This window comes from Lonsdalea quercina (assembly GCF_900107885.1).
Lineage (GTDB): Bacteria > Pseudomonadota > Gammaproteobacteria > Enterobacterales > Enterobacteriaceae > Lonsdalea > Lonsdalea quercina.
Genome location: NZ_FNQS01000011.1, coordinates 57,054 through 114,724, shown reverse-complemented (window position 1 = coordinate 114,724; position 57,671 = coordinate 57,054). Strand labels below are relative to the sequence as shown.

50 protein-coding genes and 1 other RNA gene (2 of these 51 cut by a window edge) are annotated in these 57,671 nt (G+C 56.7%); 23 read left to right on the top strand and 28 right to left on the bottom strand.

What is annotated here, in order from left to right; genetic code table 11:
* The 5 genes from BLU64_RS14430 to uhpC all read left to right on the top strand — a co-directional run.
* Positions 1 to 350 carry the end of an Imm52 family immunity protein gene (locus BLU64_RS14430; RefSeq protein ID WP_026741973.1) on the top strand. The gene continues 358 nt to the left of window position 1, outside the view, so the window shows 350 of its 708 coding nt (coding positions 359-708); its start codon lies beyond the left edge, outside the window; the stop codon is at positions 348 to 350.
* Positions 351 to 355: 5 nt separating this feature from the next.
* The gene (locus BLU64_RS14425; RefSeq protein ID WP_071999746.1) at positions 356 to 616 is read left to right on the top strand and encodes a PAAR domain-containing protein; all 261 of its coding nucleotides are present in this window, start codon (positions 356 to 358) and stop codon (positions 614 to 616) included.
* Positions 617 to 921: 305 nt separating this feature from the next.
* Positions 922 to 1,512 carry a response regulator transcription factor UhpA gene (gene uhpA, locus BLU64_RS14420; RefSeq protein WP_074729164.1) on the top strand — a complete coding sequence of 197 codons (591 nt, stop codon included), beginning with the start codon at positions 922 to 924 and terminating at the stop codon, positions 1,510 to 1,512.
* Positions 1,512 to 3,044, top strand: a complete 1,533-nt coding sequence (uhpB, locus tag BLU64_RS14415) for a signal transduction histidine-protein kinase/phosphatase UhpB (protein ID WP_074729162.1) — start codon at positions 1,512 to 1,514, stop codon at positions 3,042 to 3,044. The genes uhpA and uhpB overlap by 1 nt, the downstream gene beginning before the upstream one ends.
* A gap of 100 nt (positions 3,045 to 3,144) precedes the next feature.
* Complete coding sequence (uhpC, locus tag BLU64_RS14410) at positions 3,145 to 4,476, top strand: MFS transporter (protein ID WP_026741976.1); 1,332 nt, start codon at positions 3,145 to 3,147, stop codon at positions 4,474 to 4,476.
* A 331-nt stretch (positions 4,477 to 4,807) separates the two neighbouring features.
* Here uhpC and BLU64_RS14405 read toward each other — a convergent pair whose 3' ends face one another.
* From BLU64_RS14405 to BLU64_RS14365, 9 genes are all read right to left on the bottom strand, one after another.
* Complete coding sequence (locus BLU64_RS14405) at positions 4,808 to 5,335, bottom strand: chorismate mutase (protein WP_026741977.1); 528 nt, start codon at positions 5,333 to 5,335, stop codon at positions 4,808 to 4,810.
* Positions 5,336 to 5,406: 71 nt separating this feature from the next.
* Positions 5,407 to 6,597, bottom strand: coding sequence for an MFS transporter (locus tag BLU64_RS14400; RefSeq protein ID WP_026741978.1), 1,191 nt, complete (start codon positions 6,595 to 6,597; stop codon positions 5,407 to 5,409).
* A 344-nt stretch (positions 6,598 to 6,941) separates the two neighbouring features.
* The gene (locus BLU64_RS14395) at positions 6,942 to 8,411 is read right to left on the bottom strand and encodes a SulP family inorganic anion transporter (protein ID WP_026741979.1); all 1,470 of its coding nucleotides are present in this window, start codon (positions 8,409 to 8,411) and stop codon (positions 6,942 to 6,944) included.
* Entirely contained in the window at positions 8,408 to 9,043 is a 636-nt protein-coding gene (locus tag BLU64_RS14390; RefSeq protein WP_026741980.1) for a carbonic anhydrase, read from the bottom strand. Before BLU64_RS14390 ends, BLU64_RS14395 begins: the two co-directional genes overlap by 4 nt.
* A gap of 1,022 nt (positions 9,044 to 10,065) precedes the next feature.
* Positions 10,066 to 10,593 (bottom strand): YagU family protein, encoded by a 528-nt coding sequence (locus tag BLU64_RS14385; RefSeq protein WP_026741981.1) that lies wholly within the window; start codon positions 10,591 to 10,593, stop codon positions 10,066 to 10,068.
* Between the two features lie 563 nt (positions 10,594 to 11,156).
* Positions 11,157 to 12,368 carry an FAD-dependent 2-octaprenylphenol hydroxylase gene (gene ubiI / locus BLU64_RS14380; protein ID WP_074729160.1) on the bottom strand — a complete coding sequence of 404 codons (1,212 nt, stop codon included), beginning with the start codon at positions 12,366 to 12,368 and terminating at the stop codon, positions 11,157 to 11,159.
* Between the two features lie 35 nt (positions 12,369 to 12,403).
* Complete coding sequence (gene ubiH, locus BLU64_RS14375) at positions 12,404 to 13,582, bottom strand: 2-octaprenyl-6-methoxyphenyl hydroxylase (protein ID WP_074729159.1); 1,179 nt, start codon at positions 13,580 to 13,582, stop codon at positions 12,404 to 12,406.
* Complete coding sequence (gene pepP, locus BLU64_RS14370; protein ID WP_026741984.1) at positions 13,579 to 14,904, bottom strand: Xaa-Pro aminopeptidase; 1,326 nt, start codon at positions 14,902 to 14,904, stop codon at positions 13,579 to 13,581. Before pepP ends, ubiH begins: the two co-directional genes overlap by 4 nt.
* Positions 14,905 to 14,961: 57 nt before the next feature.
* A complete protein-coding gene (locus BLU64_RS14365) occupies positions 14,962 to 15,543 on the bottom strand; it encodes a YecA/YgfB family protein (RefSeq protein WP_026741985.1) in 582 nt (193 codons plus the stop codon).
* A 189-nt stretch (positions 15,544 to 15,732) separates the two neighbouring features.
* On the opposite strand from BLU64_RS14365, the gene zapA reads away from it, so the two are divergent.
* The 3 genes from zapA (at position 15,733) to BLU64_RS14350 (ending at position 16,987) form a co-directional block, all read left to right on the top strand.
* A complete protein-coding gene (zapA, locus tag BLU64_RS14360) occupies positions 15,733 to 16,062 on the top strand; it encodes a cell division protein ZapA (RefSeq protein WP_026741986.1) in 330 nt (109 codons plus the stop codon).
* Between the two features lie 85 nt (positions 16,063 to 16,147).
* Positions 16,148 to 16,330, top strand: a non-coding RNA gene (gene ssrS, locus BLU64_RS14355) — 6S RNA.
* Positions 16,331 to 16,369: 39 nt separating this feature from the next.
* Complete coding sequence (locus BLU64_RS14350; RefSeq protein ID WP_026741987.1) at positions 16,370 to 16,987, top strand: 5-formyltetrahydrofolate cyclo-ligase; 618 nt, start codon at positions 16,370 to 16,372, stop codon at positions 16,985 to 16,987.
* 12 nt (positions 16,988 to 16,999) lie between these two features.
* Here BLU64_RS14350 and nadR read toward each other — a convergent pair whose 3' ends face one another.
* From nadR to serB, 3 genes are all read right to left on the bottom strand, one after another.
* The gene (nadR, locus tag BLU64_RS14345; RefSeq protein WP_026741988.1) at positions 17,000 to 18,244 is read right to left on the bottom strand and encodes a multifunctional transcriptional regulator/nicotinamide-nucleotide adenylyltransferase/ribosylnicotinamide kinase NadR; all 1,245 of its coding nucleotides are present in this window, start codon (positions 18,242 to 18,244) and stop codon (positions 17,000 to 17,002) included.
* A 74-nt stretch (positions 18,245 to 18,318) separates the two neighbouring features.
* Entirely contained in the window at positions 18,319 to 19,704 is a 1,386-nt protein-coding gene (gene radA, locus BLU64_RS14340) for a DNA repair protein RadA (RefSeq protein WP_074729157.1), read from the bottom strand.
* 20 nt (positions 19,705 to 19,724) lie between these two features.
* On the bottom strand, positions 19,725 to 20,702 hold the full coding sequence (gene serB, locus BLU64_RS14335) for a phosphoserine phosphatase (RefSeq protein ID WP_026741990.1): 978 nt from the start codon (positions 20,700 to 20,702) through the stop codon (positions 19,725 to 19,727).
* 140 nt (positions 20,703 to 20,842) lie between these two features.
* On the opposite strand from serB, the gene BLU64_RS14330 reads away from it, so the two are divergent.
* From BLU64_RS14330 to BLU64_RS14295, 8 genes are all read left to right on the top strand, one after another.
* Entirely contained in the window at positions 20,843 to 21,523 is a 681-nt protein-coding gene (locus BLU64_RS14330; RefSeq protein WP_074729155.1) for a YtjB family periplasmic protein, read from the top strand.
* A gap of 242 nt (positions 21,524 to 21,765) precedes the next feature.
* A complete protein-coding gene (prfC, locus tag BLU64_RS14325; protein WP_074729153.1) occupies positions 21,766 to 23,355 on the top strand; it encodes a peptide chain release factor 3 in 1,590 nt (529 codons plus the stop codon).
* A 397-nt stretch (positions 23,356 to 23,752) separates the two neighbouring features.
* A complete protein-coding gene (gene osmY / locus BLU64_RS14320; RefSeq protein ID WP_074729151.1) occupies positions 23,753 to 24,370 on the top strand; it encodes a molecular chaperone OsmY in 618 nt (205 codons plus the stop codon).
* Positions 24,371 to 24,619: 249 nt separating this feature from the next.
* Entirely contained in the window at positions 24,620 to 24,781 is a 162-nt protein-coding gene (locus BLU64_RS14315; RefSeq protein WP_071999747.1) for a DUF1328 domain-containing protein, read from the top strand.
* Positions 24,782 to 25,083: 302 nt separating this feature from the next.
* Positions 25,084 to 25,947, top strand: coding sequence for a TatD family hydrolase (locus BLU64_RS14310; protein ID WP_083351086.1), 864 nt, complete (start codon positions 25,084 to 25,086; stop codon positions 25,945 to 25,947).
* A gap of 388 nt (positions 25,948 to 26,335) precedes the next feature.
* Complete coding sequence (locus BLU64_RS14305) at positions 26,336 to 27,613, top strand: NupC/NupG family nucleoside CNT transporter (protein WP_036152562.1); 1,278 nt, start codon at positions 26,336 to 26,338, stop codon at positions 27,611 to 27,613.
* 90 nt (positions 27,614 to 27,703) lie between these two features.
* On the top strand, positions 27,704 to 28,426 hold the full coding sequence (locus tag BLU64_RS14300) for a 4'-phosphopantetheinyl transferase family protein (protein WP_026741996.1): 723 nt from the start codon (positions 27,704 to 27,706) through the stop codon (positions 28,424 to 28,426).
* 25 nt (positions 28,427 to 28,451) lie between these two features.
* Positions 28,452 to 29,222 carry an SDR family oxidoreductase gene (locus BLU64_RS14295; protein WP_026741997.1) on the top strand — a complete coding sequence of 257 codons (771 nt, stop codon included), beginning with the start codon at positions 28,452 to 28,454 and terminating at the stop codon, positions 29,220 to 29,222.
* A gap of 53 nt (positions 29,223 to 29,275) precedes the next feature.
* On the opposite strand, the gene BLU64_RS14290 is transcribed toward BLU64_RS14295, so the two are convergent.
* From BLU64_RS14290 to BLU64_RS14225, 14 genes are all read right to left on the bottom strand, one after another.
* Positions 29,276 to 30,178 (bottom strand): SAM-dependent methyltransferase, encoded by a 903-nt coding sequence (locus tag BLU64_RS14290; protein WP_074729150.1) that lies wholly within the window; start codon positions 30,176 to 30,178, stop codon positions 29,276 to 29,278.
* A 238-nt stretch (positions 30,179 to 30,416) separates the two neighbouring features.
* Entirely contained in the window at positions 30,417 to 31,115 is a 699-nt protein-coding gene (gene urtE / locus BLU64_RS14285) for an urea ABC transporter ATP-binding subunit UrtE (RefSeq protein WP_074729148.1), read from the bottom strand.
* 1 nt (position 31,116) lies between these two features.
* The gene (gene urtD / locus BLU64_RS14280) at positions 31,117 to 31,908 is read right to left on the bottom strand and encodes an urea ABC transporter ATP-binding protein UrtD (RefSeq protein WP_074729146.1); all 792 of its coding nucleotides are present in this window, start codon (positions 31,906 to 31,908) and stop codon (positions 31,117 to 31,119) included.
* Entirely contained in the window at positions 31,901 to 32,977 is a 1,077-nt protein-coding gene (gene urtC, locus BLU64_RS14275) for an urea ABC transporter permease subunit UrtC (protein ID WP_074729144.1), read from the bottom strand. The genes urtD and urtC overlap by 8 nt, the downstream gene beginning before the upstream one ends.
* Positions 32,977 to 34,542: an urea ABC transporter permease subunit UrtB gene (gene urtB / locus BLU64_RS14270; protein WP_074729142.1), complete on the bottom strand. Its 1,566-nt coding sequence runs from the start codon at positions 34,540 to 34,542 to the stop codon at positions 32,977 to 32,979. The genes urtC and urtB overlap by 1 nt, the downstream gene beginning before the upstream one ends.
* 69 nt (positions 34,543 to 34,611) lie before the next feature.
* Positions 34,612 to 35,880 carry an urea ABC transporter substrate-binding protein gene (gene urtA / locus BLU64_RS14265; protein WP_074729140.1) on the bottom strand — a complete coding sequence of 423 codons (1,269 nt, stop codon included), beginning with the start codon at positions 35,878 to 35,880 and terminating at the stop codon, positions 34,612 to 34,614.
* A 27-nt stretch (positions 35,881 to 35,907) separates the two neighbouring features.
* On the bottom strand, positions 35,908 to 36,609 hold the full coding sequence (locus tag BLU64_RS14260; protein ID WP_074729138.1) for a GntR family transcriptional regulator: 702 nt from the start codon (positions 36,607 to 36,609) through the stop codon (positions 35,908 to 35,910).
* A 9-nt stretch (positions 36,610 to 36,618) separates the two neighbouring features.
* Positions 36,619 to 40,233 (bottom strand): urea carboxylase, encoded by a 3,615-nt coding sequence (uca, locus tag BLU64_RS14255; RefSeq protein WP_074729136.1) that lies wholly within the window; start codon positions 40,231 to 40,233, stop codon positions 36,619 to 36,621.
* A 2-nt stretch (positions 40,234 to 40,235) separates the two neighbouring features.
* Positions 40,236 to 42,032, bottom strand: a complete 1,797-nt coding sequence (atzF, locus tag BLU64_RS14250) for an allophanate hydrolase (RefSeq protein ID WP_074729134.1) — start codon at positions 42,030 to 42,032, stop codon at positions 40,236 to 40,238.
* Between the two features lie 336 nt (positions 42,033 to 42,368).
* A complete protein-coding gene (locus BLU64_RS14245; protein ID WP_026742007.1) occupies positions 42,369 to 43,088 on the bottom strand; it encodes an ABC transporter ATP-binding protein in 720 nt (239 codons plus the stop codon).
* Complete coding sequence (locus tag BLU64_RS14240; RefSeq protein ID WP_074729133.1) at positions 43,085 to 43,864, bottom strand: ABC transporter ATP-binding protein; 780 nt, start codon at positions 43,862 to 43,864, stop codon at positions 43,085 to 43,087. Before BLU64_RS14240 ends, BLU64_RS14245 begins: the two co-directional genes overlap by 4 nt.
* Complete coding sequence (locus BLU64_RS14235; protein WP_026742009.1) at positions 43,861 to 44,751, bottom strand: branched-chain amino acid ABC transporter permease; 891 nt, start codon at positions 44,749 to 44,751, stop codon at positions 43,861 to 43,863. The genes BLU64_RS14240 and BLU64_RS14235 overlap by 4 nt, the downstream gene beginning before the upstream one ends.
* The gene (locus BLU64_RS14230) at positions 44,744 to 45,637 is read right to left on the bottom strand and encodes a branched-chain amino acid ABC transporter permease (protein ID WP_026742010.1); all 894 of its coding nucleotides are present in this window, start codon (positions 45,635 to 45,637) and stop codon (positions 44,744 to 44,746) included. Before BLU64_RS14230 ends, BLU64_RS14235 begins: the two co-directional genes overlap by 8 nt.
* A gap of 45 nt (positions 45,638 to 45,682) precedes the next feature.
* Positions 45,683 to 46,795: an ABC transporter substrate-binding protein gene (locus BLU64_RS14225; protein WP_026742011.1), complete on the bottom strand. Its 1,113-nt coding sequence runs from the start codon at positions 46,793 to 46,795 to the stop codon at positions 45,683 to 45,685.
* A 682-nt stretch (positions 46,796 to 47,477) separates the two neighbouring features.
* On the opposite strand from BLU64_RS14225, the gene BLU64_RS14220 reads away from it, so the two are divergent.
* From BLU64_RS14220 to BLU64_RS14190, 7 genes are all read left to right on the top strand, one after another.
* Positions 47,478 to 48,188 (top strand): GntR family transcriptional regulator, encoded by a 711-nt coding sequence (locus BLU64_RS14220; protein WP_235195075.1) that lies wholly within the window; start codon positions 47,478 to 47,480, stop codon positions 48,186 to 48,188.
* 404 nt (positions 48,189 to 48,592) lie between these two features.
* Entirely contained in the window at positions 48,593 to 49,393 is an 801-nt protein-coding gene (locus BLU64_RS14215) for a pyrroline-5-carboxylate reductase family protein (RefSeq protein WP_026742013.1), read from the top strand.
* A gap of 210 nt (positions 49,394 to 49,603) precedes the next feature.
* Positions 49,604 to 50,167 (top strand): alkyl hydroperoxide reductase subunit C, encoded by a 564-nt coding sequence (gene ahpC / locus BLU64_RS14210; RefSeq protein WP_026742014.1) that lies wholly within the window; start codon positions 49,604 to 49,606, stop codon positions 50,165 to 50,167.
* 78 nt (positions 50,168 to 50,245) lie between these two features.
* Entirely contained in the window at positions 50,246 to 51,811 is a 1,566-nt protein-coding gene (gene ahpF / locus BLU64_RS14205) for an alkyl hydroperoxide reductase subunit F (protein WP_074729131.1), read from the top strand.
* A gap of 924 nt (positions 51,812 to 52,735) precedes the next feature.
* Positions 52,736 to 53,032, top strand: a complete 297-nt coding sequence (locus BLU64_RS14200) for a fimbrial protein (protein ID WP_051625455.1) — start codon at positions 52,736 to 52,738, stop codon at positions 53,030 to 53,032.
* An 870-nt stretch (positions 53,033 to 53,902) separates the two neighbouring features.
* Positions 53,903 to 54,739, top strand: a complete 837-nt coding sequence (locus tag BLU64_RS14195; protein WP_074729129.1) for an alpha/beta fold hydrolase — start codon at positions 53,903 to 53,905, stop codon at positions 54,737 to 54,739.
* The gene (locus BLU64_RS14190) at positions 54,736 to 55,998 is read left to right on the top strand and encodes a glycosyltransferase (protein WP_026742017.1); all 1,263 of its coding nucleotides are present in this window, start codon (positions 54,736 to 54,738) and stop codon (positions 55,996 to 55,998) included. The genes BLU64_RS14195 and BLU64_RS14190 overlap by 4 nt, the downstream gene beginning before the upstream one ends.
* Here the strand turns inward: BLU64_RS14190 and BLU64_RS14185 are convergent.
* Together BLU64_RS14185 and BLU64_RS14180 are read right to left on the bottom strand one after the other, a co-directional pair.
* A complete protein-coding gene (locus BLU64_RS14185; protein ID WP_074729179.1) occupies positions 55,989 to 57,488 on the bottom strand; it encodes a SulP family inorganic anion transporter in 1,500 nt (499 codons plus the stop codon). The two genes, BLU64_RS14190 and BLU64_RS14185, sit on opposite strands and share 10 nt — an antisense overlap.
* Before the next feature lie 138 nt (positions 57,489 to 57,626).
* A protein-coding gene (locus BLU64_RS14180; protein WP_074729127.1) for a hypothetical protein crosses the window boundary here: on the bottom strand, positions 57,627 to 57,671 show its final stretch. 786 nt of this gene lie beyond the right edge of the window; the window shows 45 of its 831 coding nt (coding positions 787-831); its start codon lies beyond the right edge, outside the window; it ends in the stop codon at positions 57,627 to 57,629.

Genomic DNA, 57,671 nt, shown 5'->3' with positions numbered 1-57,671 from the left:
TTGAGTTAGTGGTGAAATATCTAAGTGCATTAATTAGAGATCTTACTCCCCATATCGTTACTATCGAAACTAATGATTATGGTTTCAATCAATCCCAAACATTTCCCGACCGCCTTCCGGTTGGTTGGATGTTTTATATCGATGAAATATTTGATAAAAATACATTAAATTTGGATGAGCATATGGTGGCGGTTAATAACGATGGTATGCCAATAGGATCGCTGTTCATTAGCAAACGAGGCCTCTTTGATGGTGAAAATAAAGAAGATATTAAAATAGCTAATGCGCTGGAAATAGCACTTGTCGAGCATGAAATTCTTCCCACGTATCGTACTATTTTTAAAGGATAGAGACGATGCCTAAACCTGTCATATTGCTTAACGATACCACTACGCATGGTGGGACGGTGATTGCGGGACCATCTCCATTGACAATTTCCGGGACGGCTGTCGCTTGCGTTAATGATAAGGTCAGTTGTCCGCTATGCTTAGGAATTTACCCCATATTGCCATCTTCGGGGACCGTCAAATATCAAGGAAAAGACCTTGCCACCGAAGGGATGAAAACGGCCTGCGGTGCCGAACTGATAGCCTCGCAAAGCACTATTAACGTATAGCCGTTCATATATTGGGATGGGATATTTAGGGTATGACATAGGAGCCTCTTGAAATAGAGTGCTGTTATCATCTTCTCAGCCTCTAAGTGGATTGAATTGATCGCTTTTCAAGACAAAGGCAAAAGGATGAGCTGGCGCTGTACCCACTACACTACGACTACGATATCGCCAACGGGCTGACCCGCGAGATGAGTTGTCAGACGCACTGTTCTCGGGGGTAAGATCAGTGCCGAAGTCGGGGACTGTGGCCTGCGCCGGGCATTATGTATAATCCCCGCCTTACCGTTCATTCCCCGGAGCCTGATATGACTTACCGTGTAGTCTTCATTGATGACCACTACATCGTGCGTTCAGGATTTGTGCAGCTGTTGGCGCTGGAAGAGGATATCGACGTCGTGGGCGAGTTCAGCTCGGCCGCCGAAGCGCGCAAAGGATTGCCGGGGCTACAAGCACACATCTGTATTTGCGATATCTCCATGCCCGACGAAAACGGGCTGGATCTGTTGGCCGACCTGCCCTACGGGCTGGCGGTGATTATGCTGTCGATGCACGACAACCCGGCCATGGTAGAACTGGCGCTGGAGCGTGGTGCGCGCGGATTCCTGTCCAAGCGTTGTCATCCGGAAGATCTGGTGACGGCGGTGCGCACGGTGGGGCAGGGCGGTGTCTATCTGATGCCGGAGATCGCCCGTCAGTTGACGCGTTCGCAGGTCGATCCGCTGACGCGGCGCGAAGGCGAAGTCGCCATGCTGCTGGCGCAGGGACACGACGTGCGCGAGGTCGCGTTGCAGCTGGGACTCTCCCCGAAAACCGTACATGTCCATCGCGCCAATCTGTTCGCCAAACTGGGCGTGAGCAATAACGTCGAGCTGGCGCACCGCATGCTGGGGTACTGATGCAGCGGGTCGTGTTTGCCCTATCTATTTTCTTCCTGTATGCCGCCGCCTGGTTTTGCCTGTGGGGGATCGGCACCGCGCTGGTCGCTAATCCGCTCGAGGCCGTGATGTTGTTTCCGTTCGGGCTGCGGGTCGGCGTGCTGTTGCAAACGCCGCGCTGGTGCTGGAACGGGATCTTGTGCGCGGAAGCCGTCATGCTGTGGATGCTGTATCAGCAGTTTGGCACCAGCGCCGAACTCGGGGCGCTATTGTGTGCTCTGCCGTCGTGTCTGGTGCTATTGCATCTGACGGCCGGGTGGCTGCAGCGATCCTTGCAAAGCGAAGCCGAGTGGCAGTGGCCTTTGCAGCAGGGGGCCGTCGTCGTACTGGCGGCGTCGTTGCAGGCGGCGATCTGGTCGCTGGTCACGGGCGTCGCCCCCGTACAACCGCTGCTGCTGGGGCTGAGCGGCGGACTGACGGTCGCGCCGACCTGCCTGTTGATCTGGCAATATTTGTCCCGGCAGCGTTGGGCGCCGCTGGAGCCGGGGTTGATTCACCAGCCGCTAAATATGCGGTTGCACCATCTGGGCGGATATCTGGTGCTGTTCGCCTTTAGCGTCTGGCTGCAACGCCAGGCGGACGACGTCGAACTGCGGCGCTTTGCGCCATTTTGTTTGGCGATCCCCATTGTTTTCATGTCTTACCGCTATGGCTGGCAGGGCGCGCTGCTGGCGACGCTGCTTAACGGCGTGGTGCTGATTGCGTCCGAACCTCACGGCATGGGACCCCACCGCGACCTGCTGTTGTCGCTGCTGGCGCAAAGCCTGACCGGGATGCTGCTGGGCGCGGGTATCGAACGTCAGCGCCATCTGAATCATCAGCTGGCGCTCCGGCTGGAGGAGAACCGACAGCTGGCTCGTTCGCTGGTGACGGCGGAAGAGGACACCCGCCGCAAGATTGCCCGCGAGCTGCATGACGAAGTTGGGCAGACAATCACCGTGATCCGGACCCACTCGGGCATCATCAGCAAATTGACGCAGGAGCCTCGGGTGCTCTCCAGCGCATCGGCGATCGAGTCCTACGCCCTGCGGGTGTACGACGGCATTCACGATCTGCTGGCACAGTTGTGGCCCGCGGCGCTAAGTGCGCTTCCCCTGTCGGGGGCGCTGGCGGCGTTGCTGCGCGATCTGGTGCCGCCCGATCAGGGGATAACGACGTCGCTGGACTGGCAAATTCCGGATGCGCATCTGGACGATACGCTGAAGATCATTCTCTACCGGCTGTGTCAGGAAGGTGTGACCAACGCATGCCGTCATGCGGATGCGTCGCACATTAGCGTCTGCGGCCAGCGCAATGCGGCCGGGCAGTACTGCGTCAGTATTCAGGACAACGGGCGGGGCGTGGATGTGGAGAGCGTCAAACCGGGCTATGGGCTACGCGGGATTCAGGATCGTGTGCGCGCCATCGGCGGCGAATGCGCCCTGCGTAATGAAGGTGGAACGCGTCTGGTTGTGATCCTCCCCGCAATTTTCGGAAAAAACACTCAAAACTAGGAAAAAGTCTTAGTTTTAATGCGCCATTGGCTTGGTCGGATTGGGCGCGCGCGAGGCACCATAAGCGCCACTAACGCTACAGCAGTATAACGAGGTTTTCATGTGGTTCATTTTAAAAAGCCGTCCTGACGCCCCTCAGGTGCAGGACAGCGCCCAGATCGATGCGGCCTACAAATATTGGCGCATCCAATTGATGTGGGTTATGTACGTCGGCTACGCCGCTTTCTATTTCACACGCAAGAGCTTCACCTTCATCATGCCAGCCATGGTGGCGGATCTCGGCCTGAGCATGTCGGACATCGGTATCCTGGGCACGCTGTTTTATATCACTTACGGCTGTTCCAAATTCATCTCCGGTATGATGAGCGATCGTTCCAATCCGCGCTATTTCATGGGGATTGGCCTGATTATGACCGGGATTATCAACATCGTATTCGGACTCAGCTCCTCGCTGCTGGTGTTCGGTGCGCTATGGATGGTCAATGCCTTCTTCCAGGGCTGGGGATGGCCGCCGTGCTCCAAAATCCTGACCAGTTGGTACTCCCGCTCTGAGCGTGGAAGCTGGTGGGCTATCTGGAACACCTCTCACAATTTCGGTGGCGCGTTGATCCCCCTGTTGGTGGGCTTTATTTCCCTGCATTTCAGCTGGCGTTACGGCATGATCATCCCCGGTATCATCGGGATTGTGCTGGGTCTGCTTGTGTGCTGGCGGTTGCGTGACAAACCGAACACGATGGGCCTGCCCAGCGTCGGGAAATGGCGTAATGACGAGATGGAGCTGGTGCAGGAGTCCGAAGGACAGGGTCTCACCAACCGTCAGATCGTCAAACGCTACGTGCTCACCAACAAGTACATCTGGTTGTTGGCCGTGTCCTACGTGCTGGTGTATATCGTCCGTACGGCCTTGAATGACTGGGGTAACCTTTACCTGACTCAGGAGAAAGGCTACTCCCTGTTGACGGCTAACTCGGCGCTGTCGCTGTTTGAAGTGGGCGGATTTATCGGTTCACTGGTTGCGGGCTGGGGTTCCGACAGACTGTTCCGCGGCAACCGGGGGCCGATGAACCTGATCTTCGCCATCGGCATCTTCCTGTCCGTGGCCGCGCTGTGGCTGATGCCGGGCATCAGCTATGTGCTGCAGGCGGGCTGCTTCTTCTCCATCGGCTTCTTCATCTTTGGTCCGCAGATGCTGATCGGTATGGCGGCGGCTGAGTGCTCTCATAAAGATGCTGCCGGTGCGGCGACCGGTTTTGTCGGCCTGTTCGCCTATTTGGGCGCGGCGTTGTCCGGTTATCCGGTTGCGCAGGTAATGGAAAAATGGCACTGGTCGGGTTTCTTCGTCGTGATCTCCATCGCGGCTTGCCTGTCCGCACTGTTCCTGCTGCCGTTCCTGCGTGCGCAGAATCAGGATAACGTGAAAAAAGCGGTCTGATCCGAGCGACTGCCGAAGCCTGCCGGGCGGCCTCTGATCGAGGTCGACGTCGTCCCGGCGGGCGGCGATGATCGGACGTCCTCGTTTGATCTTGCCGAGGTTATAGAACGTCGCCGACGGCATAGCGTCAGCGCGTGATGCAGCGCCCCCGTAGAGAAATGGCAAAGCGGTTTCCCGCCCCATTTTCTTCTGCGGGGGCGCTGTTTTGTTGTCTGGGGGAATATCAGCGGGCGGTCCCGCTGGTTTCGCGTTCTGGGCGTGTGATCGCTACGCGACAGAGTGACGAAGAGAGGGGAAATAGCGCGCCGATGTGTTGCCACGCGCCTGACCGTCAGTGATGCAGGTGGATTTGCTGTAGGGTGGTGTAGAGGCGTTTTTTATCGCCGACGCTCAGTTTTTTATCCGTGAGGGACTGCGCGAACTGGGCATAGGACAACCGATGCAGATTACCTTCCCGCTGCAAAATGACGGCAATTTGTTGCAGCAACTGCATGTTGATGTCGGTTAAACGCGCGCGTACCGTTTCCAGTGGAAGAGGTTGGTAGTTCAGCTCGGGAGAGGAGAGCCAGTCCGCGCGATAGCGGTACTGCACCGCTTTGGCCGCGTCCATCTGCGCCTGTACGAAAGGGGCGGTAGAGGCGCAGTCCAGGCCAGATTTTTCCGCCTGACGCAGGCTGATTTCAAGGACGCTGTGCTCTTGGTTCGACTCTTCAATCGGTCGCTGATGCGCCATCTTATCGGCAGCGACGTCCTTCATGTAACTGAGGCGTTGATTGATGAGGTTGGCGACCGGCGATGTCTCCGCAGCGATGGCGTTGCAACAAATGACGAGGGTGAGAAGCATCGTTTTCCGTAACATGGCGGCTCCTTGCTAGGTTTATCTGGTGAGGTCCATACCCTCGTCACGAGAACTCGGTGGCGCTATTCGGTCTATGATGACGAGAGGTGTGCATGTTGCTGTATTTTACGCATTCCCAGCACGATCCCCAACCCCGAAAACAGAGAGATTGCCACGGCGATATACATAAAACGCTGAAGCGGCAGGTGATAATGTTCGGCGATAAACAGAAACAGCCACATGAACGGCAGGATAGACTGGTTTAGCATCACGATCAGCGAAGAGGCGCCAGCCAGTTGTCGGGATGGGAGCAGAGTGATACGCAGCGTTCGCATGACGTTATCGGTGAAAACTTTTCCTGCAATGCACAGGGAATAAAAGATCAGGAACGGTATCAACCTGTCCATTGCATGGGAAAGCGCAAGCGACGACAGCATGATAATAAGAATACCGAACGCCAGCTGCGCCTCTTTCCCGAAACGTTGCCTCCCTGCGCTATAAATGAACGTTGTGAACATGCCGGCGGCCCCGGCAAAAATCTGAATCAGCCCGAAATATTCGATGGGCAACGCCATATTGGTTTCGATAATAGCCGGACCGCTTGAGGCAATTAATCCAGCAAAGAAATTATTTCCCGCCGCCAGAAGTATCATAAAAATAATAAGCGGGCTTTTTAATAGGCCCCATGAGGAAATTAAACCGGGCGGAGTAAAACTGGCGGATTTTGTGTCGAGAGTGAGATGCTGAGTCGTCAGAAAATAATAGGCATTGATTAAATAACCGGTGGCCGCAATGAATAAAATCGTCATGTAGCCCGAGTCGTAAAATAGGATGCCCATCAACGGACCCACAATAAAGCCTGTTAAATCCGCACGGGTCAGCAGGTTGGCGTCTTTATTCACATCCTGGCTATAAGCGGCGATCAGTTTCTCAATAGCCAATGTTGTTTGCGTATTGCCCGCAGACACGACGGTGCCGAACAGGCCAGCGCAAAGGGACAGGACCAGAGGGTCTCGCGTAAAGTGAAGCACCAGACACAGCAGCAGGCAAGACAGCGCTTTGACTGAATCTGAGGCAATGGAAAGCGTTCGCACGCCCCAGCGGTCGATGCCTGTTCCCAGTAACGGGGTCAATATGATCCGGGGCAACCACCACAATGCGTAGGCCAGCCCCGAATAGGTCAGACTTTGGGTTTCCGCGTAGACCAGGATGGGGATCAAAAACACCATCAGACCGTCTGCAATAAAGGCTAAATTAACAAAAAAAAGTGGAATAGGATTCATTTATTACTTCATCCTGAATAATATTACGGACGTTTTTTAAATTAAAAAATTTTTATTAAAACACCCGTGGGGGAATCCGTGCCGAAGCGCAATGATAAATAAGCCTAAAGCCTATGTCGCACCAATATAATGATGTGGTCGACATAAAGTAAACCCTAATCTATTTTTCCCCTCTCGTTGTCAATTTGTTTGGGAATAATTTGCGGACTTATTGTTTTTGCTCTATTTAGCTCTGCTGTTGGGTTTAAAGCGGCGGTGAGTAGGCGGATACCGGGCCGTCACATTGGCCCGGGTTTTAGAATGTTAGGCGGGATAGACGTGGCACGGCATAAAACCGTATCGTATTACAGCGGCCACTGCGCCAGACGAATGCCGCGCTGCGTTGCCTCCTCTCGAAACTCTAGCAGCATGTTTTTGACATCCGCATCAATGTAGTCTGCATTGTCATGCTCGACGATGACCACGCTGTGAGCGGGGATCTTGTTGAGCAACGACTGTAGGTGCGGATTGTGCACGAACGTCAGGTTCTTCTGGAAGCGCAGCACGAAATGGTTGCCGTAGCGCGTGAGTTGCAGCGCATTGCGATGGCTTTTATAGCTGCTAATGGCGAGTTGAGACGCTATCCCCAACCCAATCCCCGCCAACATACCGAATACGATAATACCGGTGATGGTGATGATGAACGGGGCAAATTGCTGCCAGCCATTTTTCCACTGAGAAACAAATAGGGCGGGTGCCGCCAGCTTGTATCCGGTATACAGCAATACTGCCGCCAGGCTGGCCAGAGGAATGATGTTCAGCAGCTGACTCATATAACGCACGCTCAGCAACAGCAGGACGGCGTGCAGCAAAATGGAGATTTTACTGCGACCGCCGGCGTTCACGTTGACGGAGCTGCGTACGATCACGGCCGTAATGGGAAGGCCGCCGACAAATCCGCTCAGCAAGTTTCCGACGCCCTGAGCGCGCAGCTCTTTATCCGGCGATGGCGGCGGTGTCTGCGGCTTGATTTTCTTCAGAGCTTCCTGACTGAGCAGCGTTTCCAGACTGGCGACCAGTGCCAGCGTGACGGCGACGATATAAACGGCGGGATTGTTCCAGACCTGCCAGTCGGGGCGGATGACTTCAGCAGCCAACTGACCAAGGTTATCGAATTCCGGTAGCTGAATGCGCGGCAGCGTGTCGGCGAAATCGGGGATGATGCGATCTCCAAAAAGCGCGCACAGCCCGCCAAAGAGAACGGCAACCAGCGGTCCGGGGAACCAGCTCAAGATTTTATGCCGTTTGATGGCGGGATGGTCCCAGCACCAAAGCAGCAGCAGTCCCGAGATAGCGACAAAGGGCGCGCTGAAGGATGGCAGCGAACCGAGACCGCGCCATAGGGAACTGATCTGTTTCGAATCGGCTAACCCCAGCGCCAATGGGATCTGTTGCATGATCAACAGGAGTCCGATGGCGGCTAGCATGCCGCGGATCACGCTGCCGGGCACCACCGAAATGAAACGACCGACACGGGCCATGCCCATCAGGTATTGCAGTACGCCCGACAGCATGATGGCGAACAGCAGAGCGGCAAAAGACCCCAGCGATTCAATGGCTCCGGAGACAATCGTGACCAGTCCCGCGGCCGGGCCGCTAACGGCATAGCGCGACGGGCTTAGCAGCGTCACCACCAGACCGCCGATGACGCCGGTGACCAGGCCGACAAACGGAGACAACCCGCTGGCCTGCGCAATCCCCAGACAGAGCGGCAATGCGACGAGAAAGACGACAATCCCGGCGGGAATATCTTGGCGAAGCGTTGAGAGGTTCATGCGGCGCCCTCCCTGTTGCTTTGATGAATCAACTCCTTCAGATGACCGTTATGCAGGTCGTAGACGCAGCCGAACACGCTCAGTTCCATACCGTCCTCCCAGGCTTTGATAACCGGGGGAGCATGGACCAGCCGGGTGAACTGTTCACGAACGTTGGCTTCGACCAGCCGGTTTCTTTGTTCATCCGGCGTTTCCTCGCTGTCCTGACGCTGATGAAAGGACAGATGGGGGAGCAGCGTCGAGCGCAGCGACGTAATCCGTCGAGACAACGCTGAATTCTCCTGATCCAGCGCCATCGTCGGTAGTTCGATGGCGGCCTGCACGCCGCCGCAGCAGTAGTGGCCGCACAACACGATGCGCGAAACGCGAAGGTACTCCAGGGCATATTGCAGCACGCTCATGAAGTTGTCGTCTTCATGACTCACCATATTGGCAATGTTGCGATGAACAAACAGCTCTCCGGGACTGGAACCCGTCAGCACTTCGGCGGGAACGCGGCTGTCTGAGCAGCCGATCCACAGCGAGTGTGGCTTCTGGACAGAGACATGCTGCTTGAAGTAATGCGGGTGTCGTTGGCGGCGTTGCAGCGCCCAACTGCGATTTTTGGCGAGTAACGGTTTTAAAGTCGTCAAAATAGGTCTCTCCTGTGAAAAAAATTGAAGATCAGTTGAGCTTGTGGACACACTTTCACTTTCCCCGATAATAGCGATCCAAAAAAAATGGGTTAAATGACTGATTATGAATATCGTCTGAACTCAGGGGGCGGCACGGGTGAAAATAAATAACGTGTTGTGATTGTAAGAAAAAAAGAATTATTCACCAGTTGAAAAAACATAAATCAGATTAATTACCTTAACGGCTATAACGTAACGTAGCGTTGTGCCTCAGACAGTGGCTATTAATTTACTTAATTAAGGTGAATGATATTGTCATTATTCTATTGCTGTGTGCGGAAAAGGGCTGTATACGCCGATGTAGGGTGTGGAGACCGTTTTTATGGATTGATTTTATTTTAATTGATTGATTTTTATTGTTTTTATTATTACATCGAGATGTCAACTCCCTGTCGAGTCTGCGAATCCTGATATCTCAATTATTTTTTAAATTTGCTCCATTTTTTAATGGCTAGAGGACGAGTCCCGTTTTTCCCCATGACGGAAAAATGCATTCGGTATTAATATATCTATAGCAATGTCCCGCAGTTTTGCCAGTTTAATAAGACACGGAAAATACCCTGACAATAAGTTGGGTTTTGTGTAATAAAAATGAAATAAAAATATCATGAAAATCAAAATACATAATGACGGATATTCAGCGGCCGAACAGCGGAAATCGACAAAATGGAGCGCTTCTGACCGCGGTTTTTTCGACGATAGGGTAATTATTGGGGACCGTCATGCAGTCGGTGGCCCTTTTTATGTAAATTAGCGTCAATTTTTTTCAATAAGTTTGAGCGTTAGCGATATCGAACGTGCTGCTGTGGTCGCTTTGCGTGAGTCAAGCCGGCCAAGGCCAATGGTCATCGGCCATAGAATAGCGGCGGCTTTAACACAGCGTATGAAGGTCGAAAGGAAGACGTTGAAAGGGGCGAGGTAAAAAAATGCCGCTACCCAGTGCAGGCAGCGGCAGAATCGTGCGGGTTTTTAACGGCGAATTAGCGCGTTTCGCCGGCGTCTGGCAGGTGAGTCATACGGTTGCGCAGGTCGCGGCGGGCAAGCTCGGCCACCCAGAAGCAGAACATATGACCAAACAGTTCGGAGAAGTGTTCAGCGAACGGTTGATCCCACGGCGCAGGCACGGTACCGAACAGCGGCAGCAGCACGACGTGGAAAACCACCCACAGTACCAGGCCGTAAAATGCGCCCTGCCACAGTTTAATTTTGGTGCAGAATTCGGCAGCGATGCAGTACAGCACGGTGAAGGTGATGGAGAAACCGAAGTGCATAATGAAGCTCATGATCGGGCGCGGGTTGCCGTTGAACATGTAGCTAATATGAGAAAGCTGAAAAGACATGCCCAGTTGTTGCAGCAATTCTTGAGGCGGGTTAGTGAGATCGCGTGCGGGCGTTCGGGGCGGAAAAGGAATTTCCCAACCGAATTTTGTAATGGCACAAATAATGCCTGCAATAATACCGACCAATATAGCCAGTAATACTTTCTCTTTAATAGTGCGCGCTTGCAGCATGTTATTTTCTCCTTAATAACGACGCAAAAAACAGGGAACGGAAACGGCAGATCCCCCCGCTGGTAATATCCGGCAGAAACTGAAGATCTGTGATTATATGTGGTTGTAATCATATACCTACCTATGAAAGGTGTCGACATGATCTGCTTACCGTCACGCCTGAATAGTGTAGCGGAAATGCTAATAAAAGGGCGCAAGAGGGTTAGTGCAATGCAGCACTTGAGAAATAGAGCCACTATTATTTTATAGACGAATATTTTAAGTCATAAATATCATGTAAATAGCACTTTTATCTTATTTCGGTAATGAGAAATAAACGATATCACTTTTAACATGATGTCAGAAAAGTTCGTCGTTTTATTGTGCAGTATATTTATCCTGCGTTTATCTTCGAATGCTTCTCAGATAAATAATTTATTGGTTCTCAGTCGTTCAACGTGAGGTAGCAAGGACTCGCGACGAAAAGGTGTACTGAGGCGCTTAGCGTCGGCTGGAGGATAAATTGCGAGAGGGAAAGTTATCAGGAGCGCCGAGGACGCTCCCGTTGATGAGGCGGCGGGTTAGCGTTGCTCCTCCAGCCACTCGGGCATGTCATGGAAACCCATTGCCTGGCGCACCAGCGTGGGTTTGATGCCGGGCAGGGTATCCGCCAGCTTCAGCCCCACGTCGCGCAGCACTTTTTTAACCGGATGCGAACCGGCGAACAGATCGCGGAAGCCTTGCATACTGGCGAGCATCACCGCAGCGCTATGTTTGCGACGACGTTCGTAACGACGCAGATAAAGATAATGGCCGATGTCTTTACCCTGAGTCTGTAGGCGTTTCAGCTCGGCAATCAGCTCGGCGACGTCCATAAAGCCCAGATTCACGCCCTGACCCGCCAGCGGATGAATGGTGTGCGCCGCATCGCCCATCAACACCAGGCGGTGCGCGGCAAAGCTGCGTGCGTAGCGGGCTGTCAGAGGAAAACTCTGTCGCACGCTCTCCAGTTCGCACAATCCCAATCGCATATCAAACTCGGCGGCCAGCTGCGAATTGAACGTCGCCGCGGGGGCTTCTAACAGGCTCTGCGCGCGTTCCGGCGGCAGAGACCAGACAATGGAGCAGAGATGCGGATCGCTGAGCGGCAAGAACGCCAGCATGCCGTCGCCGTGAAACACCTGACGCGCCACGGACTCATGCGGGCGTTGGGTGCGGATATTGGCGACCAATGCATGATGGCCGTAATCCCAGAAGGTCAGCGGAATATCGGCATGCTGCCGCAGCCATGAGTGCGCGCCATCCGCGCCCACGACCAGCCTTGCCGTCAGCATGTTGCCGTCTTCGAGCGTGATAAAGGCTTCGTTTTCGCCCCACGCTACCTGTTTTAAGGCGGCGGGGGCGATGAGGGTGATGTCGCGCGCGCGTTCCGCATGTTGCCACAGCGACTGTTGGATAACGTCGTTCTCAATGATGTGGCCAAGATGGGAAAACCCGGTTTCTTCGCCGTTGAAGCTGATGCTTCCGAAGCTATCCCGATCCCACACCGACATCGCGTTATAGGGGCTGATGCGCTGGGCCGCGATGGTTTGCCACACGCCGATCCTTCGCAACAGCTGTTCGCTGGCGGCGTTGATCGCTGAAACGCGCGGCGCCAGTCCCCGCAGGGAAGAGGGCGCATTGACCGGCTGTTTTTCCAGCACGGCGATACTCAACCCGCTGCCCTGCAGCCCGCAGGCGAGCGCCAGACCGACCATGCCTCCGCCGGCAATGACCACGTCGAATGATTGCATAAAGCGTGAATTCCTGTTGTTGCCGTCGGCGACGGTTATCGTTCCACCCAGCCCAGCGTTCTGCGGGCCAGACTATCCCGTAGCACGGGTAAACTGTTCATGGCCATTAAGCCCAGATTGCGCGCCACTTCCATTGAGAGATACGCGTTGGCGAAGATCCGCACCAGTCCGTCGGTGATGGCGACGGTCGTTTGGCGATCCGGCTGACGCCGTTGCTCGTAGCGATCCAGCACCGGATAGCTGCCGGGATCCTCTCCGCGAGACACGGCGTCTACCAGCGTTTCCGCCAACGTCATCACATCGCGTAGCCCAAGGTTGAAACCCTGACCGGCGATAGGATGGAGCGTCTGTGCCGCGTTACCGACCAGCGCGAGTCGGTGGCTGATGTGGCGCTCTGCGGTGCGCAGCGCGAGTGGATAGCTGTGGCGTTCACCGACGTGCGTTATTGCGCCCAGTCGCCAACCGAAGGCGAGCTGAAGCTGACGCCGGAACGTGTCGTCGTTCCAACCATCCACCTCGGCCTGATGCGCCTGCGGGTGGCACCAGACCAGGGAGCTGCGCCCCTGACTCATTGGCAACAGCGCCAACGGGCCATGCGGCGTGAAGCGTTCGTAGGCGCGTCCGCAGTGAGGTTCCGAGGTGACGACGTTGGCAATGACCGCCACCTGATCGTAAGGATGTTCTTGCCAGCGTATCCCCGCCGCAAAGGCGAGCTGAGAGTGGGAGCCGTCGGCAGCGATCAGCAGCTGGCCGCGTAACGCGTCGCCGTTGTCCAGCGTCAGCGTGGCGCCGTCAGCGTCGCGTTCGACGTTGACCACCGTTGCCGGGCAGTGGAGCCGTACGCCCGGCGCGTGCTCCAGAAGTGAAAACAGGCGTTTGCCGGCTTCATGCAGCTCAACGACATGGCCTAAAGCATCAACGTGATAGTCCCGGGCGTGCAAATAGACGTAGCCCGCGTGCCCGCGATCGCTGACGTGGACAGTGGTGATCGGCGTGGCGGCATCCGCCAGAGCAGGCCAGATACCAATCGTCTCCAACTGCTGGCGGGTGCCTTCCGATAGGGCAATGGCGCGAGCGTCGAATCCGGGATGCTGGCGATCCTGCGGGTCGCGGGATTCGATCAGATCGACGGCGATCTTCCCCTGAGACAGGGTGGAGATCGCGAGCGCCAGCGTTGCGCCGGCCATGCCTCCGCCGACGATCAGGATACTCATGAAGCGTTGCTCGCCGCGGCGGCCATCAGCGCTTCGATATCGTCCGGATCTTTGACCACGCCTGCGGTCAGCACCTCGTTGCCGCTGGCGGTAATGACGATGTCGTCTTCAATACGTATGCCGATGCCGCGGTATTCCGGCGGAACGTCGGCGTCCGGGGCGATATAAAGGCCCGGTTCGACCGTCAGCACCATGCCCGGCGCAAGGATGCGATCGCGATCGCCCGACCCGTAGTCGCCGACGTCATGGACGTCCAGCCCCAGCCAGTGGCTCAGTCCGTGCATATAGAAGTCGCGATGCGCTTCTGCGGCGTAAAGTTCGTCAATATCGCCTTGCAAAATACCGAGGTCCAGCAGCCCTTGCAGCATGATGAGGACTACTTCTTCATTCACTTCGCGGATGCTGCGCCCAGGACCGTACAGCTCGATGGCACGTTCTTCGGCGGCAAGTACGATGTTGTAAATCTCGCGCTGGGGCGCCGTGAATTTTCCGTTGACCGGGAAGGTTCGAGTGATATCGCCGGCATATCCTTGATACTCGCAGCCAGCGTCGATCAGCACCAAATCGCCATCCTGCATCTGGCTCTCGTTCTCGGTGTAATGAAGTATGCAGCCGTTTTCACCGCTGCCCACAATCGTGTTGTAAGACGGGTAGCGAGCGCCGTGGCGGGTGAACTCGTAGTGAATTTCCCCTTCCAACTGGTACTCATACAGGCCGGGACGGCAGGTTTGCATTGCCCGGGTATGAGCCAGCGCGGTAATTTCTCCGGCGCGTCGCATCAGGTCGATTTCGACCGGTGACTTGGTCAGGCGCATTTCGTGCACCCATGGGCGCCAGTCCGTGAGCGTCGACGGAGCGGAATAGCCTCTACGGGCGCCCTCGCGCAGTGTTTCCAGCGCGCTGAATACCAGCTTGTCGGCGTAACGGTACTGGCCCTGCGCGTGGTAAACCACGTCCAGACCGTTCAGCAACAGATGCAGCTGTTCGCCCATTTCGTCAAACGGCAACGCGCGATCCACGCCCAGTCTGGCGGGTGCGGCATCTTGTCCCAGACGGCGTCCGAACCAGATCTCGGCGTTGATATCGCGTACCCGGTTGAACAGGACGCTGTGATGATGATTTTCGTCGCTCTTGATCAGCAACAGCGCGGCTTCTGGTTCATTGAAGCCGGTGAAGTACCAGAAATCGCTGCTTTGCCGATAGGGGTAGTCGCTGTCGGCATTACGTTGCGCTTCGGGGGCCGCAAAAATAATCGCGGCGCTGGCAGGCGCCATTTTTTCCAGCAGAGCCTGCCGTCGACGGAGATATTCTTGTTGATTCATCACCTGCTCCTGAATTGTCAGCGCCGGGCGCTGACCTGTAAGGCGGATAGCCGAACGTTAGTGCAGCGTCGGCTTTTGTTCGGGGGCGGTTACCACCGGATGCGTGAACTCGTTATGACACATTATGGCAGCAACCCGCACATATTCGACGACTTCTTCCAGCGACTGGGCCAACTGGTCCTGATCTTCGTCTTCGTCATAGCCCAGTTGAGCGATATTGCGCAGATCGTCAATCGCTTCTTTCAATTCGCCCTGCGTTTTATCCAAACGCGGCTGCACCACGCCCAATCCGAGTAGGAAGTGGTTGACCCAGCCTGCCAGACCGTCGGCGCGTTCGAACACGGTCACGTTATCTTGCGTATCGTCCGGCAGGAACAACTGGAACATGAAGCCTTCATCTTCCAGCGTATCGCGGGTGATCTGATAAATTTCCAGCAGCGGCTGCGCCAGCGCCTGGGGGAAAGACAGACCGTCGTTGGTCAGTTCCGACACCAGCGTTTTCCAGCTGTCGTCATGATTGCCGCCGCACAACATACCGCTGATTAGGCCGTGCATTTCCGCCGTCGTCAGGGCGACCTGGTGCTGTTGCAGTAGTTGTTCAGTGGCCTCATAGCCAGGGAGTTTGTTCTCTATAGACATGCGCATTCATCGTCGTTGCGGGGAGTTCGTGTTATGCTACCACCAAGCTCCGTTGCTATACCAGAAAGGGCTTGTATCTTCTATTTGGGGTATATATAGTAGCGCCCGCTTTTTTACCTGGACGGGCTGCCAGGCAGCGCTAGGTAAAACCTGCGCGGGCGCGAAACGACACAAGGGCAGGAAGGTGGCATGTCTGCACAACCGGTAGATATTCAAATTTTTGGCCGTTCGTTAAGAGTCAATTGTCCGCCAGAACAACAGGATGCGTTGAATCAGGCTGCGGAAGATCTTAACCAGCGGTTGCAAGATCTCAAAGTTCGCACTAGAGTCACAAACACAGAGCAACTGGTCTTTATCGCCGCGCTCAATGTGTGCCATGAGCTGGCGCAGGAACGGACAAAAACCCGTGACTATGCCTCCAATATGGAACAACGAATTCGCATGCTGCAGCAGACCATCGAACAGGCGCTGTTGGAGCAAGGCCGTATCACCGACCATCAGGATGCCCAGTTTGAATGAGCGCGCATTTTGGTAAAAAAGGTCGTGGATTTCGGGTAACAAAACGCTGTTAGACATGTTAGGGTAACAGCGAGTAACGAATAAAATTTCTCTGAGATGTTTGCCAGCGGGCCAGTCCCCTGAGCCGATATTTACAACCAACAGAATGTTATGCTTGTGGTTGGTGCGCATGCTCGGTCCGTCCGAGAAGCCTAAAAACTGCGACGTGACGTTCACCTTGAACCAAGGGTTCAAGGGTTACAGCCTGCGGCGGCATCTCGGAGATTCCTTCCTCTTTATATCCTTTTCCTACAGGCTGATAACCGATATGCAGACGACCGATTCTTCTGCCGATCTCTCCGCCGATCTTGACCGTCAAACTCTCCGCCAGCGTATACGCCAACGGCGCCGGGCGCTCAGTGCCGAACAGCAGGCGAGCTTTTCTCAACAGGCGGCGCAACGCATTATCGCTCACCCTCGCATTCAGCAGGCCCGACATGTGGCGGCGTATCTCTCATTTGACGGCGAGCTGGATACCGCTCCGTTAATTGTCGCGCTCTGGCGGCTGGGCAAACAGGTCTACCTGCCGGTTCTGCATCCGTTCAGCGCCGGTCAGCTGCTGTTTCTGCGCTATGAACGTGACACGGAGCTGACGCTCAACCGGCTGAATATCTTGCAGCCCCGATTAGACGTGCGTCAGGTGCTGCCGACTGACCAGCTCGATATCCTGTTTACGCCGCTGGTGGCGTTTGACGACCGGGGACAACGACTGGGGATGGGGGGCGGATTTTACGATCGTACGCTGGAACATTGGCAGGAGCGCGGGCCTTATCCGATGGGTCTGGCTCATGATTGCCAGCAGGTTGAGCGGGTGCCGGCCGCCCACTGGGACGTACCGCTGCCGGAAATCCTCACGCCGTCCCGTGAATGGCGGTGGCCGGCGTGAAGCGTGCTTGGTTTAGTTTATGCTGCGACCGTCATGTCCCAGCATGTTCTGAACCAGCTCCACGCAGCGCAGAAAGCGACTGTCGTAGTCTGATTCGGTGACATAGACATAGTCGACGTTATTTTGCGCCAGCATCTCTTTCAGGAGGTTTTGGAATTCCGAGCGGTCCGCTGTGCTGCCCAGGCTTCTCAGACCGTCCGCCACCCATGGCGTGTTGTTTTCCAGCAAAATCACCAGATCGAAGCGGTACTCCTCAATCAGCGCCTGCACGAACGGGTGCTCGCGCCCTTCATATTTTTTACAAAAGGCCTGCGTGGTGATGAAATCGGTATCGATAAACGCCACTTTATTGGCATATTTCACTGAAAAATCAATGTACTTAGCCTGTCCAAGCGCGATTTTGTCGTAATCGGAATATTGCAATGCCATTTCGTCGCCGCCCAGATGTGAAAACACGTAGTCACGACCGTATTCCCAGGCGCTGGTGGTGTTGAAGATATTGGACAACTTATTGACCAGCGTCGATTTTCCGCTGGACTCGCCCCCCAGAATCGCGACGGTGCGCACGAAGAAGGGTTTCACTTCCGTAGGAATATATTCCCAGTAACGGAACGGGTTCTGGCGGATCTGCGAGCCGCTGATATTCATAAACGAGCGCTTTGGGTCGACCAACACGGCGTCAATCCCCAGATGTGGTGCGTACTGTGGCGCATCCTGCTCTTCGCTGGTGTAGACGAAGTTGGGTTCGATGCCTTTTTCCGCCATGAAATTTTTAATGCCCTGGCTCCAAACGTCCCAGCCGTGCGGGTAGGGTTCCATGCCTTCTTCGTTAAAGGCGTGAATATGAATATTTTTCTGATACTTAAAGGTTTGCAGTAGCCAGCGCAAGCGGTCGCTGACGGTCGGCTGCTGCGACATGGAGCTGTGCTCGAAGAGGGTGCGGTCCCTTTCCTCGTCAAATCCCATGATGACATGCAGTTCATCCACCTGGCTGCAGGCGCGCTGGATGAGATAGATGTGGCCGGTATGCAGTGGGTAAAATTTACCGAACACGACCCCAATGCTTTTCTGGTGGTAGGGGAACTCCAGCCCCAGGAATCGATGCAGCGCTTCCAGCTTCTGCGCGCTGGGGCTTTTGATTTTGGCGTTCAGCAGTTGGCTAAGGTAGCCTTTCGTCATCCCGGTGGCGTCGGCAACCTGCTGTAAGGTACAGCCCTGTTGCCTGATAGCCGATTTGAGGTAATCGAATGGTGACATGATCCGGCGCTCCTTGTTTAGCTTACTAAACAAAATACCACAGTGGCCGGGTCAGAATCCAAAGCTATCTGCCGTTACAGATCGTCCAGAATGGCCAGCGCGTCCGCCAGCTTCTTGACGCCGAACACCTGCATGTTGGCCGGCGGCTTCTTGGGCATGTTGGCAAAGGGTACGATCGCGCGCTTAAAGCCATGCTTGGCCGCTTCGGTGATCCGCTCCTGTCCGCTTGGCACCGGTCGGATCTCGCCGGCCAATCCGACTTCGCCGAAGACCACCAGATCCTGCGGCAGCGGGCGATCGCGCAGGCTGGAGACCAACGATAGCAGCAGCGCCAGATCGGCGCTGGTTTCCGTCACTTTCACACCGCCTACGACGTTGACGAACACGTCTTGATCCGACATTTGCAGGCCGCCGTGGCGATGCAGAACCGCCAGCAGGATCGCCAGACGATTTTGCTCCAGTCCGACCGCGACCCGGCGGGGATTCGCCATCATCGAATGATCGACCAGCGCCTGAATCTCCACCAGCAGCGGCCGGGTGCCTTCCCATACCACCATCACCGAGCTGCCGGAGGTGATCTCATCGCCCCGGCTCAGGAAAATGGCGGACGGGTTGCTGATTTCACGCAGTCCCTGTTCCGTCATGGCGAAAACGCCCAGTTCATTGACGGCGCCGAAACGGTTTTTATGGCTGCGCAGCGTGCGGAAACGGGAGTCCGCGTCGCCGTCCAGCAGTACGGAACAGTCGATGCAGTGCTCCAGCACCTTGGGACCCGCCAGCGAACCGTCTTTGGTGACGTGGCCGACCATCACGATCGCCACTCCGCGGGTTTTCGCGAAACGGGTCAGGTAGGCAGCGGTTTCACGCACCTGAGACACGCTGCCCGGCGAGGACTGGATATCGGACAGATGCATCACCTGAATGGAGTCGATGACCATCAGCTTCGGCTGTTCCTGCTCGGCGATCAGGCAGATTTGCTCGATGCTGGTTTCCGACAGCATGTTGAGATTCTGTGCGGGAAGGCCGAGCCGGTGCGCGCGCATCGCGACCTGCTGCAACGACTCTTCGCCTGTGACGTACAGAGTTTTCATCTGTTCGGACAGTTTGCACAGCGTTTGCAACAGCAGGGTACTTTTACCCGCGCCGGGGTTGCCGCCGATCAAAATGGCGCTGCCGGGCACGACGCCGCCGCCCAGCACCCGGTCGAACTCCTGAAAGCCGGTAGAGAAGCGCGGCAGCGCTTCAAGACTGATTTCGGAGAGTTTCTGTACCCGGCTGACCCCGGCGCTGTCGCCCGCATAACTGGCGAAGCGGTCGCTGCGCGCTGACGACGAAGCGGCCGCCAGACGAACCTCCGTGATGGTATTCCAGGCCTGACAGGCGCTGCATTGTCCCTGCCAGCGCGGATAATCAGCGCCGCACTCGTTGCAGACGAAGGCGCGTTTAGCGGCTTTTGCCACGGTTTACCTCACTTCTTTATTTAACGTTGTTCATGTCGCAGGCTGCCGCTGAGAATACACAGCACGCCGGTCAAGTCCGCATAGCGGATGCTGGTTGACGTTTGGGCATAGACCTTGGGCTTCGCGTGATAGGCAATCCCAAGCCCCGCGGCTTTTATCATCAGAAGATCGTTGGCGCCGTCGCCGATGGCGATCGTCTGTTCCAAAGGTATCTCCAGTTTGTCGGCCAACTGCCGCAGGGTATCCGCCTTATATTGGGCGTCGACGATCGGGCCTTCCACTTCGCCCGTCAGTTTGCCGTCGCGCATGCCCAAGGAATTGGCGACGGCGGCGACCAGATCCAGTTTCGAGCGCAGATGATCGGCGAAAAAGGTAAAACCACCGGAGGCGATCGCCAGATGCCAACCGGCTTCCTGCAGCTGTTTCACCATCTGTTCCAGACCGGGCATCAGCGGGAGAGCGTCGCGTACCTGCAACAGGATATTCGCGTCCGCGCCTTTCAGCGTGCCCACGCGCTCGCGCAGGCTGGAAGAGAAATCCAGATCGCCTTGCATGGCGCGCTCGGTGATCGCCGCCACCTGATCGCCCACGCCCGCCAGACGCGCAATTTCATCAATACACTCGATCTGGATCGCGGTGGAGTCCATATCCATGACCAGCAAACCGGGCGATCTCAGCGTCGGATGATTGCCCATCGCTGCCACGTCCAGCCCCAGCGTGTGCGCCGACTCGGCGATATGCGGCGTCAGAATCCCCGCCAGTCGAACGACCTGATAGTCGCCCACACTCCAGGCGCTGACGATGACCATGGGTTCGTCCAGCAGACGCTGCATGCGAGACAACGCGTTTTTGTCGAGGGTGTCGCCGTAGAGCAACCAGCCGGTATTGCCCGCCCGATAGTCCAGAGGCATGACTTCGTCACCGCTGAGCGACAGCGGTAAATTGGGCCAGCAATTGATCTCGACGGGCAGATCGCGATAGGTCAAACGGTTCGACATGGGGTAAATCCTTTCCTGCGGGTGTTGTGTTGACGACGTAGAACGGTCATAAAGAGGACAATGATAAAACAACGGAACAAGCTATCCTATCGTCAACGCTTCTGGCAACATTAAACTCTCCAAATCGCGCAGGTGTTCCCATGGTTCGGGCTCGGTTGAAATTTCGCTTACATCGTACGGCTATTGTGCTGATCTGTCTGGCGCTTCTGGTGATCCTTATGCAGGGATCGTCGTACTTCAGCCTCAGTCATCAGATGGCTCGTTCTGAACAGGTTGAGGAGCTGACGCGGACGTTGACCCGTCAGGTCGCGTTCAGCCTGACCCCGTTGCTGGAAGATAATGACGACAACAGCCAGCGAATCCACGACGTGTTGTTAAATCTGACCGATCGTAGCCGGATTCTGGATGCCGGCATCTATGCGCTGGACGGCACGCTGATATCGCGGGCCGGCGAGCAGATCCCTTTGCGTGACCGGCTGGCGCTCGATGGCAATCGGGCCGGGAGTTACTTCAACCATCAACTGGTGGAGCAGATTAACGGCAAGGATGGGCCGATTGGCTTTCTCCGCGTGACGCTGGACACCCATGTTCTGGCGACCGAAGCCAAGCAGGTGGACAACACGACCAACATTCTTCGGCTGATGATTTTGCTGGCGCTGGCCATCGGCATCATTCTCGCGCGTACGTTGTTGCAGCACCGCCGCTCCCGATGGCAGCAGTCTCCCTATCTGCTGACCGCCAACACGCCGGTCGAAGATGACGAGCCAGACAGCGACGACGAAAACAGCGAGACTCCGCGAAAGCCCGACTCACGCCGCTGAACGCTCAGTGTTGCCTGGATCAAAAACGGGTTCCGCGGCGGACACGGCGCTGACGTGAGGATCGTTTGCCGATGTGGGGCGATAAACGGTGAAGAAAAGGCGCCTCTTTCAGTCACCGATTGTTTATGACCGGTAAATCAGAGAAAATGCCCGGCTTAACGATTGATTTCCGCTCTGCCTGACGTGACATCGCTGCGATCTGATGCCGACGCCGGGTGCTAACCTGAAGAAGCCTGAACAACATGTCTCCAAGTGAATTTGCCCGCGAAGTCTCGAAACGACGGACTTTTGCCATTATTTCCCACCCTGACGCCGGTAAAACCACCATCACGGAAAAGGTTTTGCTGTTCGGACAGGCGATCCAGACTGCCGGTACGGTAAAAGGCCGCGGCTCTAACCAGCACGCCAAATCCGACTGGATGGAAATGGAAAAACAGCGTGGTATCTCCATCACGACGTCCGTGATGCAGTTCCCATATAGGGATAGCCTGGTCAACTTGCTGGATACCCCGGGGCATGAGGACTTCTCAGAAGATACCTACCGTACGCTGACCGCCGTCGACTGTTGTCTGATGGTCATTGATGCCGCGAAAGGGGTGGAAGATCGCACTCGTAAACTGATGGACGTCACCCGCCTGCGCGATACCCCGATTCTCACCTTTATGAATAAGCTCGACCGCGACATCCGCGATCCGATGGAACTGCTGGACGAAGTGGAAAGTGAGCTGAACATTGCCTGTTCGCCCATCACCTGGCCTATCGGTTGCGGCAAGCTGTTCAAAGGGGTCTATCACCTCTATAAAGATGAAATCTACCTGTATCAGCGCGGAATGGGGCACACCATTCAGGAACTGCGCGTGATTAAAGGACTGAATAACCCTGAGCTGGATAGTGTAGTCGGCGAAGAGCTGGTGGCTCAGCTGCGCGAAGAACTGGAATTAGTGCAGGGTGCTTCCAACGAATTCGACGAAGACGCTTTCCTGAGCGGCGATCTGACGCCGGTCTTCTTCGGCACCGCGTTGGGTAACTTCGGCGTGGATCACATGCTGGATGGATTGGTCGACTGGGCGCCGACGCCGATGCCGCGTAACACCAACGTGCGCGAAGTGGTCGCGTCGGAAGAGAAATTCTCCGGTTTCGTCTTCAAGATCCAGGCCAATATGGACCCGAAACACCGTGACCGCGTGGCTTTCATGCGCGTCGTGTCGGGTAAATATGAAAAAGGGATGAAGCTGCGTCAGGTGCGGACCGGTAAAGATGTGACGATTGCGGATGCGCTGACTTTCATGGCGGGCGACCGTTCTCATGTAGAAGAGGCTTATCCCGGCGACATTATCGGTTTGCATAACCACGGCACCATTCAGATTGGCGATACGTTTACGCAGGGTGAAGACATGAAGTTCACCGGTATTCCGAACTTCGCCCCTGAACTGTTCCGCCGCATTCGCCTGCGCGATCCGCTGAGGCAGAAACAGCTGCTGAAAGGGTTGGTGCAATTGTCCGAAGAGGGCGCGGTGCAGGTATTCCGTCCGTTGATCAATAACGATCTGATCGTGGGCGCGGTGGGGGTGCTGCAGTTTGATGTGGTCGTTGCCCGCCTGAAGACGGAGTACAACGTGGAAGCGGTTTATGAGTCGGTCAACGTTTCGACGGCCCGCTGGGTCGAATGCGAGGACGTCAAAAAACTGGAAGAATTCAAGCGCAAGAACGAGCAGCATCTGGCGCTGGATGGCGGCGACAACCTCACCTATGTGGCCCCGACGATGGTGAACCTGAACCTGACGCAGGAACGCTACCCGGATGTGCAGTTCCATAAAACGCGGGAACATTAATCCTCTGCTTAATATTTGCGCAGATGAAGCAAGCCAGGCAAATGCCTGGTTTCTTTTTTTTTATCGATATATTTCATTTGATTAACGACATCCCCCTCACCATCAGGCGGCGTTTGACCGCACAGACAAATCTGAATCTCTCGAATCTGCGGCCTTTTTCCTCCGCTTACCTGGGTTTTTATCCACAGTGGACTATAGTTAACTAGGTGTACGACATTTCTAGTTTGTTTCACTGTTAATTTAACGAGAAGTAGTGGGTTGTATTGGAGTGAAAGTAATTCACGGCATGACAATCTATTTAGTTGCCGATGGCGGCTACGACGCGCTGGCCTCGTGATTGACTCTTTATGAGCACATTCCGTGCAGTGAAATAGTGGCAACAAAAAGGAAGATCTAGATGAAGAAGACCAAGATTGCACAATCAGTAATGGCCGTTGTTCTGGGTACTATGTTGCTGGGCGGTCAGGCGATGGCACAAGAAACGTTCAGCCAGAAGGTGAAGAACGTGGCCGACACCACCGGACAGAAAGTCGATAGCTCCATGACTTCTGCAGGAAACTATCTGGATGACAGCACAATTACCGCCAAGGTGAAAAGCGCGCTGCTGGAAGACAAAACCATCGACAGCGGCGATATCTCCGTCGCAACGTCCAAGGGCATCGTGACCCTGAGCGGTTTTGTCGCCAGCCAGGATCTCTCTGCACACGCGGTCAGCATCGCGAGTAAGACCGAGGGTGTGAAGTCCGTGAGCGATAAGCTACAGGTTAAAGATGAGAAAGGTTCCCAGACCGTCGGCGCTTATGCCGGAGACACGGTAACCACCAGCAAAGTTAAAGCGAAACTCCTGGCAGACAGCGTCGTTCCGTCTCGCCACATCAAAGTTGAAACGCATGACGGTATCGTGCAGCTAACCGGTCAGGTGTCGACGGCGGCACAATCCGCTCAGGCGGAAAGTTTGGCCAAGGCTGTTGAAGGGGTCAAAAGCGTCAAGAACGATCTGACGGTGAAATCCTAATTCAGCTTCGACTCCGGGTTATGCCGTTCAACGGGTAACCCGCGATCACACCAGCGCGGCGGTCATTTCTCCACCGCGCCTGTCAGGACGACTCACCGACGGTATCATTGCTCAGGGCGGTTTTGGCGCCATCCGACAAATGAGCGCGGTTTCGGGCTTGTGACGCTGTCCCGTCGGACAGCCGCGGTGCGTCTTATAACGCAGGCTGCAACAACATCACTTTAATCATCCGATATTGAAGGAGAGCGTATGTTTCGTTGGGGTATTATATTTTTGATTGTTGCGCTGATCGCTGCGGCGCTGGGCTTTGGCGGACTGGCGGGCGTAGCGGCGAGTGCCGCTAAAATTGTCTTTGTGATCGGCATCATTCTGTTCCTGATCAGTCTCTTTATGGGACGTAAGCGACCCTAGGGATCGCGGCTAGAGTTCGCCGCAAAGGATGTGAGTTTCGGTCTGTTCTCCATCACGTCTGTTAACGCCGGCCCGGCATCCCTCAGGATGCGCGGGCCGGTTCTACGTCAGGCGGCCTGGGCTTTTTGTCATGCTCGATACTTCGATAGGGTGGCGTCCCTTTTGTCGGCCTTCGTCGGTGAATCGAGAGGGGAATGAATGGGCGCCGCTGCTGGTTAGCCATGCTGTAGAGGCATGACGCTTAAGCTCGGTAACTGCTATCCTCACATCCTCTTATTCAGCAAAGGGGTCGCACATTACTCATGCCGGATTGCGAACAAACCGCCAGCCGGACCGAGCGGCGCTCCAACGCGCCGGGTCCGCTGATAGATACCCACTGTCATTTTGACGTTCCACTGTTTCTGGACGATGAAGCGGACAGCGTGCGGCGCGCTCAGGACGCGGGCATTACCGACATCATCATCCCCGCGGTGAACTCCCCTCATTTCGATCTCATCTTGCAACTCGCCCGTCGATGGCCTGGTCTGCATGCGGCGCTGGGATTGCACCCGTTGTACATTGCCCATCATGGCGAAGAGGATTTGGCGTTGCTGGATGCACGGTTGCTGTCTCATCGCAACGACGTGGTCGCGGTGGGTGAGATAGGATTGGATCTCTACATGGACGATCCGCAGTTCGATCGTCAGTGCTATTTTCTCGGCGAACAGCTGGCGCTGGCGCGCCGTCACGATCTGCCGGTGATACTGCACTCTCGGCGTACACATGACCGTCTGGCGGCGATACTTCGGCGATGCTCGGTGCCGCGCACGGGCGTTGTACACGGTTTTTCAGGCAGTTATGAGCAGGCGATGGCGTTCATCCGGCTGGGTTTTTCTATCGGCGTTGGAGGGACGATCACTTACCCGCGCGCCAGTAAAACGCGCAAAGCCATCGCGCAATTGCCGCTGGAGTGTCTTTTGTTGGAGACGGACGCGCCGGATATGCCGGTATATGGGCATCAGGGTACGCCCAATCGGCCTGAGCGCATTCGCAACGTCTTATCAACATTATGTGAACTGCGGGACGAAAGCCCGACGCAAATTGTTGCGGCCTTATTGGCTAATACGCGGCGTGTGTTCGATCTTGCTGCTGAAGACTCGGTTCCTGCGGAAGTGAGTAAATCCTAATCATATGTTATCAATGCTGGAAAATTTAACATCTGGTTCGACAATGCCGGAATAGTTCCTTTTTTCTTTCCGCCTAACTCGTCCATTTCTCCCTTCTGTATCACTTTATCTTCCGTCTTCCGATAGTTTTTTTGTTTTATGACAATAGGTAACGTGATGAATAGTGAGTAGAAAGATGAGGAATAATGCACTTTTGTCCCAAAATATACAATATTTAAGAATATTTGACGTTTTTATTCATTTAATGTTGTATGCATCGTTGGTTGCTGCCGATATGTCTTTTGTCGCTCGGCTTCTCAGTTTGTTAAGTTTTTTAAAGAGAAGGGATGCGCCCTGGCGGTAGCTCTTAGTTTCTAATTCATTACTTTCTCTACTAAAGGGATTTTTCATGGAAATGTTGATGAGTCTGGTGGGAATGGCTGTACTGATCCTGGTCGGAATCATGCTGTCTCATAACCGTAGCGCAATAAACGTTCGTACGGTCATCGGCGCTTTTTTGATCCAAGTCTGTATTGGTGTATTGGCCCTATATGTGCCCTTAGGGCGTCAGGTCCTTGCCAGTATCACTTCCGGTGTAGGTAACGTCATCGCCTACGGCAATGACGGGATTGCTTTTATGTTCGGCGGTCTGGCCTCGGACAAAATGTTCGACCTCTTCGGCGGCGGCGGCTTTGTCTTTGCGCTGCGGGTATTGCCGATGATTGTTTTCTTTTCCTCGCTGATCGCAGTGCTGTACTACCTCGGCATCATGCAATGGGTGGTACGCCTGCTGGGCGGCAGTTTACAGCTGCTGTTGCGGACCTCCCGCACCGAATCTCTCTCCGCCACCGCGAATATCTTCGTCGGCATGACGGAGGCGCCGCTGGTGGTGCGCCCTTACATCGCAGGCATGACGCAGTCTGAACTGTTCGCCGTCATGTGCGGCGGGCTGGCTTCCATCTCCGTCTCCGTTCTGGCGGGCTATGCGCAGATGGGCGTGCCGCTGGAGTATCTGATTGCTGCTTCCTTTATGGCCGCGCCTGGGAGTCTGCTCTTTGCCAAACTGATTATGCCGGAAACGGAACAGACGCATGACCGTGATACCGTTCGAAATTTCGACGGCGAAGAACAAAGACCAGGCAACGTTATTGATGCGGCGGCAAGCGGAGCGGCATCGGGTTTGCAACTGGCGTTAAATGTTGGCGCAATGTTACTGGCTTTTATCGCTCTGATTGCTTTACTTAACGGTATCCTCAGCGGCGTTGGAGGCTGGTTCGATTATCCTCAGCTGTCCCTGGAGCTGGTTCTGGGCTGGATTTTTGCACCTGTGGCATTCCTGATCGGCGTGCCGTGGAGTGAAGCGACCGTGGCCGGTTCGTTCATTGGACAGAAACTGGTTGTTAATGAATTTGTGGCCTATTTGAATTTGAGCTCCTACCTCAAGCCTGACGATGTTGTGGCTGCCTCCGGTTTACAGGTGCTGTCTACACACACGAAAGCGATTGTCTCGTTTGCTCTATGCGGCTTCGCCAATTTGTCCTCTATCGCCATTCTCATTGGCGGTCTGGGCAGCATGGCCCCGAACAGACGTCAGGACATTGCCCGCTTCGGAATGAAAGCCATTGCGGCAGGAACGTTATCGAATCTGATGAGCGCCAGTATCGCCGGTTTCTTTCTGGCTTTGTGAGTCGTGTTTTACAGGGAGGTAGCGCTGCTGCATCTCTGTACTGTGAACTAGTGGCATGTGCACTAGGTTCCGCTTGAAGAGTTAACGAATATGCTTTCTGTTTTTATAGAAGATATAGAGTGGGTTACGTTCCACCAGGCTGACAGCGAAGCTATTTACCCTGGGGTAGGGGCTCGCTGTCATTTTTCTCTGCGGACTTATCGTGATGATTTGTTCTTTCGAGCAGGGATTCCTTTCACAGCAGAAATTGCCCGCTCAGTGCCTAAGCGTCGGGCTGAGTATCTGGCTGGACGTTATCTCGCCCGCAGGGTGCTTGAGCGCCTGGGGGTTGAACGATACACGCTGAAAAACGGCGAGGATCGTTCGCCGCAGTGGCCGGACTTTATCGTCGGATCACTGAGCCACAACGCAGACTCCGCGCTCTGCGCGGCGCACATGCGTCAGGATACGGCCTCCTACGTCGGATTGGATGTAGAAACGGTCATGAGCGAAGAGCGGGCGAATAGCCTATGGCCGGGCATCATCAACGATGAAGAGTTCGACTGGATGCATGAGGTTTTCCCCGGTCGCTTTTCCACGTTGTTGACGCTGACGTTTTCCGCCAAGGAAAGTTTGTATAAAGCACTGTATCCGCAGGTAAAACACTATTTTGATTTTCTGGATGTCAAGATATTGGAGCTGGATCGCGCGAGTCACTCTTTCACGTTGGAACTGCTGTGCGACCTGTCGCCGGACTTCCTGCGAGGACGCCGCTTCAGCGGGACATATCAACTGCGTGATAACGACGTGACAACATTCATCTACCACCAGTGATGAATCGGGGGGCGGAGAACTCATCATGCAGATGACGGGAAACACGTTGCTCATTACCGGCGGCGGCTCGGGAATCGGTCGCGGACTGGCGGAAGCCTTTCATCGCGCGGGGAACCAGATCGTCATTGCTGGACGCGACGTTGCCCGTCTGCGCGAAATGGCCTCTGCCCATCCGGGCATGGCTTATCTCGCGCTCGATCTTTGTTCTCCGGACGGCGTAGCGGCTTTCGTCCAGCAGCTGACGGCGCGTTTTCCAACGTTGAATGGCGTGATCAACAACGCAGGAATTCAGCGGCAGGAAGACGTGACTGAATGTGACTGGCAGACGGTGCAGGAGACGGTTGCCACCAATCTGTTGGGGCCGATTTATCTGACCACCGCGTTGTTGCCGCATTTGCTTCAGCAACCCCGTGCGGCGATCCTCAACGTGACATCCGAACTGGCGTTTCTGCCTCAGGCGGCCACGCCGACCTACTGCGCCAGCAAAGCCGCGCTGCACTCTTATACGCAATCGCTGCGTTTTCAGCTGCGCAATAGCGCGGTGCAAGTCATCGAGATCATCCCGCCCTGGGTGCAGACGGATTTGCAGGGCGAGCAGGGTCACGATCCGCGGGCGATGCCGCTCAACGCGTTTATCCGTGAAACGATGGCATTGCTGCGGGATCGGCCGGAGGCGGAGGAGATCGTGGTCGCCCGCGCTCAACGCCTGCGCGATGCGCCCCGACGCGACGATTACCACGCGCTGTTTCGTGCGTTCAACGCGCCGGAGCCGGAGTCGCCCGACGACGCGGGTTGACGTGCCCTGGCACCGTTTACACGTGCCGGGCACCGTCTTCTCAGGCAGGTCCGTTAGCCTTTTTCGGCCAGCACCGTGGGGAACAGACCGGCGTGGTCGTTAATGACGCGTATATTCCTGAACCCTGCCTGGGTCAGTTGCTGCACCGTGTTCTTTTCAGTGCGCATCGCGTTCCATTGTGTTCCGATGACCTGCATGAAAAGACACTTTTGCAGGCGCAGCAACGCCGGGTCCAGTCGTTCCATTTTCCAGCTGGAGTCATTCGCCATCGAGGGTGGGGGCGTCATGAAGCTGGTGACCAGGGTGCCACCTTTCTTCAGCGCGCGATAAAAAAGGCGGTAAAGCTCCGTCACTCTGTCATCGCTGGATTCATAAATCGTTAATCCATTGCTGGTCAGCACGTCGAACTCCTCCGAGAATGTCATCTGCCAGGCATCGCCTTCAATCAGCGTCGTGTTCGCCAGAACGCCTTTTTGCTCCGCCAGGGCGCGGGCCTGCGACAGCGCGGCTTCGTCCAAATCAATCCCGACCAGACGGATGTCCGGCGTGCCGGCGAGATGAAGCAAATCCGTCATCAGGCCGCAGGGTACGGAGGCCATCGCGCCGCCGGACATCGTCCGCTTTTTCAGTTCCCGGCAAAAGATGCCGTAACGCTCCCGGGTCGCCAGCGTGGCGGGCAGCTGCTCAAAGATAATGCGTTCCAGCGGATGCATCACGCGTGGATTCTCCGGCGTCCACGTCACCAGTTCGTTCGTCCAGAAAGCATCTAACCCTTTGTTGAGGATTAAAAATCTGCCCAGGGGGAATTCACACAGCTGGTCAAACAGGCACAGGAGTTCGCTGACCGGCGCATCGTCAAGATCACCACGGTCGGCTATGCGCTGGCGCTCAGCCATGAGGGCTGCACCGGGATCCACGTCAGAATAGCCGGTATGAGAAAGCATCGATTTTTTCATTAAATCTTCCTGATTAGGGTGATGAGAACGATCCCTCTTCCCTGATGAAGGAAAAGCCGAACTCAACATCAATGATGGATAGCCTGTTTCGAGAGGACTCTAGAGTCAGGCGTGCGTCTTAGGGGCTTTCCTGTGCCCGCCACCCGAACGCAACTGAAACGTCTGCGGAGCGGCAAATGCTTTTTCTCCCGCCATCCCCGGCTGACGTTGTCTACCGCCAGCAACGCCCCTTGCGCGACTATATCGCGACCAGATGGCGCACGCCCTCTTTCTCCATGTCTGGCCCCAGACCGCGTTGGACGATTTCGCCCCGGGACATGACCAGATAACGGTCGGCCAGCGCCGCCGCGAAGTCGTAGAATTGCTCGACCAACAAAATACCCATATCTCCCCGCAGGGACAACTGTCGGATCACGGCGCCGATCTCTTTGATCACGGAAGGTTGGATACCCTCGGTGGGTTCATCGAGGATCAGCAACTGCGGCCGGCAGGCGAGGGCGCGGCCGATCGCCAACTGCTGCTGCTGGCCACCGGATAGGTCGCCGCCGCGCCGCGCTTTCATTTCCTTCAGGACGGGAAACAGCCGATAGATCTCTTCCGGCGCCGATCTGGCCTGCGCGCCGGAAAAACGCGCCAAACCCATCAGCAGATTTTCTTCCACCGTCAGGCGTGGAAATATCTCCCGGCCCTGCGGCACATAGGCAATACCGGCCTGGACTCGCTGATGCGGTTTTCGGTGATTGATGACGCGATCCTGCCAGCGGATCTCGCCGGATTTAGCCGGAATCAGGCCCATCAGGCATTTGAGCAGCGTCGTTTTCCCTACCCCGTTGCGTCCCAACAGACAGGTGATTTCGCCGGGCCGGGCCTCGAATGACAGGCCGCGCAGGATGTGGCTGCCGCCGTAATATTGATTCAGTTCCGATACCTGTAACATGTCAGCGCCCCAGATAAACGTCGATAACCCGATCGTCCGCCTGCACTTCGCGCAACGACCCCTCGGCCAGTACCTGGCCCTGATGCAGCACGGTGACGCGGTCGGCAATGGTTTCGACGAAGCCCATATCGTGCTCCACCACCATCAGTGAATGCTTGCCGGCCAGACCGCGGAACAGTTCAGCGGTGTACTCGGTTTCGGCATCCGTCATGCCGGCCGCCGGTTCGTCGAGCAGCAGCAGATGCGGCTCCTGCACCAGCAGCATGCCAATTTCGAGAAACTGTTTTTGTCCGTGCGACAGCAACCCGGCTTTGTGACCGCGCGCCGCGTCGAGCCGCAACAGCGTCAGCGTCTCGTCAATGCGGTCCCGCTGTTCGCCGTCCAGCCGCGCGCACAGGCTGGCCCAAACGGACTTATCGTTTTTCAGCGCGATTTCGAGGTTTTCAAACACCGTCAACGCTTCAAACACCGTGGGTTTCTGAAATTTGCGGCCAATGCCTAAACGCGCGATCTCCACCGGCGACAGACGGGTCAGATCGGTGTGCTGATCGAAGATCGCCTGACCGGCGTCCGGCCGCGTTTTGCCGGTGATCACATCCATCAACGTGGTTTTTCCCGCGCCATTGGGACCGATAACGCAGCGCAGTTCACCTACGCCAATCTGCAATGACAGATCCGTCAGCGCGCGGAAGCCGTCGAACGAGACGTTGATCTTCTCCAGCAGCAGGACCGGATCGTGTTGATGGCGGTAGCGATCCGCCGGAAGCGATTGGGTCAACAGGGATTCAGTCATCACGCCTCCCGCGCAACAGGCCAATGACGCCACGCGGCAGAAACAGCGTGACCAGGATGAACATCAGGCCCAGGAAGAACAGCCAGTATTCGGGAAACGCCATGGTGAACCAGCTCTTGGCGCCGTTAACGATACCGGCGCCGAGCAGCGGGCCGATCAGCGTGCCGCGTCCGCCGAGCGCCACCCAGATGGCGGCCTCGATAGAGTTGGTCGGCGACATCTCGCTGGGGTTGATGATGCCGACCTGCGGCACATACAGCGCGCCCGCCAGCCCGCACAGTACCGCTGAGAGCGTCCAGACCAACAGCTTGAAGCCACAGGGATCGTACCCGACGAACATCAGCCGGTTTTCCGCGTCGCGCACCGCCGTCAGCACGCGGCCGAATTTGCTGCGCGCCAGCGCGAAGCCGATGCCGAGGCTGGTCAGCAGCAACAGCACGGTGGCGATGAACAGGCCGATGCGCGTGCCGGTGGCGCTGACGTTAAAGCCGAGCAAGGTGGTGAAGCCGGTAAACCCGTTGTTGCCGCCGAAGCCGGTTTCGTTGCGGAAAAACAGCAGCATCCCGGCGTAGGTCAGCGCCTGCGTCATGATCGAGAAGTAGACGCCTTTAATTTTCGAACGGAAGGCGAAGAAGCCGAACACCAGCGCCAGCAGACCGGGCGTCAGCATAATCAGGCACAGCGCCCAGGCGAAATGTTGTGTGCCGGCCCAGAACCACGGCAGCTCGTTCCACGACAGAAACGACATAAACGCCGGCAGATCGTCTCCCGCAGCCTGACGCATCAGGTACATGCCCATGGCGTAACCGCCCAGCGCAAAGAACAGCCCGTGGCCGAGTGACAGCAATCCGGCGTAGCCCCATACCAGGTCGAGCGCCACGGCAACGACGGCATAGCACAGGATTTTGCCGATCAGCGTCAGGGTATAGGTGGAGATCGCCAGCGGATGGTCGGCGGGCAGCAGCGCACAGAACGGCAGGGTCAGCAGCGCCAGCGTTGCCAGGATGCCAAGGCTGAAGGTCAGGCGCGGCGCTTTGCGCGCCAGGGTTAAAGTCAGCGGCAGGTTCATCAGTCAATCACTCTCCCTTTCACGGCGAACAGACCCTGCGGACGTTTCTGGATAAACAGAACGATCAGCGCCAGGATCAGAATCTTGCCGAGCACCGCGCCGATCTGCGGTTCCAGCACTTTGTTGAGGATGCCGAGACCGAAGGCGGCCGCCACGGTGCCCGCCAACTGGCCGATGCCGCCCAGCACCACCACCAGGAAGGAGTCGATGATATAACCCTGCCCCAGTTCCGGGCCGACGTTACCCAGCTGCGACAGCGCCACGCCGCCGAGTCCGGCGATGCCGGAGCCGAGGCCGAACGCCAACATGTCGACACGGCCGGTGGGAACCCCGCAGCAGTCCGCCATGGCGCGATTCTGCGTCACGGCGCGTACGTTCAGCCCGAGACGAGTTTTGTTCAGCAGCAGCCAGATGAGGCTCAGCACCGCAAATGCGAACAGGATCACCGCGATGCGGTTGAACGGCAGCACCAGATTGGGCAGTACCTGTAGACCCCCCGAGAGCCAGGCGGGGTTGGCGACTTCCAGATTCTGTGCGCCGAACAGCGCGCGCACCAGTTGGATCAGCATCAGGCTGATGCCCCAGGTGGCGAGCAGGGTTTCCAGTGGTCGGCCGTACAAATGGCGGATGACGACGCGTTCCAGCGCCATGCCTATCGCCGCCGTGATCGAAAAGGCCGCGGGCAGCGCCAGCAGCGGATACCAGGCCAGCCACTCGGGCGCGAACTGCTGGAACAGCGACTGCACCAGCCAGGCGGCGTAAGCCCCCAGCATCAGCATCTCGCCGTGCGCCATATTAATCACTCCGAGCAGGCCGTAGGTGATCGCGAGGCCGAGAGCGGCAAGCAGCAGGATTGAACCAAGCGACAGCCCGGTAAACGCCTGACCGAGCAGTTCGCCCCACATCAGGCGCTGTTCGATTTGCCGCAGGCTCTCTGCGGCGGCGTCCCGGACGGCGGGTTCAGGCTCGTCGGCGGCCTGCGTCAGGCGCTGTAGCCGCGCCTGCGTGGCGGGATGGCTCGACTCGCCCAGCTGTTTTACCGCCTGCAACCGTACTGCGGCATCGGGGCTGGCGAGCTGGAGATTGGCGGCCGCCAACGCCAGCGAGGCCCGCACTGGGTCGTCGGTTTCGCCGGCGAGCTGCCGTTCGATCACCGGGAGCAGAGCGGCCGCGTCCGTGCTTTGCAGCTGCTGCGCGGCGTGCAGGCGGGTCGCCGGGTCATCGCTGACCAGTTGGTGTGCGGCGAGCGCGCTGGCGATCATTACGCGAAGACGGTTGTTCATAAACAACTTTTTGGTATCGCCGCTCGGCTGCCGCGCGCTGTCGAGAGGCGTGAAGACGTCGTCCTGCCTGCTGAAAGGCTGTTTGTTCTGGTCGATGACCACGGATTCGCGACGCAGCGCCTCCAGCAACGGCAGGCGGGCGGCCTGCGGCGCGGCGGCCCACTGTTCAAGCAGCGCGGCCTGCTGGGCGCGGCCGGCGGCGGCGAACTCCGCGCCGTCTCCCGCCAGCGCCAGCCAGGGCAGCAGTAACAGCAGAGCGCAGAAAGAGCGGTGAATTTTCATGATGGTGTTCCCGTTTTGTGGCGCGGGAGAACGGCCTTGGCTCCGACAGCGGGAGAAAGGCCGTGCCGCTTACTTCGTTGATTTCACCGGATGGTCGGGTTTCTGGTCGTTGCCCGCGATATAGGGGCTCCACGGCTGGGCGCGGACCGGTTTATCGGTCTGCCATACCACGTCGAACTGGCCGTTCTCTGTCACTTCGCCAATCATCACCGGTTTATGCAGATGATGATTGTTCGCATCCATGGTCAGGGTGAAGCCGCTGGGTGCAGAGAAGGTCTGTCCCGCCATCGCCGCCCGGACTTTGTCCACATCGGTGGTGCCGGCTTTCTCGACGGCCTGCGCCCACATATGGATGCCGACGTAGGTGGCTTCCATCGGGTCATTGGTCACCACACTGTCGGCGTTCGGCAGGCGACGGGCTGTGGCGTAGGCGCGATAGTCCGCCACGAACTTGGCGTTGGTCGGGTTATCGACGGACTGGAAATAGTTCCAGGCGGCCAACTGACCGACCAGCGGTGTGGTGTCGATGCCGCGCAGCTCCTCTTCGCCGACCGAGAATGCCACGACGGGAATATCGGTCGCCTTAATGCCTTGATTGGCCAGTTCTTTATAGAACGGGACGTTGGAGTCGCCGTTAATGGTGGAGACCACCGCCGTCTTGCCCCCGGCCGCGAATTTCTTGATGTCGGACACGATGGTCTGGTAGTCGCTATAGCCGAACGGGGTATAGACTTCCTGGATATCTTTGTCCTGAATGCCTTTTGCCTGCAGGAAAGCGCGCAGGATCTTGTTGGTGGTGCGTGGGTAGACATAGTCCGTGCCCAGCAGGAAGAAGCGCCTGGCGCCGCCGCCGTCTTCGCTCATCAGGTATTCCACGGCTGGAATCGCCTGCTGGTTCGGCGCGGCGCCGGTATAGAACACGTTCGGCGACATCTCCTCGCCCTCATACTGTACCGGGTAGAACAGCAGGCCGTTCAGCTCCTCGAATACCGGCAGCACCGACTTGCGCGACACCGAGGTCCAGCAGCCGAAGACCACCGCCGCCTTATCCTGCGTCAGCAGCTGGCGGGCTTTCTCGGCGAACAGCGGCCAGTTCGAGGCCGGGTCGACCACTACCGGCTCCAGCTTCTTGCCCAGCACGCCGCCTTTGGCGTTGATTTCATCAATGGTCATCAGCGCCACGTCCTTCAGCGGCGTCTCCGAGATCGCCATGGTGCCGGAAAGCGAATGCATGATCCCCACCTTGATGGTGTCGGCGGCCTGAACTCCCCAGGACAGGCCCATGCCGATCACGGTGGCGGAGAGTGCGAAACCCTTAAGCAGCGAACGTCTTTTCATCGTCTAACCCTCTCAATAGGTGTTCGTTTATTCAACGGGGTGGAGCCTGGCTTGCTGTAGCCGGTGCAAGGTGATCTTTCTGACCTCCGCCTTGCTCTCGGCGATGTGGGTGGTCAGCGTGTGCTGCGCCTCCTCGGTCTGTTGCCGGAAAATCGCCTGTAAGATCTGGGCGTGCTCGCGGTAGGTGGCATCGATGCGGTCTTCGCGCGTGAAGTCGAGACGGCGGATGATGCGGATTTTTTCGGTCAGCTCGGTGTGAATGCGTGTCATCTCCCGGTTGCCGGTGGCGCTGACCAGCGTGATGTGGAAGCGTTCGTCCTGTAGCGAAACCGCCTTGCCGTCCTCCTCACGCGCCTCGTCGATCCAGAAGGCTTTCAGCGCGGCGAGCGTCGTCGCGCATTGCGCTGGCGGTAGCGCGCACAAGCGGCGCACCGCCTCGCGCTCCAGCAAGATGCGCAGGTCGTACAGTTCCTCGAAATACTCGAAATCGAAGGGCTTAACCTGCCAGCCGCTGCGGAACCACACCTCGACATAACCTTCGCGCTCCAGCCGGAACAGGGCCTGACGCACCGGGGTGCGGCTCACCGCCATGCGTTCGGCGATTTCGTTCTCGCTGAAACGGTCGCCGGGCATCAGGCGGAACTCGAAAATGTCCTGCTTCAGCGCCTGATAGACCTTTTCAGCCAGTGGTTCCGGGCGGCCTTTGCCGCGTTGTGTGGGAAGAGTCATCGTCGCTCCTTATTCCAGCCACAGCAGAACGTCGCCCGGATTCACCGGACGGCCCGCCTGGCAGGCTATGCGTTTAACCGTGCCGCTGCGGGGAGCGGCGATCGCTAATTCCATCTTCATCGCCTCGACGATGATGAGCGTCTGTCCGGCTTCGACCTTGTCGCCCGGCTGTACCTGTATTTTCCAGATATTGCCGCTGACGTCGGCGCAGACCGAGAACGCGCTCTCATCCTCCTCGGCTATTTCCTCGAAAGCCGGACCGGCGGCGTTATCTGCTTCTTCCTCTTGCCAAAGCGCCACCTCGCGCGTGAAAGCCTCGGCCTGTCGTTTCCGGAACGCCGCGATGGATGCGGCGTTGTCGGCGAGAAAATGCTGATGCGCCGCGAAGTCGAACACGGTCTCTTCAATACGGATGCGCGCGCGGCCTTCGCGGAAATCGTCGCGCAGCTGCGTTAACGCGTCTTCGGTCACCGGATAAAAACGCACCTGATCGAAGAAACGCAGCAGCCACGGCGCGTCGGCGGCGAACTGATCGTTTTTCAGAAATTTGTTCCAAATGGGCAGGGTGCGGCCGACCAACTGATAGCCGCCGGGTGAATCCATGCCGTAGATGCACATGTACATGCCGCCGATGCCGACGGTGCCCTCATGGGTGAAGGTGCGGGCCGGACTGTATTTAGAACTCAGCAGGCGATGACGGGGATCGATCGGCACCGCGCAGGGCGCGCCGAGATAAACGTCGCCGAGGCCGAGGATCAGGTAGCTGGCGTCGAACAGTACGTCGCGGACGGCGTCGCGATGATCCAACCCGTTGATGCGTTGAATAAAGTCGACGTTGTTCGGCAGCCAGGGCGCGCTGGCGCGCACAGTTTCTCGGTAGCGGTCCACCGCACCGAGCGTGGCGCTGTCTTCAAAGGCCATCGGCAGCCAGACGATGCGCGATGGCACCTTCAACTGCGAGACGTCGCCGAGTCCGGCCTCCAGCTCAAGCAGCAGGGCGATCGCCCGTTGCTGGCTGAGGAGCCTGCCGTCGTAACGCACCTGCAACGAGCGCACGCCGGGTGACAGCTCTTCGATGCCGGGCGTCGCGCGTTCGCGCAGCTGGTTCATCAGCAAATGCACGCGCAGGCGCAGCGCCAGATCCAGCACGTTGTCTCCGTACTCCACCAGCACATAGCCGTCGCCCGCCTGACGATAGGCGACCGCCGGCGTGGTTCGCGTGGCGGGCAGCGCCGCCAGCAGGGTGGCGGAACCCGCCTCGCTCGCCGCCAGCGAGGGCGGCGCAAATGTCGGGACAGGGCAGGCGCGCAGCGTGCTGATGCTTTGCGCCTGCGCCTGCTCCAACGCGACGGCTTCCTCAATGCCGATGGGATGGAAGCGGATGCGATCGCCCGGTTTCACCTGACCGACTTTCCATAGCTCCGCTTTGGCGATGGTCACCGGACAGACGAAACCACCGAGGCTCGGTCCGTCCCGGGTCAGGATCACCGGGAAGTCGCCGGTGAAGTTGACGGCACCGACGGCGTATTCGCAGTCATGCACGTTGGACGGATGCAAGCCCGCCTCGCCGCCGTCGGCGCGCGTCCAGGTGGGCTTGGGACCGACCAAACGTACGCCGAGGCGGTTGGAGTTGTAGTGGACCTGCCACTCGCTGGCGAAGAACTCGTCAATCGCGTCCTGGGTGAAAAAGTCGGGCGCGCCGTGCGGGCCATACAGCACGCCGATGCGCCATTTAGTGCCGTATTGCGGCACCAGCGCGTGATCCAGCGGTTGCGGTTTGCTGACCGGCGCTGGCGTGGCGCAGGCGGCCAGCTGCGGCTGCGAGATCGGCAGCATGTCGGCAATGCGCAGGGGGCGGCCCGCGTGTCCGCCGAACTGGCCAAGGGCGAAGGTGGAACGGCTGCCGAGATACTCCGGCACGTCGATACCGTTGCGGACGGCGAGATAGGTGCGGCAGCCCGACTGCGCGCGGCCGAGGGTTAGGGTCTGTCCCGCGCTGACGTCGATCGGCCGCCAGTAGGCTACCGGCGCGCCGTCCAGTTCCGCCGGGCAATCCGCGCCGGTTAGTGCGATCACGGCGTCGCAGTGAAAGCGCATCGACGGACCCTGCAGGGTGAATTCAAGCCCTGCGGCGGCCTCATGGTTGCCGACGATGCGGTTGGCGAGGCGGAAGGCGAAATCGTCCATCGGGCCGGACGGCGGCACGCCGATATCCCAATAACCGAGACGGCCGGGATAATCCTGCACGGTGCTGAAGGTGCCGGGTTGCAGCACTTCGATCATGGAGGCGGTCGGGGTAAAGCCGTCGAGGAAGCGGGTCCACACTTCGCCGCGGCGGAAAGCGGAGGTCGCGACGATTTGGCGAAGATAGTCAAGGTTGCTGGCAATGCCGTGCAACTGCGTGGCCGCGAGCGCCTGCTGCATTTTCTCCAGCGCCGCGTCGCGCGTGTCGGCGTGGACGATCAGCTTGGCGATCATCGGGTCGTAATGGGCGGAGACCTCGGTCCCGGCATCGATCGCGCTATCGATGCGCACGCCGTCGGGAAAATGAACGTGGGTCAGCACGCCTGGACTCGGCTGGAAGTTTCTCAGCGGGTCCTCCGCGTAGAGGCGCACCTCGATCGCGGTCCCGTGCGGCGCCTGCCGCATCCGCGCCCAGTCGAGCGGGTCGCCCGCCGCGACCCGCAACATGCACTCCACCAGATCGAGGCCGGTCACGCATTCGGTCACCGGATGCTCCACCTGCAAACGGGTGTTCACTTCAAGGAAGTAGAACGCGTCATGTTCGGCGTCGTAGATGTACTCTACCGTCCCGGCGCTGCGGTAATTCACCCGTTCGCCGAGCCGTACTGCGGAATTCAGCAGCGCGTCGCGCGTGGCCTGTGGCAAATGGGGCGCGGGGGTCTCTTCCACCACCTTCTGATTGCGGCGCTGCAACGAACAGTCCCGCTCACCGAGGGCGACGACCTGACCGTGGCCGTCGCCGAAGATCTGGACTTCGACATGGCGCGCGCGGTCGATGCAGCGCTCCAGAAATACGCCCGCATCGCTGAAGAACTGCTCGCCGAGGCGACGCACGCTTTCCCAGGCCTGACGCAACGCCTCCGCGTCGGCGCAGCGCGTCAGGCCGATGCCGCCGCCGCCCGCGGTGCTTTTCAGCATCACCGGATAACCGATACTGTCCGCGGCGCTCAGCGCGTCTTCCTGCGAGTTCAGCAGCGGCGTGCCGGGCGTCATTGGTACGCCGGCGCTCGCCGCCAGCTCACGCGCGCGGTGTTTCAGCCCGAACTCGCCGATTTGTTGAGCGGTCGGGCCGACGAAGACGATGCCCGCTTCTTCGCAGGCGGCGGCGAACGGCAGGCTCTCGGAGAGAAAGCCGTAGCCCGGCCAGATGGCTTCTGCGCTGGTCTCGCGCGCGGCCGCGAGGATTTTGTCGATGCGCAGGTAGCTTTCGGCGGGTTTGTCGCCGCCGAGGGCGATCGCCACATCGGCCTCTTTGACATGTCTGGCGTTGCGATCGGCGTCGGAGTAAACGGCCACGCTGGTGACGCCCAGACGCTTCAGCGTCTTTATGGCGCGGCAGGCGATTTCGCCGCGGTTGGCTATGAGTACCGTGCTGAACATGATTATTCGCTCCTCTGCGTCGCCAGCCAGCTGCGCCAGCCGCCGAATTCGGTAATCTCCAGCGCGTGCTCCAGCGCGGCCGGTTCACAAATAAAACCTTTCACCACGCGGCCGTCGGCCAGCGTGAGCGAGCCGATGCCGAGCGGCGGGGGGATTTCCGCCACGAACTCGCCGAAGCGCGCCAGCGGGATATCCCACAGTTCGACGGCGATGGCGCCGCCGTTGGCGTCGCGCAGCAGCCCCGGCTTCTTGACCGGCCCGTCAAGCAGGGCGAACAGGCGGTACTCGGCGGCGGTTTGCGTCTCTTCGATCAGGACCGCCTGACGCGTGGTGAGCTGATGGTTGAGCGGCATGCCGGTGAGGTGAGCGCCCACTACCGCCACGCGAACGTGTTCGACCGACGGCGGCAGCGCGGCGCGCTCTTCGGGAGAAGCCTTGCCGGTGGCGCCGAGCGGCAGCCCGAGTTGTTGCTGCCAGCGCAGGCCGAACCCGGCCAGCGCGCGATCGTGCCAGGCGGGGGCGATCAGCGTGATGCCCGCGGGCAACCCGTCGTCACGAAATGGGCCGGGCAGCGCCAGCGCGGCGAGATCGGCCAGGTTGGTGAAGTTGGTGTAAGTGCCGAATTGCGAGTTGTAGCGCACCGGCTCCTGCGTGATGTCTTGCAGCGTGCGGATGGTCGGAGAGGTGGGCACCACGAGGGCGTCGAATGGGGCCAGCGCCCGTTGAATACGGCGGGCGAGATCAGCGCGTAAATACTCGGCCTGATAGGCTTCCACCGCGCTGTATTGCCGTCCGCTGTGGATAATGCCGTACACCACCGGATCCATCGCTTCCGGATGGGCCAGCATCTCTCCGACCGCCGCGGTGCGTTCGGCCACCCACGGCCCGGAATAAAGCTGTTCCGCCAACTGATGGAACGGCGTGAAGTCGATCGGATGCAGCGTGGCGCCGCTTTGCGTCAGAAGTTCCAGCGCGTGGTGCCATGCCGCTTCGGCCAGGCGGTCGCCGAAAAAGGTCGGGACGGCGGGAATGGCAAAATCGGGCTGCGCTTTCATCCCCGCCGGCGCGAAGCACGGCGCGCGGCGTGAATAGGCGTCGTCGGCATCGTAACCGCCCGCGATCGTCGCGACGGTAAAAGCGTCTTCGACGGTGAGCGCGAACACGGACACGGTGTCATTGAGGCGGCAGGCCGGTACGACGCCGCGGGCGGAGAGCCAGCCCTTGGTCGGTTTCAGACCCACGATATTGTTGAAGCCGGCGGGTACACGTCCGGACCCGGCGGTATCGGTGCCGAGCGCGAAGCCGACCAGCCCGCGAGCCACCACTGACGCCGAACCGGAGCTGGAGCCGCCGCTGACGTAGTCGGGATTAAAGGGGTTATGCACCGCGCCGAACGGTGAACGCGTGCCGACCAGTCCGGTGGCGTACTGATCGAGATTGGTCTTGCCGATCGCCACCGCGCCTGCGGCTTTCAAGCGTGCGACGACCACGGCGTCGTTTTCGGCGGTGTACGTGAAGGCCGGACAGGCGGCGGTCGTCGGCCAGCCCGCGACGTCGATGTTGTCCTTCACCGCAAAGGGAACGCCGAACAGCGGCAGCGATGCGGGATCGCGCCGGTAGCGCGGCAGCAGCGGTTCGATTTGCTGCCGCAACTGTTGCGGAGTGGCGAGATACAGCCAGGCGTTATCTTGTTTATCGAGCGCTGCGAGGTGTGCTGCCAGCAGCGTTTCGATCCGTTGGGGATCGTGTTGGTAGCAGCGTCGCCATGCCTGAAGCGTCAAACCCAGTGTCGATGTCATGATGAATTCCAACTTGTATACAACATGGAATCCATAAAGCAACTTGCATGCCAATCATCAACATAATGATTTGGCTAATAAAAAATAGTGACACGATTTCCCGGCTCACCCTGTTGATGTTTCATAGTGCAGCCGAAGCACCATGATGGTGGCGGGTATAAGAAAAAGGAATGATGACAACGCGGTCGTGGAGTGGGTGAACCGCGTCTGACGGCAAGCGTCGCCGCGCCGCGGTTGGAACACGTGGCGCGGCGCCTCGACGCTTCATTATCGGGGCCTGTAGGCGCGGTTGCGTATACGTACAGGCGCGATTGATGGCGTGGCTTGCGCGTGGGTTTAAGCCGCGCGTCCGCCGAGATACAGCTCACGCATGCGCGGATCGTTCAAAAGTTCATTCGCCTGGCCGGTGAGCGCGACTTTACCCAGCGCCAGCACATAGGCTCGGTCTGAGATGTGCAGGGCTTCCATCGCATTCTGTTCCACCATCAATATCGCCACGTTCTCTTCCCGGCGAATTGACTGTATGGCGTCGAAGACATCCGCCAGCATCTTGGGCGATAGTCCGGCGGAAGGCTCGTCCAACAGCAGGGTTGCGGGCCGGGGCATCAGGGCGCGCGTCAACGCCAGTATCTGGCGCTCTCCGCCGGAAAGTGCCGACGCCGTCGCGCGCCATTTTTTGCGCAGCAACGGATAGCGTTCGCACAGCGCTTCCATACGTTGTCGGCGCTGTCTGTCCGGCAGAAACTGACCGCCGGTTTGCAAATTTTCCTTGATAGTCAGGTTATTGAATACGTTGTCCGTCTGGGGCACAAAGCCAAGTGAGCACTCACGAACTTTTCTGTGGATCGGGATTCGGCCCACGTCGCGTTCGTCCAGCAGGATCTGTCCGCTGCGGGGCGTCAGATAGCCCGCAATGCATTTCAACAAGGTCGACTTGCCGCAGCCATTGGGGCCGAGCAGCGTGACGATCTCCGCGTTATTCACGTGCAGGGAGATGCCCTGAAGGATGTCGATGCCGGGGGTGTAACCCGCCACGACGTCGTGCAACGTAATCATACGGCCTCCTGCTGTGTTTGGGCGCTGCGGCCCAGATAGGCGTCCAGCACCTGCTGATTATTCGCCAGCTCGTCCGGATGGCAACTGGCGACGATGTGCCCGCGGTCCAGCACGATGCAGCGCTGGCATAGCTCGCGGATAAAGTGCATGTCGTGTTCGATAATCACCAGCGATAGCCCTTCGCGATTCAGACGCAATAGCGTCTCCACAATGTCCCGTCGCAGGTTGGGGTGAACGCCGGCCATCGGCTCGTCCAGCATCAGAATTTGCGGATCGCCCATCAGCGCACAGGCGATGCCCAGCAATTTCTTTTGGCCGCCGGACAGCGCGGCGGCGGGCAGGTCACGAACGGGGTTGAGCAGCAGCGCGTCAATCAGCGCCTGCGCCTTGGCGCTATCTTCCCGTTCGACGCGGCGAGTCGCCGGGAGCGACAGCAGACTGCTCCAGAAACCGTGGTGGCGGGTTCCCGCCGCCATCACCACTTCCATTACCGTCATCTTTTGCGGCATCGCCGGGAGCTGGAACGTCCGTGCGACGCCGGACTGAATGATGCGATGCGTCGGCAGCTTATCAATCCGTTTCCCCGCCACGCGAATGGCGCCGCCGTCTACGGGGGTGAATCCCGAGATCGCATTCAGCAGCGTACTTTTTCCTGACCCGTTCGGCCCGAGTAAACCGAGGATCTCCCCTTGATTTAGAGTGACGCTCACGTCCTCCAGCACGCGGTTGCCGCCGAAGGCCTTGCTGACATTTTCGATCTGCATCAGTGGCGTCATGACGGCATTCTCCTCAATTTTTCGGGCAGCAGTCCGCCGGAACGCCAGAGCAGGCAGGCCAGCAGGATCACGCCGACGGTGCCCAGACGCAGTGCGCCGGTGATATCGGAACCGATTTGGAACAGGTCTTTGGCGAAAGGAATGAAGGTGTACAGGCATTCAACGACCAGAACGCCCAACAGCACGCCCGCGACATTGCCGATGCCGCCGATCATCACCATGCTCCAGATCAGGAAGGTTTCGGAGGGCAGAAGGTAATCGGGGCTGACATAGCTGGTGTAATAGGCCATCAGAATGCCCGCGGCGGTAGCGATTGCCGCGCTGCACATCAGCGTGCGGCATTTCAGCCATTGCAGGTGATAGCCCATGCACGTCGCCAGCTGAGGCTGCTCGCGCATCAGGCGCAGCGCCCGGCCGAAGCGGCTTTGACCCAACCGATGGGTGATCAGCGCGACTAGCGCCACAGCCAACAAGATCACAACGGCGAAAACCATGCCGTCCCCTCGCGTTGAACCGGTCGACCACAACGGGACGATATTGCCCAGCCCTTGCGCGCCGCCGGTTAGATGGTCTTCGTTGATCGCAATCGTGCGAATGATCTCGGCGACGGCCAGCGTGGCGATCCCCCAGTAATCCGCCGCCAGCTGACGGCCCAGCACTGACATGCCTGCGCCAATCAGCATGGAAAGCGCCAGGCCGAATGCGCTGGCTTCGACAAAGGAAAGTCCCAGCCGAGCGCCAATTCCGGCGGAATAAGCGCCGATACCGACAAAGGCGATATGGCCGAAGTTCAGCAGTCCGGCATAGCCGGCCTGAATATTCAGCGCGAGCGCGATCAGGGCATAGATGCCGGTGATGCTAATCAGATGGAGCAGAAACTCAGACACGGCGCACCTCCCGGTTAAACAGTCCGTAAGGACGCAGCAGTAGCGCCAGCAGCAGAATGACGAACGACGCTGCATTGATATAGGTGACGGGAATAAACACCAGTTCGCTGCCGAATAGCCAGCCGAAGTCCAGATTGGTGACCAGCGTTTCGGTGACCGCAATCAGCAGCGCGCCGAAAATAGCCCCCAGCGGATTCCCCAATCCGCCGAGGATGGCGGCGGCCAGAATCGGCAACAGCAGATCGCTGCCCTGATTGACGTAGGCGCTGGAGTTGAGCGCCAGCATGGAGCCGCCGAGGCCTGCCAGCGTACCGGCGATGAAGTTGACGGTATGTACCAGCGCATCGGCGTTCAGGCCCGACGCGGCAGCCAGATCGCGGTTGCTGGCCAGCGCCCGAATGGAACGCCCGAGCGAGGTATAGAACAGCAGCGCGCCGAAGGCGACCAGCAGTGCCAGCGTGACGCCGAGCGTCCACAGCTGGTGACGAGAGACGAAGCTATCGGCCAGCGAAAGCGTTGGACTGAGCGGCAGGTTGTAGCTAACGGGCGACGATCCGGCGATCCCCAGAATCAGGGCGATCAGGATCATCGAGACGGCCAGCGATCCGATCATGGCGCTCGCCGGCCCGGACTGCGCCAGGCGGCGAAAGATCCCATGATGCAGCAGCGTCGCCATCGCGCCGGTCAGCACGCTGGCCAGCAAAATAGCCAGCAGGAACGGACTGCCAATCCCTAGCAGCGCGGCCGTCATGAAGGAACCCACCATGGCATATTGCACGTGCGCCACGTTGGCGAACCGCACCAGCCCGTAGACCAGACTGAGGCCGAGCGCGATGGGCGCCAGGTCCGCGGTGCGAAGCAGAGTATCGAGAATGAACTGAAGCATAGACTCTTCCTGAAAGGGAAACGGGGCGCGAACGCCCACGACCGCTTAGCGCAGTTCCTGAATTCCGTTAACGATTTTGACCTTCTTATAAGGCTGGGTCTGGCGCTGATTGTCGGCGCCCAGATTGAGCGGGCCGGTCACGCCGTCGAAGTGCGGCGCCACGTTCAGCATAGCCACTTGCAATGCTGCCGGGTCGGCGCTGCCTGCCTTGTTGATCGCGGCGGCGGCCAGCGTAATGCTGTCGTAGGCATAGCTGCTGTAGGCGGACTGCGGGGCGGTGCCATAGCGCTGTTTGAACCGGTCGATGTACCCTTGTCCTTGATCGCCAGTACCGGCGACTTCCATCCCTACACGACCTTCGATGTATTCTGCCGGCGTGTTGGCGGTGCTCATGGTCAGATACATGCCGTACCACGGCGTTTTGTTCAGACCTAGCTCATAGGATTCGCGGTTGAGTACCACCGCATCCTGACCGTAGGTGGTGTAGACGTAGGCGTCAGGCTTGACGCGGGAAAGCTGGCTTAGCTCGCGGCGGTAGGAGGATTGGCCGCCAGTGTAGAGCATTTTGGCGGCGACTTTGCCGCCCAGCGCCTGAAAATCTTTACTGAACTGATCCAGCATGCTTTGGCCGTAAGCGCCGTTGGGGGCGACGAATGCCACTTTGCGATAGCCCATCTCATAAACGTCTTTGGCGGAGAATCGCGTCGCCAGATCGGCAAGGCCGATCACGCTGTAGGAGTATTTACCGACGTTGCGCATATCGGTGCTGGAAGAGGTGATGTTGATGTGAACTCGCTGATTTTTTACCAGATATTGTCCGACGGGGATGGTCACGCTGGAGGAAAATTCCCCGGCGACCAGCGGTACGTTGTTGACCTGCGTCAGTTTGCGTACGGCATCAAGCGCGGTGACCGGGCTACCCGCGGAGTCTTCAATCATCACGGCCAGCTTCTGACCGTTGACGCCGCCGTGCGCGTTGACCTCATCCACGGCTAATTCGATTCCCCGGCGCATGTCTTCGCCGATGGTGGCGCTGACGCCAGTCAGTGGCAGAATGGCGCCGACGGTCACATCCGCCTGTGCGGGCAGGGTCGCGCCAAAGAGTGCGCCGCCAAGCAGCGCTGAAGCTAAAAGAGCCTGACGAAAATGCACGGTCATACCTGTTTCTCCTGGTCGGAATCATCAAAAAAGCGGAGCCGTAGCGGGCTTCATCCCTGGCGTTGTTATTAATCGTTGAGAATGCCACCGTCAGGGCGGAAAACCCCGCAATCCGGGGCTTCACCAACTGAATGACAGAGTGAATGATGAAGTGAATACACTTTGCCAGAAACGTTGGAGCAATTGCTATGCCACCCTGGTCAAAAAACGCACTTTAATGGAAACGGCGCGCGTTAATATTTCTCTCGATTGACGACTATTCACAGTAATAACAAGCAATAACGTGATACAGGCGAAGTTGGAAAACGCGACTTTGATTATTTATACGGAATACGAATAGATAATAAATAGATGGAATATAACCGCTGTTTTGTACGAAATTGCTTCAGATTGGTGCATTTGGATTCACCGTTGTGCAAGGTTTTCATTGTTTTATCATTATCGCCTTATTTTCTGATTCTCGTTATAAACAAGGTTGGGATTGTATTTTCATTCTCGGTTTAATGTGTGGATAGAGGTGTATGCACATCGTCGTTGTGTTATGAATTCAGGCGTGTTATCAATTTAATTAAGCTCATTTACGCCGTACTTATATAGGGCGCTCATCCCCCAGAATACGGTAATCATCATTTTAAATCCCGCGCCAACCCCGTGTCGGCTTTCGAGAGGAAATAACGTGCCGGTGAGTTCGAAAACAGTGCGCAGCGCAGACAGTGTGGAAAAAGTCTATGAAGCGGTGAAGGCGCTGGCGATTGATTATCACTTCAAGCCGGGCGAAAGAATTAACGAAGTTGAGCTGGCTGCGCGTCTGGGCGTGTCCCGCACGCCGGTTCGCGAGGCGCTGAATCGTCTGGCGCAGGACGGCTTCATGAGCTTCGTACCTAACCGCGGTTTCTACTCTCGAGACATCACGCCAGAAGGCGTACACGACCTCTATGAGATGCGCGCCATTGTTGAACAGGCCGCATTTCGTCTGGCCTGTCAGCGGGCCAGCGACGAAGAGATTGAACAAACGGCGGCAATTTGGGAGGAGAGTTGCCGGGCGCTTCCAGACCCGGAAACCATTTCGGATTGGACGAAAGTGGCGGAGGACGACGAGGCTTTTCATCTGGCCATCGCCCGCATAACGCGGAATAGTCGACTGTACGAAACGCTGGAGAGTCTGAACTCCCTGATTCGTTTTTTCCGCCGAATCGATCTGGAAACACCCAGCCGTCGTAATAATGCGTACGATGAACATATCGATATTATCGATGCAATGCGTCAGCGTGATATCGAACGCGGTGCGGCGTTAATGGAAAAACATGTTTCGCTCAGCGCCGATCATGCTATTGCCGTGACAAAAGAAGGGCTGGCGCGTATTTATTTCGGCAAACGAGACCGTCTTAAATAACCCATCTGGGGGCATTCTGAATAACGCTTCCTGGATGCTCATAGGTGGAAAAAATAAATCGTTGCGCTCTTTTTCTTTATTCCATCGCATCACTGAAATAGCGATTGAGAGTAAAGCAAAGGTTTTTTTTGCGTTATTGACGGCCAGTGTCTCTGACGCTCGGATCTCTCTGTCGATAATGCGGCGTGCCGCAGGTAGGGAGATCGCGTCAAGAAAACGCCGCTGGCTAAACCATCAAATGACCGCACGAAGACGCCACGTTATCGGCCGTTAGACGACGATGATGAAATTTTGTGTTTATTTTCGCGTGCAATGTCTGCGGTCGGATGAGGAGATTGGGCGCCGCCGTAGGTCATGCTCCCAGTCATCAAATAGAATTAGTTACGTCATTTCAGGGGAATATCATGAGTCAAATTCACTTTATCGGGGCAGGGCAAATGGCGGAGGCCATTATTCGGGCGGCGTTGAACAGCGGTAAGCTGGCGCACGATGCCGTGACGCTGGAAGATATCGACGCCTCACGAATTTCGACACTCACGGAGCGTTATCAGCTGACGTCGGCTCTGAGCGAGGATGCCGCGCTGAAAAACGCCGACTACATTGTGATGGGCGTTCGACCGCAGGATGACATCGCGGCGGTGTCTGCCCGCATCCGTCAGCATGCGGCCCCCGAGGCGACGGTGGTCTCCATCATCGCGGGCGTCACGCTAGCGACGCTGACCGAACAGCTGGGCGAAACGCGTCCCATCGCGCGCGTCATCCCGAACACGTTAACCGATACCGGATATGGCTACAGCGGCGCGGTGCTGAATGATCGGGTAGAAGAGGCGCCGTTGCGGGCGTTTTTGGAAAGTTTCGGCAAGGTCATGGTACTGGAGGAGCGGCTGCTGGATATTTTTACCGGCTTTGGTGTCGCTGGCCCCAACTACGTCTACTATTTCATCGAGTCGCTGGTGGATGCTGGCGTTTTGGCCGGGCTACCGCGGCAACAGGCGACGCAGGTCGCCTATGAGAATCTGGTCGGCGCGGTCGCGATGCTCAATATCAGCGGCAAACATCCGCGACAGCTGCTGGACATCAATAATTCGCCAGCGGGCGTCGGTATGCATGGCCTGTATGAGTTGAACAATAGTGACTTCGCCGCCGGACTGCAACGCAGCGTGCTGGCGGCGGTCAAACGCACCACCGAACTGGCGAAATCCTAAGCCGCGCGCATCTCGTCGCGGCGAGATGCGCGAACCAATGCCTGCATACCGCGCCGAAGAAGCTCTGCGCCGCGGTATCCCGTCCCGCCCATCGCCACCTATCGTTATTATGCAAGGTATCGCTTATTGATTCGATAATGACAACGCATTAGCCCGCCGCCGCGCATTTCTGTACTTTAACCCCATACCAACACGCATGAGGATAAAGTGATGTCAGTAATTAACACCAAAGTTAAACCATTCAAAAACACGGCTTTCAAGAACGGTGAATTCATCGAAGTTACCGAAAAAGACATTGAAGGTAAGTGGAGTGTGTTCTTCTTTTACCCGGCTGACTTTACGTTTGTCTGCCCGACCGAATTGGGCGACGTGGCTGACTACTACGATGAATTCCAGGAGCGTGGCGTAGAAATCTACTCTGTGTCTACCGATACCCACTTTACGCACAAAGCATGGCACGGCAGCTCAGATACCATCGGCAAGATCAAATACACCATGATCGGCGACCCGACAGGCCAGCTGAGCCGTAACTTCGAAAACCTGCGTGAAGCCGAAGGCCTGGCAGACCGTGGTACCTTCATCGTTGACCCGCAGGGCATTATCCAGGCGGTTGAGATCACCGCTGAAGGCATCGGCCGTGACGCTTCCGACCTGCTGCGCAAAGTGAAAGCCGCTCAGTACGTTGCCGCTCACCCAGGTGAAGTTTGCCCGGCAAAATGGAAAGAAGGTGAAGCGACTCTGGCTCCATCTCTGGACCTGGTCGGCAAAATCTAAGCCTGCTTTCGCTAATCATCTATTGATACTTTTATCGGGTGCATAGCACCCGATTTTTTTCGCACTGAGGGATAATCAATGCTCGACAACACAATGAAAGTCCAGTTGAAAGCCTACCTGGAAAAATTAACCAAACCTGTTGAGTTAGTCGCGACGCTGGATGACTCAGCAAAATCTTCTGAAGTCAGAGAATTGCTGACTGAGATCGCAGGATTATCTGAACAGGTCAGTTTCACCGAAAACAATGACCTGCCAGTGCGTAAGCCCTCTTTCCTGATCACCAATCCGGGTTCTCAGAGCGGTCCGCGTTTCGCCGGTGTCCCGATGGGCCACGAATTTACTTCGTTGGTGCTGGCACTGTTGCAGGTCGGCGGACACCCGTCTAAAGAATCTCAGGAATTGCTCGACCAGATTCGTGGTCTGGACGGCGAGTTCCATTTTGAAACTTACTACTCGCTGTCGTGTCACAACTGCCCCGACGTCGTTCAGGCGCTGAATCTGATGTCAGTGCTGAACCCGAACATCACCCACAGCGCGATTGATGGCGGTGTGTTCCAGGACGAAATCGAAAGCCGAAACGTCATGGGCGTGCCAACCGTGTTCCTGAATGGCGAACACTTCAGCCAGGGTCGTATGACGCTGAGCGAAATCGTCAACAAGATCGATACCGGCGCCAGCGCCAAGCAGGTTGAACAGCTGAATCAGCGTTCGGTCTACGACGTCCTGATCATCGGCAGCGGTCCTGCCGGGGCGGCGTCTGCGGTTTACTCTGCGCGTAAAGGCATCCGTACCGGCCTGATGGGCGAACGTTTCGGCGGCCAGATTCTGGATACCGTCGACATTGAAAACTACATCTCCGTGCCGAAAACAGAGGGCGCCAAGCTGGCGACCGCGCTGAAGAGCCACGTAGACGATTACGATGTGGACGTGATCGACGCGCAGACCGCTACGGCGCTGATCCCAGCCGCTGAACCGGGCATGCCGCACCAGATTGAAACCGCCTCCGGCGCGGTATTGAAGTCCCGCACGGTCATCATTTCTACCGGCGCACGCTGGAGAAACATGAATGTGCCAGGTGAAGACCAGTACCGTACCCGAGGGGTCACCTATTGCCCGCACTGCGACGGCCCTCTGTTTAAAGGCAAGCACGTCGCAGTCATCGGCGGCGGTAACTCTGGCGTCGAAGCGGCCATCGACCTCGCTGGCGTGGTAAAACACGTCACGCTGCTGGAGTTTGCTCCAGAGCTGAAAGCCGACTCCGTGCTGCAAGATAAAGTCCGCAGCCTGCCGAACGTCGACATTATTGTTAATGCGCAGACGACGGAAGTGAAAGGCGACGGCCAGAAAGTGACCGGACTGTCTTATAAAGATCGCGTCAGCGAAACTGAGCACGAGCTGGCGTTGGAAGGGATCTTTGTGCAAATCGGTCTGCTGCCGAACACCCAATGGCTGGAAGGGACGGTGGCTAGAAACCGTATCGGCGAAATCGAGATCGACGCGAAATGCGAAACGAGCGTTAAAGGCATCTTCGCGGCTGGCGATTGCACCACGGTGCCGTACAAGCAGATCATCATTGCCACCGGCGAAGGGGCGAAAGCTTCGCTGAGCGCGTTTGATTATCTGATCAGAACGCAGTCGGCATAACTGCCGATACGGCGCTGGGGCGCCGTGAAAATATCTCTCTTGTTGTGTCTGTGTCTGGAAAACCGCTCGGCTTTTGCTGAGCGGTTGTTTTTCGTCTATCTCCCACGTGCGATGAAAGGGTCAACCGCGAACGTATTGTGGCTTCACGCGTCTGGATAGGGTAGGCGAATTCTTCGCCCAATATCTGTGTCATGGCTTTGATATTCATCCTGATCCTTGGCTCCACAAATCCGGTCTGTAAAAACGCCTACAGGCCTTTTCAGGCGTTTTGACCTGTAATAAATCTGCTCTCACGCCTTGAACGCATTTAGGCGAGTTTGAGGCGCGAGGAGGTATTGTTTCGACCTGAATAAGCCGTTATGCGATGAAAGGTCACCATCTTGTTATTCCTACACGGTGAAATGCAGAATGACGAGGGGATCGGGTAGGAAACGGGAAAAAATGTACGAGGATCGAGGCGGGCTTGAATTTGCCCGGCAGCAACGGCGCCTCGGCCTCCTGACAGGTGTCGGCGTGTTGATAAAGCCTCTTAACACGAGCGCTTTCACACGCCGTAGGGGGGAGCGCCCTCAACGAGTTTGTTCATCGAGCTTGAGGGGGATACTTTTCATTGCTCCTTTTTCTTCTATTGGCTCGCCTTTGTAATAACTAAGTCGCTATTTAAAAAATGACTCACCTCTACTGTTATTTTTTAAAAATCCAGCGGATAGAATAAATAATATTTTCAAGTACTATTTTTTATAGGTTTTTGGGATATGCATGGTTTTTTGGACATCAAATAATGTAATTTTTTACCAATTTAACCTATTAGTGTCAGCAGAGTGTAAATGTGATAATAATTCCACAAAATAACGATTTAAGGACTAAAGTTTTATAAGATAAAACCGTTAATATATATTCGCCAATACAACTAGGGAATTCACTATGAAACATAATTATTCTTTTTTGAAAATCGCATTACCCATTATCTTTACCATGATTCTTCCGAAAGCATTTGCCGCATCCGGCGTTATTCATTTTACCGGAGCGTTTGTTGAGTCTCCTTGTGATGTGACTCCAAATGCCCAGCACATCGCGGTTAGCTGCTTTCGTAACGGAAAAAGCCAGGCAATTCAGGTAAATAACCAATCACAGTCCAATATTTTGCCTCAGAATATTGGTTCTGTAAAAACGATAACGCTTCAGCCGGGCGTGAAGTCTATGGTCATTAATTACAACTGATTTGTTGAGTTAAAAAATCGGATGCCTACTGGCTATTTTAATAATAAAAATCTTACTCTAATAATAAAACTGTCAGGGACGACATTTATCCCCTATTAATCATCATGTTCCAATTTTAGTTATTAAAACCCCTCATCTAAATAACCTAAAACCTGCTATTTTATTCATTACATCGCACGCAAATTATTACCATTGATAATTAAACTTTGACCGCCGCAGCTCACGGTGAAACTGAGATGCGTGACGGTTTTTTTTTCATAAACTCATCACAGCGACGTTCTGCCGGTTAATTCATGCCGGCCTCCCTTCTTCTTATCCTCACTTCTCCTTCATCGGGACGTCCCCGGAGAGGCGTTGCGTTGCGATGGTACGGTGAGACCGGTCGAGACCTTGTCGTCTTGTCTCGTTAAGGCGCTCTCTCGCTAAGCGGTCATGGCTGACGACGACGGGGTGTTGAATCGTCGGTTGCCACAGCTTTTGGCATGGGAAAGACACAACGCTTTTCTATGACAGGTTATTCGACCCAGCGACAAGAAAAAGATAGTTAAAGTGAATCTATTTTCTCTCTGTCTCCTGCTTAAATAACATGCTTATTTTCACCTTATTCATTCTAATGAAAGATTGTTATTTTATGGGAATATATTACCTATAAACTCTGTTTATTAGCTTCCTTATTTTTTTATAAAATGATTTATTTTTGGTAATTTATTTTGATTGGTCTTATTTGGCGCGCCGGTATATTAAATTATTTCGTCACGACTAGCGCGAAATTAAAAATAGTATTGTATATTATTAAAATATAACCGTTACATTACGGATTAAAAACAATAATTTTATTGACATTTTTTCACACATAGCGAGGAGAGAACTATGGCAACTGAGAGTGAGGTTGTGATTTATAATGGCTATAAAATCCATGTCGACAAAAACATATACGACCCTGAACTAAAAACGGCCATCTTTATAAATGGGGCTTTAGCCACATCGTCTTCATTTCTTATTTGGGTAAAACACCTAAAAGGAAAGGTAAATACGATTCTTTTCGATTTCCCTTTTGCGGGTAAATCCAAGCCGTTGAATGACTCATTGGATATCATCACGAAAGAACAGGAAGTGGATATCATCAACTTCCTGATAAGACGTTATCGGCCTGAGATCATCATGTCCGTTTCCTGGGGCGGGTTGGGGGCGCTGATGGCTGCCTCGCAAAACAACGACATCCTGGAGATGGCGGTTATCGGGGCCTTCTCCATGACAATCAATGAAAAAATGGAACGCTATATTCTCAAAGCCCGTGACTATGTTTATCAGAAAGAGTTCGAAGCAGTCGCTAACCTGTTAAACAATGAGGTGGGAAAATACCTGCCGAGATTATTTAAGAGAACTAATTTTAATCACGTGGCTCATCTGGATGAGCATGAATATCGTCAGGCTTGTTTTCATCTTGAACAAATTTTGACGTTGAGGGATTATGATTATGAAAAATTTATTAGCAAGATATCCATTCCAGTCATATTTATTAATGGTGAAAAGGATGAATACACGACTTCTAAAGAGGTAAAAAATCTCGGTCGTTATCTTGATGATGCTCGATTCTATACGTTGAAGGATGCCGGTCATTTTCTTGACCTGGAGAGTAAAGCGGCTTCTTTGGGGGTGAAATCGATATTCGAAGAGATTTTTATTAACCAACAGGAGTGTGTATGAATTTGTTTTTGGCGACCCTTGGATCGTCCGGCGATGTATTTCCTTTTATTATAATTGGTGAGCACATGGCCAAACGTGGCCATAAGGTCTTTTTGTGTACTAACCCTTATTTTAAATGTTTGGCCGAGTCTCGCGGGCTGGAATTTATCAGCGTGGGTTCAGCGCAGGAATATATTGCTGGGGTACATTCAAGAGCGCTGTGGGACAGTGAAACGGCATTGGATACTCTGTGCCGCTATATGTTGAAACAGCAGGATGAGATGTACCAGCAGTTGGAGCGCGTTGTAGACGGCTCCTCGGTGCTGCTGACGTCGCTCTGGTCTTTTTCCGCCAAAACGTTGGGAGAGCGGAAAGGCTGCTGCACTCTTCCGGTACGTGTGGGGCCATCGACGTTTTTGTCGTGCTACAACCTGCCTCAGCATGGAAAACTGGCGCTGGCGAACACGCTTCCGATGACGCTGCGCAAAGGAATAGTGTCACTGTTTGAAAAACAGGTGCTCGATAAACGGTTCTGCGCCGAGGTCAACACGCTGAGATCGCGCGTGGGTCTGGCGCCCGTCAAACGGATCCTGTCGCAGTGGGTGCATACGTCTGCCGATGGTTTGATCTGCCTGTTTCCCGAGTGGTTCGCCCATCCGCAGCCAGACTGGCCGCGCAATGCCAACCTTGTGGGGCTGCCCTTGTTTGAAGCTGAGAATGCGCCCGTCGACGAAGAACTGGGCCGCTTCCTTGAACGTGAAACGGTGTTGTTCTCTCCCGGCTGGTCGCTGCAGTTCGATGAATATTTCTTTAATGCCATTGTCGCCGAAGTCACACGTCAGCGGCGGCAGTGTCTGGTCGTCGGGGTGAATCCGGAGGATGTCCCCGTACGGCCGGGCGTTTTAGTCAAAAAGGAGGTCGATCTGGCGGCCTGCCTGCGTCACTGCGTGGCTGCGGTACACCACGGCGGCATCGGCACTATCTCGCACTGCTTCTACCAAAGTGTGCCACAGTTGATTTTCCCTAGCGCGTTCGATCAATTTGATAATGCTTACCGGGTTGAACAGCTAGGTTGCGGCATTCAGGCCAAGAGCCGCCTGCCGGAGAAATTTTCAGACGCCCTCGATCGGGTGATGACCGATGAAAACATGCGTGAGCGATGCCGCCGTATTCAGGAGAAATACGGCGACAAAAATCACTGTTTGGAGAATGTCAGGCACGCGCTGGAGCAGGCGCACCAGCGCCATGCCTCCTGCCCCGGCAGCGTCGCTTACAGATGACCGGACAAACGCTGATGCATGTGGGTGCTGTGGGCATCCAGCCCGACGATCGACACGCGGGTGCTGTAGCGCCGATAGCGATTTTCGATGGCGTCCAAAGCGGCCACGCTGGACGCGTCCCAGATCTGGGCGAGAGTGAGATCGATGGTCACCTGCTGCGGATCTTCGGCATACTGAAAATGTTCGAACAGATCGTTGCTGCTGCCGAAAAACAGTGGGCCTTTCACGCGATAACACACTGACTTTCCGTCTGCGCTGAGTTCCCGCTCGGCATCGATGACGTGAGCGACGCGCCGGGCGAACAGCAGAATGGCGAAGATGACGCCGCCCGCGACGCCGATCGCCAGATTGCCGGTCCACACGGTGGCAATGACGGTGATGACCATAATCAGGGTTTCAGACAGGGGCATCCTCCTCAGCGTCGCGGGCTGCAAACTGTGCCAGTTAACCGTTTTCAACGCGACGATCATCATGATACCGGCCAGCGCTACCATCGGGATTTGCGCCATGATATGGCTTAGACTCGTCACAAGAATGAGCAAAACTAACCCTGCCGCCACGGTGGAAACCCGGCTACGGGCTTTACCCATTTCGACGTTGACGACCGTTTGACCGATCATCGCGCAGCCTGCAATGCCGCCGTAAAAGCCTGCAAAGATATTGCCGATGCCCAGCCCCCAGCATTCGCGCTGTTTGCTGGAGTGCGTATCGGTCATGTCGTCCACCATTTTGGCCGTTAGCAGCGACTCCATCAGCCCGACAAACGCCACGCTGAGCGCCGTCGGCCAGATAATGGACAGCGTTTCCAGATTGAGCGGCTGGGTCAGTTGGGTGAACCCTGGCAGTCCGGCCTGCATCGGCCCCGCATCGCCGACGGTCGGGACGTGCAGGCCGAGCATCAGCGCGGCGGCGGTGATGACCACAATCGCAATCAGCGGCGACGGCACGCTTTTGAGCAAATAAGGCAGCAGGATGACAATCGTGATTGTCGCCACAAACAGCAGCCAGACGGCAGGCGACTGGCCCAGGACGTGCGGCACCTGCGCGGCAAAAATCAGTATCCCCAGCGCGTTGACGAAGCCGAGCATCACCGAGCGCGGAATATAGCGCATCATGCGCGATAGGCCGACCAGGCCGAACACTATCTGAATGATGCCCGCCAGAATGACGGCGGGAAGGATATAACCCACGCCGTGAGCATGCACCATCGGGCCGATGACCAGCGCGACCGAACCGGCGGCGGCGGTCACCATCGCAGGGCGGCCGCCTAGCACGGAGAGAGTGAGGCACAGCACGACGGAGGCGATGAGACTCACTTTCGGGTCCACGCCGGCGATAACGGAAAACGAGATGACCTCGGGAATGAGCGCGAGTGCGGTGATGACTCCGGCCAGACATTCACGGATGAGTGCTGAGGGGGAACGAAATACCGCGGCCACGGAAGCGGGTCCGGCCGGGGTTTTTACTGCGGTATCGGAAGATGGCGTCATAGCGTTTTTTTTTGTGGTTAAGGGGAGCAACGAGTCAGCGGTAGTGAAAAGCATAATTTATCGCCGGGATAAATGATATCGCGTTGGGGAAGGAAAAAGACGGCGGGGGGAGCGCCCTGCCGTCTTTGAGTGCGGCGGTTAACGCAAATCCACCGTCAGTTCCGGCGTGCCGAAGCTAATGAG

Coding starts and splice junctions, on each gene's coding strand:
- BLU64_RS14425 (WP_071999746.1), top strand. CDS start 356: ATGCCTAAACCTGTCATATTGCTTAACGATACCACTACGCATGGTGGG.
- uhpA (WP_074729164.1), top strand. CDS start 922: ATGACTTACCGTGTAGTCTTCATTGATGACCACTACATCGTGCGTTCA.
- uhpB (WP_074729162.1), top strand. CDS start 1,512: ATGCAGCGGGTCGTGTTTGCCCTATCTATTTTCTTCCTGTATGCCGCC.
- uhpC (WP_026741976.1), top strand. CDS start 3,145: ATGTGGTTCATTTTAAAAAGCCGTCCTGACGCCCCTCAGGTGCAGGAC.
- BLU64_RS14405 (WP_026741977.1), bottom strand. CDS start 5,335: ATGTTACGGAAAACGATGCTTCTCACCCTCGTCATTTGTTGCAACGCC.
- BLU64_RS14400 (WP_026741978.1), bottom strand. CDS start 6,597: ATGAATCCTATTCCACTTTTTTTTGTTAATTTAGCCTTTATTGCAGAC.
- BLU64_RS14395 (WP_026741979.1), bottom strand. CDS start 8,411: ATGAACCTCTCAACGCTTCGCCAAGATATTCCCGCCGGGATTGTCGTC.
- ubiI (WP_074729160.1), bottom strand. CDS start 12,368: ATGCAATCATTCGACGTGGTCATTGCCGGCGGAGGCATGGTCGGTCTG.
- ubiH (WP_074729159.1), bottom strand. CDS start 13,582: ATGAGTATCCTGATCGTCGGCGGAGGCATGGCCGGCGCAACGCTGGCG.
- pepP (WP_026741984.1), bottom strand. CDS start 14,904: ATGAATCAACAAGAATATCTCCGTCGACGGCAGGCTCTGCTGGAAAAA.
- BLU64_RS14365 (WP_026741985.1), bottom strand. CDS start 15,543: ATGTCTATAGAGAACAAACTCCCTGGCTATGAGGCCACTGAACAACTA.
- zapA (WP_026741986.1), top strand. CDS start 15,733: ATGTCTGCACAACCGGTAGATATTCAAATTTTTGGCCGTTCGTTAAGA.
- BLU64_RS14350 (WP_026741987.1), top strand. CDS start 16,370: ATGCAGACGACCGATTCTTCTGCCGATCTCTCCGCCGATCTTGACCGT.
- nadR (WP_026741988.1), bottom strand. CDS start 18,244: ATGTCACCATTCGATTACCTCAAATCGGCTATCAGGCAACAGGGCTGT.
- serB (WP_026741990.1), bottom strand. CDS start 20,702: ATGTCGAACCGTTTGACCTATCGCGATCTGCCCGTCGAGATCAATTGC.
- BLU64_RS14330 (WP_074729155.1), top strand. CDS start 20,843: ATGGTTCGGGCTCGGTTGAAATTTCGCTTACATCGTACGGCTATTGTG.
- prfC (WP_074729153.1), top strand. CDS start 21,766: ATGTCTCCAAGTGAATTTGCCCGCGAAGTCTCGAAACGACGGACTTTT.
- osmY (WP_074729151.1), top strand. CDS start 23,753: ATGAAGAAGACCAAGATTGCACAATCAGTAATGGCCGTTGTTCTGGGT.
- BLU64_RS14315 (WP_071999747.1), top strand. CDS start 24,620: ATGTTTCGTTGGGGTATTATATTTTTGATTGTTGCGCTGATCGCTGCG.
- BLU64_RS14310 (WP_083351086.1), top strand. CDS start 25,084: ATGCCGGATTGCGAACAAACCGCCAGCCGGACCGAGCGGCGCTCCAAC.
- BLU64_RS14305 (WP_036152562.1), top strand. CDS start 26,336: ATGGAAATGTTGATGAGTCTGGTGGGAATGGCTGTACTGATCCTGGTC.
- BLU64_RS14300 (WP_026741996.1), top strand. CDS start 27,704: ATGCTTTCTGTTTTTATAGAAGATATAGAGTGGGTTACGTTCCACCAG.
- BLU64_RS14295 (WP_026741997.1), top strand. CDS start 28,452: ATGCAGATGACGGGAAACACGTTGCTCATTACCGGCGGCGGCTCGGGA.
- BLU64_RS14290 (WP_074729150.1), bottom strand. CDS start 30,178: ATGAAAAAATCGATGCTTTCTCATACCGGCTATTCTGACGTGGATCCC.
- urtE (WP_074729148.1), bottom strand. CDS start 31,115: ATGTTACAGGTATCGGAACTGAATCAATATTACGGCGGCAGCCACATC.
- urtD (WP_074729146.1), bottom strand. CDS start 31,908: ATGACTGAATCCCTGTTGACCCAATCGCTTCCGGCGGATCGCTACCGC.
- urtC (WP_074729144.1), bottom strand. CDS start 32,977: ATGAACCTGCCGCTGACTTTAACCCTGGCGCGCAAAGCGCCGCGCCTG.
- urtB (WP_074729142.1), bottom strand. CDS start 34,542: ATGAAAATTCACCGCTCTTTCTGCGCTCTGCTGTTACTGCTGCCCTGG.
- urtA (WP_074729140.1), bottom strand. CDS start 35,880: ATGAAAAGACGTTCGCTGCTTAAGGGTTTCGCACTCTCCGCCACCGTG.
- BLU64_RS14260 (WP_074729138.1), bottom strand. CDS start 36,609: ATGACTCTTCCCACACAACGCGGCAAAGGCCGCCCGGAACCACTGGCT.
- uca (WP_074729136.1), bottom strand. CDS start 40,233: ATGTTCAGCACGGTACTCATAGCCAACCGCGGCGAAATCGCCTGCCGC.
- atzF (WP_074729134.1), bottom strand. CDS start 42,032: ATGACATCGACACTGGGTTTGACGCTTCAGGCATGGCGACGCTGCTAC.
- BLU64_RS14245 (WP_026742007.1), bottom strand. CDS start 43,088: ATGATTACGTTGCACGACGTCGTGGCGGGTTACACCCCCGGCATCGAC.
- BLU64_RS14240 (WP_074729133.1), bottom strand. CDS start 43,864: ATGACGCCACTGATGCAGATCGAAAATGTCAGCAAGGCCTTCGGCGGC.
- BLU64_RS14230 (WP_026742010.1), bottom strand. CDS start 45,637: ATGCTTCAGTTCATTCTCGATACTCTGCTTCGCACCGCGGACCTGGCG.
- BLU64_RS14225 (WP_026742011.1), bottom strand. CDS start 46,795: ATGACCGTGCATTTTCGTCAGGCTCTTTTAGCTTCAGCGCTGCTTGGC.
- BLU64_RS14215 (WP_026742013.1), top strand. CDS start 48,593: ATGAGTCAAATTCACTTTATCGGGGCAGGGCAAATGGCGGAGGCCATT.
- ahpC (WP_026742014.1), top strand. CDS start 49,604: ATGTCAGTAATTAACACCAAAGTTAAACCATTCAAAAACACGGCTTTC.
- ahpF (WP_074729131.1), top strand. CDS start 50,246: ATGCTCGACAACACAATGAAAGTCCAGTTGAAAGCCTACCTGGAAAAA.
- BLU64_RS14200 (WP_051625455.1), top strand. CDS start 52,736: ATGAAACATAATTATTCTTTTTTGAAAATCGCATTACCCATTATCTTT.
- BLU64_RS14195 (WP_074729129.1), top strand. CDS start 53,903: ATGGCAACTGAGAGTGAGGTTGTGATTTATAATGGCTATAAAATCCAT.
- BLU64_RS14190 (WP_026742017.1), top strand. CDS start 54,736: ATGAATTTGTTTTTGGCGACCCTTGGATCGTCCGGCGATGTATTTCCT.
- BLU64_RS14185 (WP_074729179.1), bottom strand. CDS start 57,488: ATGACGCCATCTTCCGATACCGCAGTAAAAACCCCGGCCGGACCCGCT.